Here is a 57,671-nt window from a genome sequence, read left to right on the forward strand (position 1 = left end):
GTGGGACCACCTGAATCCATGCCGAACTCAGCAGTGAAACGCCGTCGCGCCGATGGTAGTGTGGGGCCTCCCCATGCGAGAGTAGGGCACTGCCAGACATCACTTCAGACAGAGAAGCCATCCTTCACCGGATGGCTTTTTTGCGTTGGGATTAAATACCACCAGAAGAGCTAATGTGCTTTTGCTTGTTCGATACCAACACCTGTTTGCGAACGAATAAACTGACTGCGAAACATTTCCCTTTCCTGCATTCCTTGTTCCGATGTATCTGTAATTGAAACTAACCAGGCTCCGATAAACGCGATAAACATGGAAAACAGAGCTGGATATTCATAAGGATAAATGGGTTTCTCATGACCAAGAATACTGACCCAGATCGTGGGGCCTAGGATCATTAATATAACGGCTGTTAGTAACCCTAACCATCCACCAACTAACGCTCCACGAGTAGTCAGCTTGCGCCAGTACATTGACAGTAAAATAATAGGGAAATTACAGCTTGCAGCAATGGAAAAGGCTAATCCAACCATAAAGGCAATATTTTGTTTTTCGAACAAAATACCCAAGCCAATAGCAACTACCCCCAGAATAACGACGGTAATTTTGGAAACCTTTAGTTCATCCCGCTCATTGGCTTGTCCCCGTTTAATCACATTGGCATAGAGGTCATGGGATACGGCGGAAGCGCCTGCCAGTGTTAACCCTGCGACTACAGCCAAAATAGTGGCAAAAGCAACAGCAGAGATAAAACCAAGGAAAAAGTTACCGCCAACGGCACTTGCCAGATGAACCGCGGCCATATTTGTACCACCAATTAATGCGCCGGTTGCATCTTTGAATGAAGGATTAGCGCTGACCAATAAAATTGCACCAAATCCGATAATAAATGTCAGGATATAAAAATAGCCGATAAAGCCTGTTGCATAGAAAACACTTTTACGAGCCTCCTTAGCATCACTAACGGTAAAAAATCGCATGATAATATGGGGTAAGCCCGCAGTACCGAACATGAGTGCCAATCCTAAAGAGAGAGCAGAAACAGGATCAGAAACCAATCCTCCGGGACTCATGATGGCAGGCCCAAGGGGGTGTACTGCAATGGCCTCTTTAAACAGGGTATTAAAATTAAAGTTGACCGCTTTCATGACCATCAGAGCCATAAATGTTGCCCCTGCCAGCAACAAAACAGCCTTAATAATCTGAACCCATGTCGTTGCCAGCATTCCGCCAAATAATACATACAGCACCATCAAAATACCGACCAAAACAACCGCAATGTAATAATTCAACCCAAATAACAACTCGATCAGTTTTCCCGCGCCGACCATTTGAGCGATTAGATATAACGCAACAACAACTAATGAACCTACTGCGGATAAGGTACGGATGGGGCGCTGCTTCAGCCGATAAGAAGCAACATCCGCAAAGGTGTAACGCCCTAAATTTCTTAACCTTTCAGCAATGAGGAATAGAATAATGGGCCAGCCAACGAGAAAACCAATGGAATAGATCAGCCCATCATAGCCAGAGGTATAAACTAACGCTGAAATTCCTAGAAACGACGCTGCTGACATATAGTCACCCGCTATCGCCATACCATTCTGGAATCCAGTGATACGCCCGCCAGCGGTATAATAATCTGAGCGTGAAATAGTTCGCTTTGAAGCCCAATAAGTAATGCCAAGAGTTAACCCGACGAATAACAAGAACATAATAATTGCTTGAATATTCAAAGGTTGTTTTTCGACATTACCTGAAATGGCATCTGCTTGAGCCAGGAGAGGAAAGAGGGAGGAAAAGAGTAATACGATCTTTTTCATTTTCTCACCTCGTTGAGAATAGTTGACGTCAGACGATCAAATTCACTATTCGCCCTGACGACATAAATTCCGGTCAGTATGAAAGAGATGAAGATGATCCCAACCCCGACAGGAATTCCCCGTGTCATACTGGTGTCTGCATTAAGTTGCGTTCCAAGCCATTCAGGCGCGAAAGCAATAAGAAAAATGAAACTAACATAAAGCACTAACATAATGATGGATAACAGCCAGGCAAAACGTCCCCGCTTCTTAACTAACTCCTTAAAGCGGGGATTATTCTCAATCTCTTGATAAATGTCGTCACTCATTGGAGTATCTCCTGGTTGTGATATTACGTCACACCTTAAGCCATATGAGCCGTATCCGAGGAATTAGCTCAGCTCTGTACGTTATTCAAGCCGCCTTACGGCGGCGTGTATGCTTTACGACATATTGATAGATTGTTTTTCTTCCAGCAGTTTTTCAACAACACCTGGATCGGCCAATGTGGAGGTATCTCCTAAGTTACTGGTATCACCGGAAGCAATCTTGCGCAAAATACGTCGCATAATCTTTCCGGAACGCGTTTTGGGCAGCGAGTCTGTCCAATGAAGGATATCGGGTGTTGCAATCGGACCGATTTCTTTACGAACCCAATTTCTAACCTCGGTATACAATTCGGGAGAAGGTACTTCACCATGAATTAGCGTGACATAGGCGTAAATAGCTTGCCCTTTGATATGATGAGGAATACCAACCACAGCAGCTTCAGCGATTTTAGGATAGGCAACCAGGGCTGATTCAATTTCTGCCGTTCCTAAACGATGCCCTGAAATATTCAGAACATCATCAACACGGCCAGTGATCCAGTAATAACCATCTTCATCACGCCGGGCACCATCACCACTGAAATACATTCCCTTGAACGTGGAAAAATAGGTCTGTTCAAAACGCTCATGATCACCATACAAAGTTCGCGCCTGCGCTGGCCAAGAATCGGTGATAACAAGGTTGCCTTCACTCACACCCGCCAAAATTTCCCCGGAATTATCAACCAATGCCGGACTAATACCGAAGAATGGCAGAGTGGCCGAGCCTGCTTTCAAGTCGGTAGCTCCTGGTAGCGGTGTGATCATGAATCCACCGGTTTCGGTTTGCCACCATGTATCTACGATAGGGCATTTACTATTGCCTATTTTTTGGTAGTACCATTCCCATGCTTCTGGGTTAATTGGCTCCCCAACAGAACCCATAATGCGCAATGAGGTGCGTTTAGTGCCTTCTATCGCTGTATCGCCTTCGGCCATTAATGCTCTGATGGCGGTTGGCGCAGTATAAAGAATATTAACTTTATGTTTATCAATGACCTGACAGAGACGGTTAACGCCAGGATAGTTGGGTACACCTTCAAACATCAACGTTGTGGCGCCACAAGAAAGGGGCCCATATAGCAGGTAGCTATGCCCGGTTACCCAACCTATGTCGGCTGTGCACCAGTAAATTTCCCCTGGGCGATAATCAAACGTGTATTTAAACGTTAAAGATGCGTAGACCAAATAACCGCCCGTCGTATGCAGAACACCTTTGGGTTTGCCGGTAGAGCCTGAGGTATAAAGAATGAATAATGGATCTTCAGCACTCATCTCTTCGACGAGGCATTCTGAACTCACACTCGCGATCAGTTCATGCCACCATAAGTCACGCTGGTCATTCCAATTTTTGGTATTTCCGGTACGTTTGAAAACAACCACATTGGTCACGCTAGTAACGTTAGGGTTGTTCAGGGCTTCATCGACATTTTTTTTCAAAGGAATTGTTCGGCCTGCTCGCAAGCCTTCGTCTGCGGTAACGACGAGCTTGGCGTTGGAGTCGATAACCCGGCCAGCGATGGCATCAGGAGAGAAGCCACCAAAAATGACTGAGTGGATTGCACCGACACGGGCACAGGCCAGCATAGCGACAGCGGCTTCTGGCACCATTGGCATATAGATAGCAACAACATCGCCTTTTTTAATCCCCAGTTTTTTCAGTACATTGGCAAACTGGCAGACATCATGATGTAACTCTCGATACGTAACATGTCGGGATTCTGCGGGGTTATCTCCTTCCCATATAATGGCTGTTTGATCACCACGCTCTTGCAAATGGCGATCGAGACAGTTGGCACTTAAGTTCAGGGTGCCATCTTCAAACCAGCGGATGCTAATGTGCCCTGGGTCGAAAGACGTATTTTTGACTTTGGTGTAGGGCTTAATCCAGTCAACTATCTTACCTTTTTCACTCCAGAAGCCATCTGGATCTTGTAACGACCATTGATAGTCTTGTAGATATTGCTGCTTGCTTATCAGAGCCGTATCAGCAATATCAGCAGGAATAGGATGCTTGATTATTTGAGTCATATTTTTATCTCCTTGCAATTGTTAATACTATGTCAAAACAAGGTTAACTAAAGTGTAAGAAGAAATTTTGTTTCTTTTTTGCGCGGAAGATCACGCAATAAAGAGAATGAATTTCACGAAATGATCATTTAATGCTGCGGGTTTAAACAAGACTAAGCAACGGACTTATGATTTTTACTGGATAAATATTCTGTTATTTGTGTTTCGTATAGATATTTTCATCTAAACAAAGACATGAAACGTGAATGTATCAAGGAAACCATAGTGATAACATGGAATTGATAATCATTTTCATTATTGTTCAATTCACTATAATAATCATGCTGTTCACAAGGTGTGAGCTTTATATATTCTAAACAACTGGAGATATGATATGAGCTATTCATTGCCTTCTCTGCCTTACTCTTATGATGCGCTAGAGCCTCATTTCGATAAACAAACGATGGAAATTCATCATACTAAACACCATCAAACGTATGTCACCAACACAAATACTGCTCTGGAAGCCTTCCCAGAATTAAGCAAACTTGATATCGATGATCTCATTCAACAGCTTGATAAAATTCCAGCCGATAAACGTACTTTTGTCCGCAACAATGCGGGGGGACATTCAAACCATAGCCTATTTTGGAAGGGACTAAAATTAGGCACGGTATTGGATGGTGACTTGAAAGCGGCTATTGAACGGGATTTTGGCAGTGTTGACAGCTTTAAAGAAAAATTCGAACAGGCAGCCGCAACTCGCTTTGGCTCTGGCTGGGCATGGCTGGTGCTGAAAGAAGATGGCAAACTTGCTGTTGTTTCAACAGCTAATCAGGATAGCCCACTAATGGGGGACGAAATAGCCGGTGCTTCTGGTTACCCGATTGTGGGGCTGGATGTATGGGAGCATGCCTATTATCTGAAATATCAAAATCGCCGTCCTGACTACATCAAAGCATTTTGGCACGTTGTAAACTGGGACGAAGCGGTAAGACGCTACGAAGAAAAAATTAAATAATCAATCCAATTGTTTTTTCTAAAAATAATGCTGGTCATATCTGCGACCGGCATTTTTATTACCTGTAATCTTAGTTATTATGCCTGAGTAATACTTATCACCTGCACTAGTTGATTGAGAGGAAATAAAAAATGTATTACCCACAAGTATATAGAGGCAAAATATCACCGTCAGAAACACTGGGTTTCAGTGCAATCAATAAACGGGTGGTGAATGGCCGCTTACAGCTAACCTCTCTTGGACTGGAAGGTGATGAACAAGCGGAATCTCGTTTTCATGGCGGGGCGGATCGTGCGCTTTGCCATTATCCAAGGGAGCATTACCTGTTTTGGAAAAGGCAATTTACTGAATTATCAGAATTATTTGTATCCCCGTTGTTTGGTGAGAATATCTCCACAGAGGGAATAACGGAAGATAATGTCTATATTGGCGATATTTTCCAATGGGGGGAAACTCTGCTACAGGTAACTCAACCGCGTTCCCCATGTTATAAACTCAATCTTATTACAAACATCAGTGACTTTGCTGCCATGATGCAAGATAACGGGCGCTGTGGTTGGCTATACCGTGTTATCTCTCCTGGCTTAGTTAATACGAGTGAACCGATAAAACTGTTAAGCCGTAATAGCGATGTTTCTGTTAGGGAAGCCATTTCCATTGCTTTTCATAACCCATTTGATGAAGAGCTGTATCGTCGCTTAATGGGAGTTGCTGGGTTGTCTGCCAGTTGGCATCTGACAATGCAAAAACGCATCTTGCATGGAAAAATTGAGGATTTCAATCGTCGTTTATTGGGTAATTAATGAAGTTTATTTATCATGTGGTCACATTTTAAATGTGCTTTTTATCACAACAATATGAATTAGAAAGATTAAAGTTAACACCTGAATTTAAGGTGTTTTTTGTCTTTGTAAATGTCTAACTATTGGGGAGTAGTTAAAATTAATAAATTAATCTAACCTAAAAAAAGGGGGATTATGAATATCCCAAGAAAAATACATTACTTTTGGACGGGTAATGAAATCTCTGAGAGAAACTTAAGAAATATTATTACCGTAAAATCTGAAAATCCTAGTTTTGAAGTGAATTTATGGGTAAATAACAAGGTGTTAATTTCTAATACACTTAGCGAAACAAAATCAAGGGTAAAAAATAATGCCAAAGGGGGAAATGTATACCCTTTGGCATTGATTAATCTATTACGAATGCGTGATAAAACCTACCGCTGCATAGACTTTATCCAAAGTTGCCTGCGCACGAGCCTGGGCTTTGGCTGCACCCTCTGCCATGATTTGGTTCAGTAAGGCTTCATCATTACGGAAATGATGGAAACGTTCCTGTAAACCTGTCAGCATTTCACTGACGGCATCGGCAACAGCTCCTTTCAAATGGCCGTACATTTTACCTTCAAACTCGGTTTCTAATTCAGGGATCGTTTTACCTGTTACACCCGCGAGAATATCCAGTAAGTTAGAAACGCCAGGTTTGTTTTCCAGATCATAATGTACACGAGGTGGTTCGTCAGAATCGGTAACTGCGCGTTTGATTTTTTTGGCAACGGACTTAGGATCTTCCAACAGGGCAATGACGTTATTGCGGTTATCATCCGACTTTGACATTTTCTTGTTCGGATCTTGCAACGCCATCACACGAGAGCCACCTTTTGGAATAAAGGGTTCTGGAATAGTGAAAATATCGCCGTATAAGGCGTTAAAACGCAGCGCCAAATCACGGGTCAATTCGAGATGCTGTTTCTGGTCAATCCCCACCGGGATCTGGTTAGCTTGATAAAGCAAAATATCAGCAGCCATAAGAACAGGATAATCAAACAGGCCGGCATTGATATTTTCTGCATGACGGGCTGATTTATCCTTGAACTGGGTCATGCGGCTAAGCTCACCGAAATAAGTGTAGCAGTTCAGTACCCAGCTCAACTGAGTATGTTGTGGAACATGTGATTGGACGAAGATGGTGCTTTTCTTTGGATCAATACCACAGGCAAGGTAAAGCGCCAGCGTATCCAGCGTGCGTTTTTTCAGCTCATTAGGATCTTGACGTACGGTAATGGCATGCTGGTTAACGATGCAATAAATGCAATCATATTCATCTTGCATCTTAACCCACTGACGTAACGCCCCCATATAGTTACCGATGGTCAATTCACCGGAAGGTTGTGCGCCGCTGAATACAATAGGTTTTTGGGAGTTTGGTTTCATTGCAGTGGGGTCATTCATTTTATTAATCTTCCTGTATTTTCAGACTGGATAATGGTTTCAAAGTGGATAATCCAATAGTTGGCAGTAAATCCGGAAAATGGTCCAATACATAATCTGGCTGGCTTGATGCTATCGGCTCGCCGTAGTTATATCCATAAGTTAAGCCAACACAAGGGCAACCAGCAGTTTGTGCCGCGTAAATATCATTACGGGAATCACCGACAAAAAGCAATTCTTCTTTATGCAGACCAAACATACCTATTGTTAGATAGAGTGGTGCGGGATGAGGCTTTTTCTCTTTAACGTCATCACCACCCAATACCAATGAAAAATATTCACTGATACTTAATGATTCCAGCAATGGCGCAATGAAGGGAGTGGGTTTATTCGTGACAATCGCCATTGGCAAATTGTGTTTTGCCAGTTCTGCCAACGTCTCTTTTACATGAGGAAACAGTTGGCTGCCTGTGGTTACGCTCGTTTGATAAAATTTATCAAACAACTTGCGTGTTTCGCTATGCAATTCGGGAGACGGCTCTGCACCGGCCCATGTTAATGCACGCTCAACCATGACATCTGCCCCATTACCTATCCAGATGGCAACGCGCGCTTTGCCCGCTGCGGGCAAGCCTTTGGCAATCAGCGCCTGATCCAAAGCATCAGCCAGACCACCAGCACTGTCTACCAGTGTGCCATCTAAATCAAAAGCAATGGCACGGATACCTGTTATAACGCCATTTTTCATTATGCTACCTTCGATAATTCGCGACGCATCTCATCAATAACCGCTTTATAATCTGGCTGGCTGAAAATAGCAGAGCCGGCAACGAACATATCAGCGCCGGCCTGAGCCGCCTTGGCAATATTATTGGCTTTGATGCCTCCATCAACTTCAAGACGGATATCGTATCCGCTATTATCAATGATTTCGCGTACCTGGCGCAGTTTTTTCAGTGTCTCTGGAATGAAAGACTGGCCGCCGAAACCTGGGTTGACGGACATCAACAGGATCACATCCAATTTATCCAATACGTAATCAAGATAGCTCAGGGGGGTTGCTGGGTTGAAAACCAAGCCCGCTTTACAGCCATGTTCCTTGATAAGTTGTAATGTGCGATCGATATGTTCGCTCGCTTCAGGATGGAAAGTGATATAGGTAGCACCCGCCTTGGCGAAATCAGGAATAATACGATCAACCGGTTTTACCATTAGGTGAACATCAATGGGCGCTGTAATGCCATAGTCACGCAGTGCCTGACAAACCATTGGGCCAATCGTCAAATTTGGCACATAGTGGTTATCCATGACATCAAAGTGCACAACATCTGCGCCTGCTGCCAAAACCTTAGCAGTATCTTCACCTAATCGAGCAAAATCTGCGGATAGAATGGATGGGGCAATCAGAAAGTTTTTCTTCATTGTTATCTTCTCCAATTCATTGTTTTATCCCTGTTATTTCAGGGCGGGAAACTTTAATCACTTCTGGCAGTATAACGCCAAAAGTTCATCAACTTTACTGCGGGCAAGGATATTTCTACTGATTGTCCGGCGGGCGGTTACAATGTGAAGAGAAGCCTGATGATACCATTCCCGTGTCATCGGTGTGTCATGGTTAGATATGAGCACCGGAACGCCTTTTTGAGACGAGATATGATAGGCGATACGCGCCAGATTTTCCTGATCGAGAAGGTTAAAGCTATTTGTATGGTAAGCGGTAAAATTAGCCGTCGCTGAGAGTGGGGCATACGGGGGATCACAATAAATCACCGATCCCTTTTTGGCATTGTTTAATGCTATTTCATAATGTTGGCAGATGAAAGTTGCTTTCTGAGACTTTTCAGCAAACCAATAAAGCTCGTTTTCAGGAAAATAAGGTTTTTTGTAGCGCCCAAAAGGGACGTTAAATTCACCTCGTGAATTATAGCGACAAAGCCCGTTATAACAGTGACGGTTCAGGTAAAGAAACAGCATACTGCGGCGAAAGGGATCTTGGCTTTTGTTGAACTCTTCTCTCAAGCGATAGAAGTTTTCGGCAGTGTTGAATTCCGATGAAAATAATGGACGGACATGATTAATAAATTCATCCGCACGAGATTTTACGGCATTGTACAGGTTAATCAGATCGTTATTGATATCTGACAAAATGTAAGAATCATAATCGGTATTGAGAAATACCGAGCCTGCGCCAACAAATGGCTCAATCAAGCAATCGCCCTGTGGCAAATGACGTTTAATATCATCTACCAAGGGGTATTTTCCACCGGCCCATTTTAAGAAAGCGCGTTTTTTTTCATGCCGTCAAATTAGTTATTCAATAATTTCAGAGTCGCAGATTGTACTCTGTTTAGGACAGCATATCAGCGCCTAATCAAAATAGTTTTATTTTTTCAGATCTTGCTGAACTTGTTGTAGTTTCCTGACCCAAGGCTTTTTGACCTGAATTTCAGCAGGGAGTGAGGAAATGGCGCTTTTCGCATCAGAAACAGAACGGTAATTACCGTAGATCAAAATAAACCATGGCTTGCCATCGCGTTTGGTTGCATAAACCTTGTAATCAACAAGGTTATTTTTTTTCGCGAAGGCGGTTAAGGTATCAGAACGGCTGGCACTACTCAATTGCAGAGTGAATCGGTTTGCTGGTGCTTTCAGCAGATCGCTACCCGCATCAGCGCCGCTCTTTTTGTTGGCCTGATGATGATTTGTCACTTTGGCGTGATTATCTTCTCTGACCCTATTCTCTGTTTTGGGTTTTTCTATTTTTGCGGGTGCAGCTTTCGATGGTGCAACCTTCTCTGGTTTGTTTGGTTCAACAGGGGGTGTTACCGTCGGTTTGGTGGGTTGCACCAGATTGTTTTGCACAGAATTATTAATGTTGCTTTGTTGTTGATTCAAAGCATCAGAAATATCGCCAGGTAATTCTATGCGCTGGTTATAGCCACCGGTTCCTGTTGCGGGAGGAAGATCCCCGCTTGGGGTACTACTAATGGGTGGTGGACTGATTTCATGCGTTGTTGGCTCTGACGGATTTTCTTGCCCGCGGGCAGAAGGATTGGTGGAAAGTGAAGATGAGCCAGAAAGGTCAATATTCTTTTCCGCTACATTTGACGATTGCTGTTTTTCATGCTCAGTGGGTGATTTTAATGCAGAGCTGATGGCAATAATCAGCAGTAAAAGCACCAGAATACCCACACCGATCATCATTTGTTGGCGGGATATCGCGAGTCTGGGTTGATTGAATTTGCTTCTGGAGCGCTGAGGGCTGCGATCTGAAGTATCTGGCTTTAATTCATTTTCTGTTTTTGGTTTATTTTCTGATTTTAATTCGTCCATATGCCCTCCCAACAGAGATAGTTCTGCCAATTGTTATTTAAGAGGTTTGGCAGTCTGACCTAACTAAAACCAATGATGTTTTATTTGATAATGTAGCTATTCTATAGCATAACAGCTAGATAATAATTCACCATTCAGCTTTTATTATTAGCGCCAAATTTTGCCATATCCCAAAATTGTCTTCACTTCCCAATTTCAGTTTGGTAGTGAAATTTATCGTAAAAACAGTGAGTTGATATTAGTTTTGGGATCATCATGTATCTAGCGGGGAGATGGCTGAGATAGACGAATGGCATCCAATATCACTTCTTTCCCAATATCAGAATGAAGTTTTGCTTCCCCAATGGCCGTCGGTAATACCAGATGCAGCTTTCCGGCTGACACTTTTTTGTCACGCATCATATGAGGTAAATAGGCATCAGGAGACATTACGTCAGGGCCATTGACCGGTAATTTTGCCCGTTCCAATAAGTGGATGATACGTTGGGTGTCCTGTTTTGAGAATGTGCCGACAAGTTCAGATGCCCTTGCCGCCATCACCATACCCGCAGCAACAGCCTGGCCATGCAGCCAGACACCATAACCCATTTCAGCTTCAATCGCATGTCCAAAGGTATGACCGAGGTTTAACAGTGCGCGCATCCCACTGCGCTCTTGTTCATCAGCCGCAACAACCAACGCCTTGAGTTCACAACAACGACGAATACAATAAGCCATCGCTTGGCTATCCAGAGCCAGTAATTTTTCAATATGTTCTTCAAGCCAACGAAAGAACTCGCCATCCAGAATGATGCCATATTTAATGACTTCGGCCAGACCCGAATATAACTCTTGAGCGGGCAATGTGTTCAGGCAATTGAGATCGACAACAACAGAAGCTGGCTGGTAGAACGCGCCTATCATGTTTTTGCCGAGAGGGTGGTTGACCCCTGTTTTTCCGCCGACGGAAGAGTCAACCTGAGAGAGCAGAGTGGTGGGTACTTGGATGAAGCGGACGCCGCGTTGGTAGCTAGCCGCGGCAAACCCCGTCATATCACCGATTACACCACCACCAAGGGCGATAAGTGTTGTGTCACGACCATGATTATTTTCCAACAAAGCGGAAAAAATGTCATTGAGCACAAAAAGTGATTTGTGCTGTTCACCGTCAGGCAAAATAACTTCATTTACCCGAAGATCCATTCCCTGCAATGTGGATTTCACCTGTTCAAGATACAGGGGAGCAAGCGTTTCATTGGTCACTATCATGACCTGTTGGCCGGCTTGCAAGGGCTTGAATGCCTCACTGTCAGAAAATAGCCCTTCGGCTATGGTAATGAGATAGCTTCTTTCACCTAACGTAACAGTCACTTGTTCCATATCAGCTTTCGCCTTATCGTTTGCCGCTGTGCGGACTCGCTATAATCAGTTTTTTTCCAGTAATTCAATGATTTGGTTAGCGACGACTTTGGCACTTTGCTCATCTGTGCGAATAGTCACGTCTGCAATTTCCTCATAGAGAGGATTGCGCTCATCAGCCAAATTTTCTAAAACTTCTCGTGCTGGTGCATCAACTTGAAGTAAAGGGCGTTTTTTATCGCGCTGAGTACGAGCTAACTGTTTTTCGATGGTTGTTTCTAAATAGACGACGACACCACGGGCAGACAGGCGATTGCGGGTTTCTTTTGATTTAACAGAACCCCCTCCAGTAGCCAATACGATGCCTTGTTTTTCAGTCAATTCGTTAATTATTTTTTCTTCGCGGTCGCGGAAGCCTTCTTCGCCTTCCACATCAAACACCCAGCCCACGTCAGCTCCGGTACGTCGCTCAATTTCTTGATCAGAGTCGTAAAACTCCATATTGAGTTGTTGAGCTAACTGACGACCAATAGTGCTTTTGCCGGCACCCATAGGCCCAACCAGAAAGATATTGCGTTTCTCTGCCATGTTTTTGGTATTACTAAGACTGTTTATTAATGATAACCCGCCCCGCCAATCAGATTAGCAGCGGGACCTAAACTGAAACCTCATGAGTGAGAATGTGAGATCAGATAGGAAAATTATCTCAGCACATCAGCCTGTATTGCAACTATATAAATTTCGCACGAACCTGAATCATTTGGTTCATGCTTTTGCTGGCCGATTGAGAACCTACGGTATTTACCTTCCATCCTTGCAAATTTGCTGCTGTGCTGCAATTTACAATCTATTGGGTATAGGCTCCTGCTTGCGATGTTAGATCTGCTCACTCAATTAGTTAATCCTTGTATGCTAAATTACTCTCAGCGTCAAATCCATAAACAGGCCAATCAAAGAAAAATACCCGGTTATTTGACAGAAAAAATACAATTTTTGCCATTAATGGATTGATTTCTATGTGATATTTTAATTTTGGTTAAATATCAGTCAGTTGAGGCGTGATAAAAATTACGAGTTCCCTGCGGCTATGTTGCTCTCCTTTTTGGTTAAATAGTAATCCTAATAGGGGAATGTCTGACAGATAAGGAACTTTTTGCAAACTTGCCGTTTTTTTCTGTTGAAAAATCCCGCCAAGGATCAAGGTTTCCCCATTTCTAATCGTAACTTGGGTGATGATCTCTTGTTTATCGATGGCCAGATTTTCATTTCCTCCTTGGTTGATGGGAAAACCTGGCGCATTCTGACTGATTTTCAGTGCGAGACGGATTTTCCCTTGCCTCAAAATGTGGGGAGTCACTTCCATACCCAATACTGCCTCTTTAAATTGGACGGTTGTTTTGTCCTTATCCTGAACGATATAGGGAATATCAGAACCTTGCTTGATACTGGCGATTTGTTGATGTGAAGCTGTTAGCCGTGGGCTGGCAATGATATCAAGCTGGTTTTCCTGCTCTAATGCGCTGAGTTCCAGCTCTAGCAAGTTTGCATGAATGCGGGCAGTATTGAGTACCAACCTATGGCGTTGGTTGCCAGCCGGTTGATGTAGATTTAAGCGGTTTAGCCCCATTGATGGGTTCTGTGGATCAGCATTCATTCCCCAATGGATGCCCAATTCATGCAGGGCTTCTTGACTACTGGTAACAATATGGGCAGTAATTTGGACTTGTTGTTGTGGGGTATCGACTTCTTTCAACCAGTTTTTGATACGGGTAATGGCATCAAATTTATCTTCCAAGATCAGGCTATTGGTTAAGGGATCGTGTTCCACCTTTCCCCATTTTGTCAGTAATGCCGGATGATTGTGCTGCAATTGTCCTGCCACTTGTTCTGCATCGGCATATTGCAGGGTAATTGCCTGATATTCGATCTCTTGTTCTTGCTCATTTTGTTCTGTTGAAGAAAAATCCGTTTCGTTCTCTGTCGCATATGTTGGTGGCTGGAACGGGTTCCTGACCGGCATTTCGACATTAGGCGCTTCTCCGGTCGGGTTTTCCGCAGCAACACGTTCTGTAGCAAAACCGGTCAGGGGGAATAAGAGGCAGGTTGTTAGGAGAATCAAAAAATAGCGGTTCATGATTTCTCCCTATCAGCCGGATCAGGATGTGAAATTGGAATAGTGGGCAAATCCCTATCTGGCGGAACGATAGCCGGCAACGCGCCCTCTGAAAAAACCATGTTAACCATGAGGTTGTCGTCGGCAGGCGTAATGGTGATGTGCTTAATCAGTAACGGCGGTTGCAACGTTTGAATGCCATTCAAGAAATGGAGAAATTGGTCATAATTTTGTGACAGCATGATATGCCAGAAAACGTGTTCATTTTCTCTGTGAATTTTCCACTCCATTAATTGACTGCCGGATTGGATTAGCGGTATATGCAGTCGTTTGAGTATGGTCGTATTTTGGGCAGAGGCGATATTCCTTACTGAAAGATGGCTGTTTTGAGCCAGGCTTGTGGTTATGCGTTGGATCTGCTGTTGAGTTTCGGACAGGGATGGCAGTTCAGCAAGTTTCTGTTGGAAAAGTACCGCATTATGTTGCTGCTGCTTAATGTTGCTCTGGAGGGAGTGAATTTCATGCCGATTGTTCTGCCAGATCAAAAAGTAGAACCCCAGTAGCAATGAAATAATCAGCAATTGCTGCAAAACAACCTGTTGCCAGACAGGCCGATAAAACCATTCAAGGTAATTATTTTTCATCGGATTCTCCCACCAGCCAATCGGCATCAATGGTAAAGACCTTGAAATGATCTTCCGTGGTTGTCATTTTTTTCAGTTGCACATTAATAAGCGAAGTATCGTCAGTCAGGTTGTCTACCAAATCAGAAATATCCGTGTAGCTTTGGCTGCGGGCGGTAAAAATTAATTGTCCACTGTCGTCACTAAATGCAGTCAGCCAACTGTTCTCTGGTAACAAATGGGGAAGTTGGCGAAATAGTTGTAAATAGCGTTGATTCTGTTCCATGAATATTCGTTTCTTCCGTAATCGTTGTGATAATTGCTGGTGTTGTTGCACCGCCTGGTGTGTTGCACTGATGGTTTGTTGTAATTGCACCAACTGGTGAGTCATTTCCGTTAATTGTCCACGATATTGTCTAATCTGGTTTGTTTGCAACGTAGAAATACACCCCAATACCGTTGCCCACAATATAAGTTGTAAACAAAGCAGTGCCCCCCATGTCTGGCATTGGCGTTTCAATCTTTTCTGCCGCCAAGGTAAGAAATTGACTTGATGCATCATTAATCACTCGTTCTCAGGGCTAAGCCTGCGGCAATAATGAACGCATTTGTTTTGTCTGGTAACGGTGGGTAATAGTGACGGAATGCCATTAAGAGTTGCCAAACATTAACCGATTTTGTTAATGCTGATATTGTTTGTATTGATGCTGGTTGCTCTTCATCGCTGTAATAAATGGCATAACCTTCTGTTTCTGGCGTCATGGGGAGCTGATTGATGACCTGAGTCAGGTCAAAATCCGGCTGTGAAGCGATTAGGCCATAACTGAAAGATCGGTTGGCAGGGGCGACCCATAGCCAATCAGTCATACGCTTGTGAACCAACCAACTGTCGTCAGGCACTCCTGCAAGTTTGGCGACATAACGCAATGCGCAGGGTGCAATATCAATGGCGTCGAGGGATAGATTGAGCTCTGCGAACAGATTTAGCCAGAGATTGAGATCTTTTTGGCGGGTTGCGCTGATACAAATTTGCTGACCATGAACACGGTAATCTAACGCCAGATCGCTGACAGGAAACTGTTTTTCAGCATTAGCATGCACAAACCAGCCGAGTTCCGGCTCCTGCAAGGCAGTATGATTCGGTAAGGCGATCTGTCGCTGCAAGGTTTGTTGAACAGGGAAAGCGAATCTTAGGCTAAGATTCTTGGGTAATATTTTTCGCCATTGCATTAAAATGCGGAGTAGCTTTTCAGGATCTTGTAGCCGTCCTCCTGAAATAATCTCGTTGGATAAGCGATATTGCCAACAATGTCGAAGTTGCCAACCGTCACGGCGTTTAATGGCGGCAAGAGCGCGAATGTCATGATCTTGGACATCCAGTCCGATATACCATTTCGGTGGATACATGTAGAGATCTCCTTATCTACTGTCAACGAAAACATAAAATTAATGAAAACTTAATGAAACATGAAAGCGGGATTGGTAAAGGTGATATCTATCGTGTTGTACAGCCCTTATACTAATCTCTTTATACTAAGCCTTTTATACTACGTATTGATCGTTTATAAACTGCCCGATTAACATGGCGTGAGAAATTTCAGGTGAAGTTCATAAAGTATTTTTTGATCCTTATTGTTGTTTGCATTTTATTGGGAGTCGCCTCGATTTTTGGTTTGTACAAATATATCGAGCCACAGCTACCTGATGTTGCGACTCTAAAGGATGTCCGACTACAAACACCGATGCAGGTGTTCAGTTCTGATGGCGAATTAATAGCCCAGTATGGCGAAAAACGTCGTTTACCCCTTACCTTGTCAGAAATACCACCTCTAATGGTGAAAGCCTTTATTGCCACGGAAGATAGCCGTTTTTATGAACATCATGGTGTTGATCCCATCGGGGTTATCCGTGCTGTTTCTGTGGTAATCACCTCCGGTCACGCTTCCCAAGGGGCGAGTACCATCACTCAGCAGCTGGCGAGAAACTTTTTCCTTAGCCGAGAAAAGACCTTGATTCGTAAAGCGAAAGAGGCATTCCTGGCGATTAAGATCGAACAGTTGTTAACGAAAGATGAGATCCTGGAGTTATATCTCAACAAGATCTATCTCGGTTATCGTGCTTATGGCGTTGGCGCCGCCGCTCAGGTCTATTTTGGTAAGAACGCCAATGAGTTGACATTGAGTGAGATAGCGATGATTGCGGGTTTGCCGAAGGCGCCTTCAACGTTTAACCCACTTTATTCCTATGATCGAGCAGTCAGCCGTCGTAATGTCGTATTGGGAAGGATGTTAGAAGAGGGATATATCACTCAGCGTCAGTATAACGAAGCTAAAGAAGAAAAGTTGGTAGCCCGTTATCACGTTCCACAAATTGTTTTCTCTGCGCCTTATCTGACGGAAATGGCTCGTCAGGAAATGATTAATCGTTATGGTGAAAATGCCTATACAGATGGTTATAAGGTTTATACCACTATCACGCGTAAATCCCAGTTGGCGGCTGTGAATGCGGTTCGTTCCAATGTGATTGATTATGATGTCCGTCATGGTTATCGCGGCCCGCAGGAAGTGTTATGGAAAGCCAACCAGCCGGCGTGGAGCCAAACGCAGATGATCGCTAAGCTGAAGACGTTGCCCAAGTATGGCCCCCTGGTGCCGGCAATTGTGACAAAATCCAGTGCTAATCAGGCACAGGTTATGCTGGTGGATGGCAGTGAAGTTGAATTGACGATGGCTGGTGTGCGCTGGGCGCGTCCATTCAAAACGGACAGCTTGCAAGGTGCTGCACCACGTAGTGTCAATGAAGTTATCCAGGCAGGCGAGCAAATTTGGATCAGAAAAGTCAATGATAACTGGTGGTTAGCCCAAGTGCCGGCAGTTAATGCGGCACTGGTTTCCATCAATCCGATTAATGGTGCGATAGACGCGTTGGTCGGTGGGTTTGATTTTGAACTGAGTAAATTTAACCGTGTGACACAATCGCTGCGTCAGGTCGGTTCCAATATCAAGCCATTCCTGTATACCGCTGCAATGGATAAGGGGCTGACGTTGGCTTCGTTGCTGAATGATGCGCCCATTAGCCGTTGGGATGCCGGAGCCGGAACAGATTGGCGCCCGAAAAACTCACCGCCGACTTATGATGGGCCAATTCGCTTGCGTCAGGGCTTGGGGCAATCCAAAAACGTGGTGATGGTTCGTGCCATGCGTGCGATGGGGGTTGATTACGCGGCTGATTATTTGAAGCGCTTTGGTTTGCCGGGTGAAAATGTTGTGCGCACAGAATCGTTGGCTTTGGGTTCTCCTTCATTTACCCCATTACAGTTAGTACGCGGTTATGCCGTCATGGCAAACGGGGGGTATTTGGTTGATCCTTACTTCATCAGCAAAATTGAAAACGATGAAGGGACAGTGCTGTTTGAAGCGAAACCTAAGATTGCTTGCCCGCAATGTGAAAATATTCCGGTGATTTATGGTGATACGTCACGTTCCATTGAGTTGTCCGAAGATTCCATTGAGAACGTAGCGCATTCTGACGTTCCGCAAAATCCGGCCTTGTCGCCCCAACCGGAATTAGAGAGCGTATCGGGGAATGTGAATGTAGATGACCAACAGTACGCCCCTCACGTTATCAGTACACCGCTGGCGTTCCTTATCCATGATGCGTTGAATACCAATGTCTTTGGTGAGCCAGGTTGGATGGGGACGGGCTGGCGCGCTGCCCGTGATTTAAAGCGCCGTGATATTGGTGGCAAAACAGGGACGACCAATAGCTCAAAAGATGCGTGGTTCTCCGGTTATGGCCCAGATAGTGTGGCGACAGCCTGGATTGGTTTCGATGAACACAGCCGGAGTTTAGGGCGCACCCCGGCCTTAAAAGGTGAAGGTGGTGCGAAAACGGCTCAGCCCATTTGGGATGATTTTATGAAAGCCGCGCTGGAAGGTGTTCCTGAAAAAATGATGTCCCCCCCGGCCGGCATTGTGTCTGTCACCATCGATCGGGCAACGGGTAAGCTATCTAACGGTAGTGGTAATTCCCGCAAAGAGTACTTTATTGACGGCACTCAGCCGACGGACTACGCCGTACCAGACGTGGGTACGACAGTGACGGAGAATGGTGAAAGTCATGAATTGTTCTAAATAAAAAAATAAAAAGGCCTCGCCAACTTTCTGGTGAGGTCTTTTGTTATCACTCACTTATTAATATGGGGCAATTATTTTTTGATCTTATCTGCTGTGGTGTTGTAAACAGCTTGGCTGAAATATGCCATTGATTGATGAAAAATGCGTTAATGGAAATGATATGATTATGGTACGAATTAATTTTGGAAATATAGTTAATTTGTTTATTTATTATATTTAATAAACTAAATTGTTTTTCATCAATATCATTAAAATTATTACTCCTATAAAATTAAACCTTACTCTATTTAGGTGTTTGTTTTTTTATCTCTCTATTTCGTTTAAAACGGATATAAAATGGGTACTGGGATATCAATCTTATACCCGTTTTTAAAAAAAGGATTAACTAATACTTTCCGTTATTTTTTGCTTGCAGGTAGCGTTGGGCAAAAAATAGGGCGCTAACATTCCGGGCTTCGTTGAAATCAGGATGCTCCAACAGTGACATCATGTCAGAAATTGGCCACCGTTTCTGCACGAGTGGCTCAGGTTCATCCCCTTCCAGGCATTCTGGATAAAGCTCATGAGCAATAATGATATTCATCTTGCTGGAAAAATAGGAGGGAGCCATCGTCAATGTCGTCAACAGCTCCAATTTTCCTGCGCCGAAACCAATTTCTTCCTTCAATTCGCGTTCGGCGGCTTCAAAAATACTCTCTCCAGCATCAATGGCACCTTTTGGAAAACCTAATTCGTATTGTTCAATGCCAACGGCATATTCGTGAATAAGGATTAATTCATCCCCGATAATTGGAATAATTAGAACAGCTTCACGATTTGCCGGTTTCATTCGTTCATAAACGCGTTTTACACCATTGCTGAACTCAAGATCAACAGATTGAATATTGAATAAGCGCGAGTGGGCAACGTCATTTATATTCAATATCTTAGGTTTTTTCAGATCAATCATGCTTGCCCCTGACGGTTGTCATATACCGGATAATTTAAAACAATAATGCGCCAAGTTACTTAAATATTACTGTATTTTTTAAGTGTTGTGATGAAATGGATACGCATTCAAGCTTTGCTTTAATATGGCCGATTATGTTAGTAAATGATAGCGATTATCGCTTGAATGTATTTTTGTTGCTATCTTACCCTTGTAAAAAGACTTTATTTTATGGAAAGGTATGAGAAAAATTATATAACCTTTTGTAAATAAAATTAAAAATAGAAGACAAGAATAGGAATAGCCTGATTTTGTGTGTTTCATGAGATTGTTATTCTGCTGATCTCTGTACTGCTATTATGAGCATGGAGAAAAAATGAGCTCATTGGTCATTATATTGGCTATTTTTATCGCTAGCCTGATTATAATGGCTTCCTTTCTGATTTTCAGATGGAGGCGGCTTGGTAATGCGCGTTATCTACAGTCAATGACTAAGGCCGCCTGCCGCAAACTGAACATCGATGAATATCAAGCCATAGAATCTTATTTGCGAAATGCCCGTTTACGGATGAAGCCAAATAGTAGACACCGGGCTGATTCTCCGGTGCTACCGGTTAAACAGGGGGATGTTTATACCATTACTCATCCTATCACCCGTTTTTCTGCCGCAACGGAGGGTGTGCATCATTGGCGCTATTATCTTGGTGAGACGGAAATACATCTACCTATGTTGCTTGAGCCATTTATCAAGCAGCAAAATACGGTTGAGATTGTTCAAACCGCATCAATGCCGCTGGTCATCGCAATTAATGGTCACTTTCTAAAAGATTATCAGCAAGATTTATCCATCATGCGAGCAGCGGCAAAAACTGAGCATGCTTCTATTCAAAAAAATGGCAATTCAAGTGCTAACTTGCTGCATGTCCGCAAAGAAACGATGGAAGAATATCGGTTGCGAAAAGCAACGGGCATGCAGGAAAGTATCTTGATGTGTGTTGGTCTATCACTCTGGTTTACGGCTCTTTTCGTGCCGATCCCGATGTTGCCGTGGTTAATGTTGGTGGCGTTCTTGTTCATCCTGGCAAGTTTCTGGTCGCATTTTCGATTGCCTTCTGGCCGAAAATTAGCCAACGTCCATTGTTTCAATGGCATACCGAAGCGATGGGGCGTATTCAGCGAATTTGAGCCAGAGCAAAGAAAGAATATCTCTTTGGGTGGCGTTGATCTGGTTTATCCCGTGCATTGGGAACCTTATATTTCCCATGATCTTGATCAGAATACCGATATCGATATTTACCCCAACTGCCATGTTGTGCGGCAGGGGCGTTATCTTTCTTTGCATGAAGAAGAGAAGCTCTATCCGTATCAACGTAGCAGAAAGAATGTGATATTGGTGGTTTTCTCAGTATTTGTCATGCTGTTACTCTACTTTTATCAACCAGTGAACCTATCCATGCGGCTGAGTTTTGCCTGGCTATATGGCAGTAATACCAAGGTTATTACCAGCTTCCGTGAATTACAAAATATGTCGTTGAAGGAAGGGGATGTGTTAAACGTCAAAGGGGTTGGAATGTGCTATGTTCCCCCCAATATCCTGCCCAAAGCCAATATCACCATCTTTGCGCCATTTGATTGTGTTGGTATCTATTGGAATAGTGAAATTCCATTACCTATGCTGGAGTCTGAAGTTGTCGAAAATGCCTCAGCACTGATTAAAACTGTTGGTGAGCAATTACACCCCGTTGAACGTAAAGTGAATCCGGGTCTGAATGAATCCATTGTTAAATCGGGCATGACTTTGCTCGACAATTTCTCACAAATCATCTTGAAAACCCAAAAGTTGTGTCAGAACGATGCTGAGTGTGATCGTTTGAAAAATGCACTCGTCAATTTGGGAAATGCCAGAAATTGGCATGTATTGCTGAAAGATGCGGAAAGCGGCAAATTGGATGGAACCAAAGTGTTGTTGCGTTCTATTAGCGCCAATGCATTGGAAAAACTGGTTGATTCAACAACAGCATCATTTATCTATCGGGAGATCGACAGGATGGTGATTTTAATCAACAGCCCATCTCCTGGCGGTGTTTTACTGCTGAGTGAAGAGGGGAAAACATTAGTTGAATATCCAATGCGGACACAGTACATCTACGAACACTCAGCCTTAGATCGGTGGCGAGAATTACAGGGGCTTTTAGAGCTGTTGATGAAAACGCCATTTGAAACCAAGGGAATTGTGACAAAAGTGTCAGAAGATCCCAATGGAACTCGCCATATCATGTTACACAGTGAGCCGGATTTTACGTCTATCATTCGTTACTTGGGAAGTAGCCTGCTATTGGCGATCTTGTTGGCCATGTTGATAATCAACGTCATGTTGATTATCAAGAAAAAGCAGAAGAACCAGCGGCGTCTCCAGCATCTCACCCAATATTACGATAACTGTTTCAATTCGTCTCCGCCGCCAAGGGATTGGCGATAACCCGATGGGCTGTGTTACCCTCAGCCCGTTTTTTACCAGCATCGATTCAGATCATTGGGAGAAACATCCATGCAGAATTCAGGCACTGATCAAGTTCGTCTTGATAAATGGCTGTGGGCTGCCCGTTTTTATAAAACCCGTTCCATCGCGCGTGAAATGATTGAAGGGGGAAAAGTCCATTATAATGGACAGCGAAGTAAGCCGAGTAAGCTGGTTGAGTTGAATGCAAAGATCAAACTGCGTCAGGGAAATGATGAAAAAACAGTGCTCGTCTTGGCATTGAGTGGTCACAGACGGAGTGCAACCGATGCTCAGCAGCTTTATCAGGAAACGGCAGAAAGTATTATCAATCGGGAAAAAATGGCGTCGGCTCGTAAAATGAATGCGCTCACGATGCCACATCCCGATCGCCGTCCAGATAAAAAAGAACGGCGTACGCTAATCAAATTCAAGAACGCAAAATTAAATGGGTCGGAAGATACTCAATAAAAGCCAAGGGTACAACCGTCTCAGTGAAATGAGAGAAATTTATGACCAAGCATGACCAATTACACCGCTTTTTATTTGAAAGTCATTCTGTTAGGGGAGAACTCGTTTCCGTTAGTGAAACTTACCAACGGATGTTGGAGAATCATCATTTTCCCCAACCGGTACAGCAGCTATTGGGTGAATTGTTGGTCGCAACCAGCCTGTTGACGGCTACTTTGAAATTCAATGGGGACATCACGGTACAGATTCAGGGTGATGGGCCGGTCAAACTGGCGGTGATTAATGGTAACAACCAGCAACAGATGCGTGGTACGGCGCGTATTGATGGTGAAGTGAATGCGGCCAGCAGCCTGCGCGATATGATTGGTAATGGTTATATCGTTATCACCGTGACACCCACTGAAGGTGAGCGTTATCAAGGTGTTGTGGCACTGGAAGGCAATACGTTGGCAGAGTGTCTGGATGCGTACTTCAAGCAGTCAGAGCAGTTGCCAACTCGTCTGTTTATCCGCACTGGCGTGCAAGATGGAAAAATGGCCGCGGGTGGCATGTTATTGCAGATCTTACCTGGGGCACAGGAAGGTAGCGAAGATATGTTGGATCACTTGGTGCAACTCACTGCAACCATTAAGGGAGAAGAGCTATTTACGCTGGATGCACAAGAGATTTTGCATCGCCTTTATCATGAAGAAGATGTGACGCTCTATGAACCTCAGCCAGTCGTATTCCGTTGTACCTGCTCCCAGCAACGTTGTGCTGATACTCTGGTGACATTGTCGGAAGCTGATCTTCAGGAAATTTTGCATCATGATGGTAAAATCGACATGCAGTGTGAGTTCTGTGGCATGCATTATGTTTTCGATGAGAAAGACATTAACGAAATAAAAGCAGCAAAATAATAAATTTTATAGGGCGTTATATACGCCCTTTCCATTATGAGTGATCTCCCATTCCGTGTTCTGTGTCTCATATGAGCTTAAAAAAAATAATATGATTTCAATTTTTTGATAACAATCGCTGTTAATTAGTCATAATTATTTATTATCCCCACAGAGATAAAGTATAACTGACCAGGAGCAACAAATGAGCGTTATAGGCATTACTGAGCAGGAACTTGCGGTTTATGGTATTCGTGATGTGAGTGAAATTGTTTATAACCCAAGTTATGAGTTGTTATTCTCTGAAGAAACCCAACCCTCCCTACAAGGGTATGAGCGTGGCACATTGACTAATCTTGGTGCTGTCGCGGTGGATACGGGTATTTTCACGGGGCGTTCCCCGAAAGATAAATACATTGTTCGCGATGATATTACCCGCGATACCGTCTGGTGGGCTGATCAGGGGAAAGGAAAAAACGACAATAAACCGCTCAGTCAGGAAACCTGGTCACATCTTAAGGGATTGGTTACCCAGCAGCTTTCAGGCAAACGTTTGTTTGTGGTTGATGCTTTTTGTGGCGCTAATGCAGATACACGCCTGAAAGTGCGCTTTATCACCGAAGTGGCGTGGCAGGCTCATTTTGTAAAAAACATGTTTATTCGCCCGTCAGATGAAGAGTTAGTTGGCTTCACACCTGATTTTATTGTGATGAACGGAGCCAAATGTACCAACCCACAATGGAAAGAGCAGGGGCTGAATTCTGAAAACTTTGTTGCGTTTAACCTGACAGAGCGCATGCAGTTGATTGGTGGTACTTGGTACGGTGGTGAAATGAAAAAAGGGATGTTCTCAATGATGAACTACCTGTTGCCATTGAAAGGGATTGCCTCCATGCACTGTTCCGCAAATGTGGGTGAAGAGGGGGATGTTGCTATTTTCTTCGGTCTTTCCGGGACGGGGAAAACCACACTTTCCACTGATCCAAAACGTAAGTTGATCGGTGATGATGAACATGGCTGGGACGATGATGGCGTATTTAACTTTGAAGGGGGTTGTTACGCGAAAACCATCAATTTATCCAAAGAAGCTGAGCCGGATATTTACCACGCCATTCGCCGTGATGCCTTACTGGAGAATGTCACTGTACTGGCGGATGGTACAGTTGATTTCAATGATGGCGCTAAAACAGAAAATACCCGCGTTTCTTATCCGATTTACCATATTGAAAATATCGTTAAGCCAGTTTCAAAAGCAGGACACGCGACTAAGGTCATTTTCCTGACGGCTGATGCTTTCGGTGTATTGCCTCCGGTTTCCCGCTTAACGCCAGAACAAACCCAATATCATTTCCTGTCTGGTTTCACCGCAAAACTGGCGGGAACTGAGCGTGGTGTAACGGAACCTACTCCCACTTTCTCGGCTTGCTTTGGGGCGGCATTCCTGTCACTGCATCCGACGCAATATGCAAAAGTGCTGGTTCAGCGTATGCAATCATCGGGCGCAAAAGCTTATCTGGTGAATACTGGCTGGAATGGCACAGGCAAACGTATCTCCATCAAAGATACCCGTGCGATTATCGATGCGATCCTCAATGGTGACATTGAAAAGGCGGATACGATCCAACTGCCGATTTTTGATTTGGCTATACCAACGACATTGTCGGGTGTAGATACCAACATCTTGGACCCACGCAATACTTATGCCGATAAATCCGAATGGGATGTGAAGGCAAAAGATCTGGCACAGCGCTTTATCGATAATTTTGATAAATACACGGATACGGCTGCGGGGGCTGCATTGGTGAAAGCGGGGCCTAAGTTGTAGTCGTGTAATTTTAAGTTTTGATGAAAGAACTCTATTCGGTTGGATAGAGTTTTTTTAATACGCATTTTGCTATGCTTATTTACTATTTATACCCGTCGCCTTTCAATATGCGTGTGATACCCCCCCGCTTCGCGGGGAGAAATCACACGCATATTGAAGTTAGATTGGTATATACCAATCCAACTTCAAGTTGCCGCTTGCAAACCAATGTGGGTCATGACTCCAATAGTTAGATCACCTTATAACTAATAGAATTCTCGTTCAAAAAAAGTCCCGATGACTTTGCCGTGTATTTCTTTTGATTTGGAATAACACCGTGTTTTTCGATTCAACCTTTTTATTCGGGTACGATGGGTCAGGTTGGTTCACGTATAGGAAATTCAAACCACAGCGATCTGGGCATCATTTGCCGAATTGTTGTTTATTCCTCCGCTGCCTGTGTGCCAGACAGTCGAAACGTCTGGTGATGGCTGTTATTTGTGCTGTTGCTGCCGTTTTTTCACCCTGACCGTCGGTGCCGGGCAGATCTTCCCTGTATTAGGCCGGCACATATCGCATCGGGCTGATATCCCGCGCGTGCATTTTCAGATCCGGCACACTCAGGTCGGCGATTTGTGGTTCCTGTCGCTGGAGCTGGTGCTCACCGGGATTCCTGTTGGGGGAAAGCATGGATCAGCTGCAACGGCTGAGCGGGGTGCTGCTGTTGAAAAGCAAGACTGCCGAGGCGTGATCGGTTAATATGGCGCCTCGCAAGAGAGGCTGTCATGACCAATAACCCGAGATTAAAAAGAGCGCTTATCGCTTGATCGGCCGTGTTGAGTGAACGACAACACGGCCACAGACATCCGTTCCGTGGCTTTTATTCCCGTAACAAGAGAATATGCCATGTCCGAAAAACACTGGTCAAAAACCGAACTATTGCATCAGACGGTGACCAATCCGAATATCATAGTCAAAGGCACCCACAGCTATTACAGCGACTGCTGGGATAACGGTTTCGAACGCTCGGTGGTACGCTACCTGCACGGCGACGCGGTCAGCCGGCAATGGCAGCCTTTGGGCGCGATCGACCGCTTGCTGATCGGTGACTACGTTTGCATCGCGGCCGAAGCGGTGATCCTGATGGGCGGCAACCACACCCATCGAATCGACTGGCTGAGCCTGTACCCGTTTATGGCGACCATCAAACAGGCGTACCGCCCCAAAGGCGATACCCGGCTGGGCGATGGTTGCTGGATCGGCATGCGGGTGATGCTGATGCCGGGGGTATCAATAGGCGAGGGAGCGATCGTCGCTGCCGGCAGCGTGGTGACCGGCGATGTCGCGCCTTATGCTATCGTCGGCGGCAATCCGGCGAAGTTCATTCGTTGGCGATTCGCGCCGGAAACCATCGCGCGTTTGATCGCCTTGCGAATCTATGATTTGTCCGATGCGGAGTTTGCGAAAATCCAGCCCGCGCTGGCCGATGATGATATCGATGAGTTGGAAAGGTTGATGGCGGCTATGCGCCGTTAAAAACAACGGGCGGGATATTCCCGCCCGTTTTGCTATGCTTATTTACTTTTTACATAGGGATATATTTTTCACATATTTATTAGGTGCTATCCATGATGATTTAGCACATGTGATGTAATTTTCATTTTTTAGTGTAAAATCAACGTAAAAAGAAAAAAACAAAGTAAAAATAAACCCGATTATACCTATAAAGGTAAAGATAGCTCCTGTTCTATTATTAAATGACACCTTGTGGTTCACTATTGTGAACTTGATGAACTTTAAAGCAAAATACATAGATAAAGGACTAAACCAAATAAACCAAGAACTTTTGCTAGAAAATGTAATGATGTCACTTCTAGTTATAAATTCTCTATAATCAATTATTGATGTCATTCCGCCAAATATAGAAATGCTCATAAATATGAGTGAAAGTGAAAATACTTTTATCCTAGTTATAGCATTTAAATTATCCACGAGAATATCTACCCCACATATTGAAAAATTGGTCAGGATGATAAGGTGTAGGCGGTTTTACCTTATATTCTTTTAATTTTTTAATTATACTTTCGCTAATTTTATATTCGTTATCTAACCGATATAAACCATAAGCAACAACTAATCCAACACCGAAAACTAAAAAAGATATAACAGTAACACTAAGAGCTGTAGCAAAAACGACTGTAGTTACTGCTGAAACAGTTACTTTAGCTATTGCTGTTGCTACAACTAACTTTGCTATATCCATTGACAAATTAACAAAAAAATTTGTTAGGCTATATTCATCCTTAAGCATTAATTCAACCGCTCTATATGCCGCAGAAAATACAATACCGAACCTGGCTCCCGCAGCAATATTGCTTTCCATAGCGACAGAACCGACGCCAACCTCCATTATTTTTTTATTATTGATAAGGTATCTTGTTGCATTCAAATATCGTCTAACTCCTGGCGTGTCAGTGAGTTTTATATATCTTTCGCCATTTTTTCCTAAATACTCTATCGCTTTTACGCCTTTTCCTTTTAATTCATTTATTATATACGTTGTTATTCCGATATTTATAGGCTTTAAATGTTTTGCCACTTTAAAAATCCCAGGGACATCTTTTATATTTCCGGCAAAATTTGACAAGACATCAGTGACTGAAAATACATTATCATTTAGAAATGATTTAATGTCACTCCCTAATTCTTTCAAAAAGGTAATAGCTTCATTTTCATCTAATAAGGCATGGTAATCTACGTTTTCATTGAGTTGCTTTTCAAGATCGGCATAATTAATGTAATCCATCTGTTTTTTAAAATTTGCTTCATAATCAAAATCATCTTCCACCCATGTCCTTAAACGTGGATCATATTTCATTTTAATAACCCTTATACCCGTCGTCTTTCAAGTTGCCGCTTTGTTGGCTGCGCTCATTCACCCTTATGCTCCTGGGGATTCATTCCCTTGCCGTCGCGTTGCATCTTGAAATCCATAGGGTATATATCTCTATTTGTTAATGAATATTGCTCCTATTTTATCGGGTTTGCCTATTTTTTCTTTAATGTTTCTGAATTATTGGGAGCCAGGTCAAGTTTTCCTGTCGGAGTATCACCCATGATAATCGCTATAGACAGCATCGCATCGTTTATAATTAAATAAAAATGGCAAGCTAAATCACAATTTTTATAGATGATTAACAAAAAAAATTAATAGCAAAGATATTAAAATGATGTTTTTTTGTATTTGTATGTCTGTTTTTATTCTTATTTATATGTTAAGTTTTAAACTTAATTTATCAGATTTAATTATAAAAACCAGGGTGATATTTGTATGTCATACATGATTTATTTATCTTTAAATGGTAAAAAACAAGGATTAATCTCTGCGGGGTGTTCAACCCTTGACTCAATAGGAAACAGGTATCAAAGTGGACATGAAGATCAAATACAGGTACTGAGTTTAAACCATACAATAACGCGACAGCAGAATGTCAGCCACCAACCAATACAATTCATTAAACCAGTGGATAAATCATCACCATTATTAGCGATGGCAATAGATTCAAACGAATCTTTAAATGGTACTTTTGTTTTTTACAGAACAAGCCAAGCTGGGCAATTAGAATTATTCTATGAAGTAAAAATTACGGAAGCCACCATCACTGACATTTCCTGTGAATATCCACATTCTATAAATAATTTCGATGCCATGCCACACGAAAGGGTTTTTCTAAATTACAAATCCATCTCATGGAATCATATCACAGCCGGAACATCAGCCTATAGTATATGGGAAGACAGAACCTATTAATAAAACAAGCATAGCATTTTGCTATGCTTGTTTACATAAGGATATATTTTTCACATATTTATTAGGTGCTATCCATGATGATTTAGCACATGTAATGTAATTTTCATGTTTTAGTGTAAAATCAACGTAAAAAGAAAGAAAGAAATTAAAAATAAACCCTATTACAGCGATAAAACCAAATATGCCGCCTATTTTATTATTGAAATTCACCTGTTTTTTCGTTATAAGGTACTGGAATAACAATAAAGAAAAATACATACATAATGGACTACCCCAGATAAACAAGGCACTTTTTGTTGAAAACGTAATAATATTATCTCTAGCTAAAAATCCTCTATAATCATTTATTGATACTAAACCAAGTGCAGCAACGCACATAAATGCTACAGCGACTACAAATACTTTAAATCTATTTACATTATCCACAAGAATATCTACCCCACATACTAAAAAATTGGTCAGGATGATAAAGTGTAGGCGGTTTTACCTTATTTTATTTTAATTTTTTAAGGATGGTTTTACTGATTTTATACCCGTCATCTAATAAATATAAACCATAAGCAACCTCAACTACAATAACGAAAACACCAAGACACCAAGAGCTATGGCGGTAGCAAAAAGGGCTAAAGTTACCATTGAAATAGTTACTTTGGTTATTCCTGTTGCTATAACTCACTTTTCAATATTTATTGGTAAGTTAACATAAAAATCTATTAGGGTATATTCAATCATTTTGCTATGCTTATTGGCTATTTACATAGGGCTATATCTTTTACATATTTATTAGGTGCTATCCATGATGATTTAGCACATGTAATGTAATTTTCATGTTTTAGTGTAAAATCAACGTAAAAAGAAAAAAACAAAGTAAAAACAAACCCGATTATACTTATAAAAGTCACTGCCCCCCCAATTTTATGACTTAATGTTATCTTTTTTTTATTACTTAAAGCCACCTTGTTGTTATTTAAAATAGACTTAAATAACAATAGAGATATATACATGCATAATGGACTGCACCAAATAAACCAAGCGCTTCTGGTTGAGAATGTAATAATGTCACTTTTGGTTATAAGTCCTAGATAATCAATGATTGATGCTAATGCACCAATTACAGAAACACTCATAAATATTAGTGCAGAAATAAATATTTTCACTCTAGATAGCGTGTTTTTATTACCCACGAGAATATTTCCCCCAAGTATTGAAAAATTGGTCAGGATGATAAGGTGTAGATGGTTTTACCTTATATTCTTTTAATTTTTTAATTATGGTTTCACTAATTTTAAGTTCATCATCTAACAACATTAAACCCCAAACAACAAGCGCTCCAATTACGAAAACACCGATAGCTATAGCAGTGGTACTAAGAGCTGTGGTAATAACAAATGAAGTTGCTCCTGCAACTGTTAACTTGGCTATTGTTGTTGCTACAACTAACTTTGCTATATCCATTGACAAATTAACAAAAAAATCTGTTAGGCTATATTCATCCTTAAGCATTAATTCAACCGCTCTATATGCCGCAGAAAATACAATACCAAACCTGGCTCCCGCAGCAATATTGCTTTCCATAGCGACAGAACCGACGCCAACCTCCATTATTTTTTTATTATTGATAAGGTATCTTGTTGCATTCAAATATCGTCTAACTCCTGGCGTGTCAGTGAGTTTTATATATCTTTCGCCATTTTTTCCTGAGTACTCTATCGCTTTTACGCCTTTTCCTTTTAATTCATTTATTATATACGTTGTTATTCCGATATTTATAGGCTTTAAATGTTTTGCCACTTTAAAAATCCCAGGGGCATCTTTTATATTTCCGGAAAAATTTGACAAGACATCAGTGACTGAAAATACATTATCATTTAGAAATGATTTAATGTCACTCCCTAATTCTTTCAAAAAGGTAATAGCTTCATTTTCATCTAATAAGGCATGGTAATCTACGTTTTCATTGAGTTGCTTTTCAAGATCGGCATAATTAATGTAATCCATCTGTTTTTTAAAATTTGCTTCGTAATCAAAATCATCCTCCACCCATGTCCTTAAACGTGGATCATATTTCATTTTAATAACCCCTTATACCCGTCGTCTTTCAAGTTGCCGCTTTGTTGGCTGCGCTCATTCACCCCTATGCTCCTGGGGATTCATTCCCTTGCCGTCGCGCTGCATCTTGAAATCCATAGGGTATATATCTCTATTTGTTAATGAATATTGCTCCTATTTTATCGGGTTTGCCTATTTTTTCTTTAATGTTTCTGGATTATTGGGAGCCAGGTCAAGTTTTCCTGTCGGCGGAAAAGTGGCGCTTGAGCGGGTCATAACACTATTGAAAGGTATCTTTCGTTTTTGCAAAATCAAGGGAAAAAAAAAGCCAACATAAAGTTGGCTTATAAAAGTAAACACTGGAAGCAATGTGAGCAATGTCGTACTTTCACATGGACCCTGAAGGTGGTGCACTGAAAGTGCTAAGAATGATAATCGTTCTCAATATCATTTGTAAAGTGTTTTTTTAAGCAAATTGGAAGTGCCGTTTAAAATTATGCTCGTGTTAGCTCACCCCCCAATTCCATCTGATAGAGGTGTTGAGTGCCTGTGTCGTGAAACTGATAGGGGGTTAATTGGTAGCCTCGTAGCCACAACAAAAACCACCCATCATGGGTATCTGGGCACAGTCCGGCAAATCGAAATCCGCCTTTTTTAAGCCATGAGTACAACCCTAGCGCTTCTTCACATGCCGGCAATTTCAAATAGATCAACTGTCCGGGAGGTAAGTCGATAATTTCTGATAAAAAGTTAGGGTGAACCTCATAGAGTGTGATCTCCAAACGTCGCCCGGATTTTTTCATGGTAAATGGCTTAGGAGGAATAGAACGCCGATATCCTGATGGTGCATTTGGGGATATCCCACCAACATATTGGCTGAGTTGAGCGACCCAGTCTTGCCAACTCTGGGGCCAGTCCAACTTAGGTAAGGGTAATGATTTAAGCGGCAAAATACCCTGAACGATGCTTTCGGGGTCTGGCAATCCAAATGGCGAATCAACATAATCCAGCATCAGTGCCGTAGAATAGAAACCTAAATTTCGGGCGATGTACTGGCTTTTAGGGTGTGAGCATACCTGCTTCATCGTCAATAAATTATAACCTTGCTCCTTCGCATAGCCGCATAAATAACTGCCCAGAGACTTAGCCACACCATAGCCTTGAAAATCGGGATATACCGCAATAAGCGCCAGCTCAGCCTGATTTTTCTGCTCACTCTCTTTAACCAGTGCAGCATGTCCAATAAGCCGCCCTTGATGGAATGCTAAAGCAGAATACCATCGTTTTGTCGTCTGGTTGTCATTGATCAGTTTTGGCAGATAGATGTCAGGATAGACATAGGAATCGCCATAAATCTCACGGAATAATTGGCTGATTTTTTTATCATAGCCTGGTTGATAGCTGCGGATCTGAATAGCAGATTGGGAGATAGTCATCGATTTCAACCTTAGTTATAACTACGTAAATCCACAACTCGCTGCAATTTTCCTGATCGCGGGTGCATATACATGCTATCGATATTGGTTTGCACGATCTCAAGCATATTTTGGTGTGTGCAAGCCTCTTGCAAATTTGGGAAGGCTGCCATGACCCGACAGCATATTTCGTCAATATCGACAGTTTGCAGGCTTGCCACCAATAATCGGATTTGATCTTGGCCTGCTTTCTGGCTTAGCACCAATTGCCAGGCCAAAAGCTCGGTTTGTTGTGATAGCTGTGCCGCTAAGTCGTCAGGAAATAATGACAATGTGCCAAATCGTATACGGTAGCCCTGATTCGCTCGTCCTTGCAGGGCAAACTTACGGTCTGGCTGTTCTGGCTCGCACCAGCAAGCCATATCGCCAGTAGGATAGCGGATCACAGGCATAAGGCGCCGTTGCAGGTTTGTAACCACTAACAGACCGCGCTTCCCTACCACCGTAATGGGTTGGTGAGTGATTTCATCTACGATCTCAATAATCGTGTCGTCAGTAAATACGCGATGCTCTCCCTGTTTACAGTCTGGATCAGCAAAGCCGATCAAACCCGCATCGACACTGGCACAACCGATTGAGCCTAAACGGGCGTGAGGAAAAACGTGTTGTATGATAGCGGCCTGTGAATCAAACAAACTTTCTCCCCCGTAAAGAATGGTCTCCACCATCGGCAATATTTGCCCACTCTCTTTCAGAGAGTGAGCCAGACGGATTAATTGCACCGGTACACCCACCAGCACATTGATGTTGTGATGGCGGATATTGTTAATGAGCAATTCATCTTCAACCTTACAGGTGAAAGGAAACTCCAATATCGGGATTGGCGCATTCGATAATGCGCCGTGAATAAATATAAAGCTGGTATAAAGATCGCCGGCAAAAAACAGGTTAGCCACCCGATCCCCAATCTTTAACTGGCGGGCAATGCCTTGGCCAAAGGAATGAATAAATGCTTTCCACTCCTGTTGACTGAAAACCGATAGCCGCCCATCACTGGTTGAACCACCGGTTTTAAACACGTGACCGCCTTTCAACGGAGCAGTCAGCACCGGCCATGTTGGTAAGTTGGTTGAATTTGCCCAGTAATGACTGGGCGTGACGAGTGGCAAGTCTTCCAGAGTCCAGTCATCGGGAATGGACTGATAGAGTTCTCGGTAATAAGCAGAATGCTCGCGCGCATGATGGAGCAAATCAATCAATGTCGTTCTGGTCATCATCTTAATTTTACTCAAATTAATATTTACGCAAGTCGATGAAGAGTGGTGTTTTTCCACTATGTTCATTGCGGTGAAACTCAGCGCTTGAAGTGGCAATCACCTCTAAATTCAGCAGATCCCCTTCAACAACTTCGAGAATTTTGGGATTTTTCAATAAGTTTTGGCGCACAGTGAGGGGATCGGCATGATCAACCAATAGCTGAATGTTATCGACGCCATCACTGTTATGATCGATGATCCATTGCACGGGTAATGCCAGTTGTTCAGACAAATCAGCCAGATTGAAAAAAATACTGCCTACCCGCAGCAGGGAGCCATGACGGTTTTTAAGTCGGAAACGCGGTGAAGTCAGGCCACAAGAACAAGGTTGATGGATCCAGCAACCGAGATCCCCCAAATCGTAACGTTGGATAGGTTGTGCCTCGCGATGGAGGGAGGTGAATACCAGGCGCCCAGTTTCGCCCTCTGCCACGGGGTGATCATTCTCTATATTGAAAATTTCCAGCCATTGGGTATCCGCCATTAAATGGAAAATGCCATCCTCGCTGGCTGCGCACGCATGGCCTACCGGTCCCGCATCAACGGAACCGTAAATGGTTGAACGTATCAGGGGAGAACCAAAGCTAGCCAGAAAATTCCGTTGGTTGATATTGAGGTGCTCACCGCCCAGAAAGAGCTTACGAATGCCGCCATATTGACGTAGTTTGGTTTCCTCATTCAAAAATAACCGGTGTATCGTGCTTGGCATACCCACTAGCGTATTAATACGCTGATGGACAATAAAATCAGCAATTTCACTAAAGTCATTGTCAGTCGGCCCCCCCATTGGATATTGCGCCACGCCTAATTTATCCAGGATGGTAAAGAAGCTCATCATGCCGCCGTACAACTTTCCACCATATAACAAGTTCATGACGCGATCGGTTGCAGGCTCAAGCCCTGAGGCGAATACGCCATCGGCGGCGGCCTGCATCTGCCGATGGTAATCATGGTAGCTATAAGCAGCCAGCTTAGGCGTGCCACTACTGCCACCGCTGCGGAAAAACAGACGAGCTTTATGATTAGGCGCCTGAGCTTGAAAATCGGTCTTGTTCATAACGGGTAAATTTTCTAACCCACGTGGGCTTGATGATGGAAGTACATCAAGATGGGCACAACCTGTCATGACATCAGACGCGAGGCTGACGGAGACTCGCTTGGCAAGGCGTGACAATGCGTAGACCCCATCGTGTGGCTCACCACTATAGCCATCATGCATTTGACCCGCCGGGGTGATACGGCTGATACCTGCAGCAAACAGGGTATGGCTCATTTCGGTGATATGTTCCTGGCGGGTAATTAAAGCGCAGGTTTGCAGATAGTGACGCCAGGGCAGCAAAATGGTGCACAGATGTTGACGTGGCGCAGGGCGGATTTGCAATGTGCGGAACAGAGGAGACGCCGCTAACTCCTCTTCGTGTCGCCATATCACCCGCCAGCCGTCGGCTTGCCATATTTCACCGCGTACCTGCGTAAATGCAAAATCGAGTTGCTGGAAAGCCGTCTGGGTCGTAATCTCAGCGGCTTCCTGAATATCCGGTTTCAGGGCGGAATGTGATCCGGCGCGACGTTGCAGGGCGACAGCCATGCGTTGTCCGATATGTTGTAAAACGTTGGGATCATCGCTATCGACCAGCAAACATTGTGGGCTGGAACAGGCTTGTTGATCATAACGACAGATATCATCAGCTAAGGCATCCAATTGGGCATCATCGGCGGCGTCAGGACTCAGCCAGGCCATACTGATACGGTGCCCCCAATCTATCCAGCGGCAACCGGCGGGGAGCTGGGCACGAATCGATGCCAAAGAAGCGTCGCTGCCCCAGGCCGAAACCGCATCGGCCTGACTGAACAACTCGGCCAGGTGTGCCACGGATAACGGCAATACGGCTACCCGATCAGCTAATTCACCCGAAATATCGTGGGTCAAAAATTCTGCCAGCAGTTGTGCACTAAACCCGTTATCGTTGCTGCTTGGGCGCAACCCATTAATATTCCCCACCAGCAAACTCTCTATCACCGCCATAAAAGGCAGGAGTTCAGCATTGGAAGGCGTAATATGGATGACCAAGCCCAATGGCTTCCAGGTTTCATATCGGTTCTGGTTATAATCGAATCGCCGCAGCGAAAAAGCATTTTGCCCCAGTTCCCGCTCCAGTTTGGTTTCCAGCGCTTCACGCTGGCAAAAAGCGATAAGCGATTTTCGGGTTTGTGCATCAAATAATGGGTGCTCATTCAGACTGGAAAGGTATTCAGCAAAGCGTTGCGCGCAATCAAGTACCTGCTCAGCCGTATGCGGACGTGCCAGCAGCTCAGGTAAGCGTTCACGTAATGTCGCGATTTTTTGTCTTGTCCCTTGTTCTGAAGAAATTGGGTTATTGGTTGTTTTTACGGAAACAGTATTTACGGAAGACATATCAAGATCTCTCAATCAGTTCGGAAGCGGCAATCGCACAACTACGGCTTTTGCCCGTACCTGCCCGGCCAAGCAGTTCAAACCAATCCGTTTCAAGTTCACAACCACAGCTTTTACCGGCATGCAGCACAGCCAGATCGCTTGTCACGATGCTGTGGGCGGGGCAGGAAGTGATATAAGGTGATGTAAAATGCAGAAAACCGGGTTCCCCATAAGGTTGGCAGGCCAGACTGGCGGTATGGCGCACATACGCGCGGGCATAGACTGGGACATGGAAATGATGGTGAGAACATTCGACATAAGGGACGGGATGTTCAACTGAACCATAACCATCACGGCAACGAATATCGGGGATACCCAATTGCCCCGTTATCCGTTGATACAGTTCGTGTCTGGGAATGGACTTATCGGCATGGGTTTTCCAGCCTCCGCCAAGGAAAACCAGCGACTCAGGATGCAATGTCAGCGCCGGCAATCCCATTTGCTCCATTCTTTGCAGGGTAAACCATAAAAAGGCAGGAAAACCGAAAATCCGCACTGGCAACCCTTCCTCGGCAAATTGCTGGAGTGCCGTAATCGTACCGAAGGGATCGAATTCATTACCTTGCCCGTTATGACGCAAGGCATAGTAGGCTCGATTGACTGGGGCATATTTGCACAGGAACTGATCGGTGTAGGTCGTCCCCAGAGTAATGGCACCGGCAGGCTCGTAGCTAAGCAGCAGGTAGTTACAGGGTTGATCAGGGGTATTCCAGCCATAATAGTCAAAAATACAGTCCACCATATACTGGGCAGCCGCAATACTTGCAGGATCATAGTGCATTCGGCTTTTTTGTCCGGTGGTGCCGGAGGACGTCAGTTCCAGCGTATCTTGTGTACTGTCGCTGAGTATCAGATGACGTTTGAAATAATTGGCAAAGAGCAAAGGCAGCGTTGACCAATCATCCAGTGTCATTAGCGCCTGTTTATCCAAGCCATGATCTGTCAGCCACTGCTTATAACCAGGGGTATGTTCACAGTGATATAGCGTCAATTCACGCATGGCATGATTAAATAATGCATCATATTCGGTACAAACACGGTAAGGGTCTGTGAGAGCACACAGGGCTTGGACATGGGGTAAGTTTTGCATATATCAGCACTCATTTTTCAGTAATAGCTATAAAGATTAATTAAAAATTATTAATTAATTTTTTATTTGTCTATTGGGTGTAATCATTTTTGATAGACTTTATTTATTAGTTAATATAATAAATAGAAGCGCCTGTTTAATTTGATCTTTAGGTATTCCTGTGGAGTGATGTGTTGTATCGTGATGGGTTATCGGTATTTTTTTCTATTTATTAGCTATCTTATGGAAACAATATATGTTTTTGCCATTTTGTAGTGAACGTTAACCCTGCATTTTTTGGGTGCATTATTTCAAACCAAATGGTAATGATCAAACGGTTTTGCTAATGTTTTTGCTTTGGCGTAATCATTATTTGATAAGCGTATTTTATTATTTGTTATTATGTGGCGATTGATTTAAGTTTCTTTTTGGTATGCTGATGATTTGGGGGAAATATCCATTTTTACGTCTTGTTACAGATTTATAAAGTGTCGGCACTACCTGTTAATACATCAACTTATGGGCTTCAACCACAACCCCATGATTCACTTTTTATCGAGGGTCATAAACCGTTTGATGGCGCTTCTTGCGCCTTTCAATATTGTTATCTCTATGACTGATGGCTGGAAAAGTGATGAGAAAGCGTTGGCAGGGAAATTTCACGTGGTCAGTAAGCGTTATCCCTCGCGTATAGAGAGACACAACCTGAATCTTCGTCAGCATTTGGCAAGAGTAACGCGAAAAACCCTGTCTTTTTCAAAATCCATTGAAGTGCATGATCGCGTCATCGGGTATTACCTGAACATTCATCACTATCAATAAATCGATATCATGACCTGGCTGAAACTCCAATCTAGTTGCCATGTAAGAACAATCGTTAAAATCGTTCTTACGGGCAACGGGAAAACTTTATTGCCTCTGCGCAGCCACCAACGCCTGCGAACAAGCCCACGCCGAACTCCATGCCCACTGGAAGTTATACCCTCCAAGCCAGCCGGTTACATCGACCACTTCGCCAATAAAATACAACCCCTTAACCTTATGGGCTTCCATCGTTTTTGATGACAGTTCGTGAGTGTCCACTCCGCCAAGGGTCACTTCCGCCGTGCGATAGCCTTCCGTACCATTGGGTTGCACCTGCCAGCATTGCAGGCTGGTGATCAACGCTTTTTTCTGTGCTGGATTAAGTTGTTTTAATGCCAGATCCGGCAACTGCCCAAGCGCTTGAAAACATTCCACCAGACGTTTGGGAAGTAGTTTAGCCAGGGTGTTTTTCACACTCTGATTGGGATGAGATTCCCGCTCTTTATCCAGAAAATCCGCTAAATCGATATCAGGAAGTAAGTTAATACTCACATATTCCCCCGGCTGCCAATAGCTGGAAATCTGCAAAATAGCCGGACCGGAAAGACCGCGATGGGTGAACAGAATATTTTCCCTGAATACAGTGTCATCTTTTGTGGTGACAACAGAAGGAACGGAGACACCGGAAAGGGTTTGAAGTTGTTCCAGTAGTGGCTTATGCAGGGTGAAGGGAACTAATGCCGCACGTGTCGGCAGAATATTAAGGCCAAATTGCTCCGCGATGCGGTAACCTAAAGGAGAGGCTCCCAAACCCGGCATGGACAAACCGCCGGACGCTACAACAAGTGAGTGCGCACTTACTTTTCTTTCCGCCGCCGTAATAACAAAACCCGGCTCTTTCTTCTCGATATGAGTCACTTCACTGCGCAATCGAATTGTGACTTGCCCCATTTCGCACTCTTTCAACAGCAGATCGATGATGTGTTGTGCTGAGTCATCGCAGAAAAGTTGCCCCAATGTTTTTTCGTGATAAGGGACACCATAGCGTTGTACAAGAGCAATAAAATCCCACTGAGTATAGCGAGCAAGTGCTGACTTACAAAAATGGGGATTGGAAGAAAGGTATGCCGCTGGCTCGGTAAACATGTTGGTGAAATTGCAGCGTCCTCCCCCGGACATCAAAATCTTGCGACCGGCCTTTTTGCCATTATCCAGTAGCAAAACATTTAACCCGGCTTGCCCTGCTTGCGCAGCACAAAATAAGCCGGCAGCGCCAGCGCCGATAATAATTACATCAAATTTTTCCATTCATCTGTCTCTTTTGACCGAGTTTTTTGTAGGAATTCACTGCATTGTGGTGGCTCTGTTCACGAACTACAGAGAAAAATGTACATTTGGTTTAACTTTCTACGCTAAAAAATTATTTTTCATCAAAAAAATATCAAGATATTAAAATTAAATAACTCTTTGATATAGTTAGTAAATGCAAGAATTTTTATGCCATTTGACCGTGATTAAATCAAAAAAAGGTCATATTTCTCTTTTCCCGCTAACGTTTGTCACTGATAATGCGCGCGTCATGTCCTACTAACTGGCTTAACGTTTATGCTACATCTGTTTACTGGCCTGGAATTTTATACCGGCCTTATGTTAGTGCTTGCTCTGTTGTTTGTGCTTTTCTATGAAGCCATCAATGGGTTTCATGATACCGCAAACGCAGTAGCAACTGTTATTTATACGCGGGCGATGCGCTCGCAGCTTGCCGTTGTTATGGCAGGGGTTTTTAATTTTTTGGGTGTTCTCCTTGGTGGATTAAGTGTCGCTTATGCGATTGTGCATCTACTACCTACGGATCTTCTGTTAAATGTCAGCTCAACCCACGGTTTGGCTATGGTGTTTTCCATGCTGCTGGCGGCGATCATCTGGAATTTAGGTACGTGGTATTTCGGCATTCCAGCATCTAGCTCCCATACGTTGATTGGATCGATTATCGGTATTGGCTTGACCAATGCGATAGTGTCCCGTTCTTCGGTGGTTGATGCGTTGAATATTCCGAAGATGATACAGATTTTCATGTCCTTGATCCTGTCTCCTCTTGTTGGGCTGATCATTGCCGGAGCGATGGTGTTTTTGTTGCGCCGCTACTGGAGTGGGACAAAAAAACGTCGTCGTATCCACATGACCCCTGTTGAGCGTGAAAAACAGGATGGTAAGCGTAAACCGCCATTCTGGACTCGTACTGCCCTGATCCTCTCCGCTGTTGGTGTGAGTTTTTCCCACGGCGCGAACGATGGCCAGAAAGGTATCGGTTTGATAATGCTGGTTCTGATTGGCGTTGCCCCTGCGGGTTTTGTCGTCAATATGAATTCAACCAGTTATGACATCGCCCGCACTCGTGATGCCGTTGTCCACTTGCAGCAGTATTATGGACAGCATGCTCCAGCGTTAGCGCATGCGATTGAACTGAGTCCTGCCGTTTCTGCTGTTGATGATCAACTGGATATGACGTTCCACTGCGATAGCTCGCGTGCGCTGATCGTGTTGAATAAAGCCGATAGTATGTTGGCGAATATTCATAGTTTCAACGAGTTAACGCCAGATCAACGTAACAACATGCGCCGTATGTTGATGTGTGTCGCGGATACGACTAACACTGTGGCTAAGCTGCCAGAAACCAGCCTTGAAGATGCGCGTTTCCTCAATAAACTGCGTAAGGATCTGCTCAGTACGGTGGAATATGCGCCATTGTGGATCATTGTTGCTGTGGCTTTTGCCCTGTCTCTAGGCACCATGGTTGGCTGGAAACGTGTTGCGGTGACTATCGGTGAGAAGATTGGCAAAAAAGGCATGACTTACGCCCAAGGTGTTTCTGCACAGGTGACGGCGGCGGTTTCCATTGGTGTTGCCAGCTACACGGGTATGCCGGTATCTACGACACAAGTGCTCTCTTCTGCGGTCGCGGGGACGATGCTGGTTGATGGTGGTGGTGTACAAAGCAAGACCATCAAAAATATCATGTTGGCATGGGTGTTGACGTTGCCGATTTCCATTGCATTGTCAGGCTTGCTGTATTGGATCGCCCTGAAACTGATCTGATAACGTCTCAGAAAAAGGTTGGCTGCTTGATTGCCAGTCAACCTTTTTTATGTGTTTTTCATCTCTCAAATCATCATTGCTATCAGGCATAGCAAGACCACTCCACATAGAATCTCTGTCAATATAAATTGTTTTCTCATTCTCTCGCACATCAAAACGACATCAGGATCGTGGTGGTTAATATAACTTTGTGAATTGATATAACGCACTAGCCGAATCTGTTTATTGAACTGACCATTAGCCTTAAAAAAACCATTTCCATCAACGGATTGATAAAGCATTGGGTCTGACTCGCGTAAAATGGATAGCAGTACACGAAGTGATGAAAAGTAGCGAATTATGTTAATAATGCAGATAAGGCAAATAGCCCAAAATAGTGCAATGGTATTGAACATACTTCCCCCTCTTGATCGCGGCAGCAAACGTTGCCAGCAAAAGAAGAAACCCATCGGAAAAATTTTTATTCGAATAGTAACTATATTAAATCTTAGTTAAAAATACAGTGTCCGGCGGGGTTTAGCATAGAGGAGATCATCCACTGTCGTGGCGAGTCTGCCAGAGATAGCTGGAGTGGGTGCTGTTTTTTCAGTGAGTTAAGAAATTAAAACAATAAGTTGTGATCAAAACAACACTCAAATAACATATTGAACGGTTATAGTATCAACATCGAGTCATGGCATTTAATGCTGCCAATCCATTTAATCGACGTTTGGAAGGAGTTCTTATGGCTTACAAACATGTTCTTGTTGCGGTTGATTTATCGCCAGAAAGTCAGGTCTTGGTGGAGAAAGCGGTATCACTGGCGAAACCGTATGATGCCAAAGTTTCCCTGATCCATGTTGATGTTAACTACTCTGATCTTTATACCGGCCTGATTGACGTAAACCTTGGCGATATGCAGGAGCGTATTGCAGATGAAACGCGCAACTCCCTGAAAGAGCTGTCTGCCAATGCAGGTTATCCCGTTCAGGAGACGTTAAGTGGCAGTGGTGATTTAGGCCAGGTCCTTATGGATGCTATTAAGCAATATGATATGGACTTGGTTGTCTGTGGTCACCATCAGGATTTTTGGAGCAAGTTGATGTCTTCAGCTCGCCAGCTTATTAACACTGTTCATGTTGATATGTTGATTATACCTTTGCGTGATGAAGAATAATCTTCGGTTGATATTTTATTCTATAAAATCGCCTGCTTATGCAGGCGATTTTTTTATCCCTAAAAAAGATAATGAAACTGCTTTAGAAATTGTCAAAGGTATTTTTGGGAAAACCAATAAAAAATAGTTGTTGAAATTTAAGCATAGAACAGTGCTATATTCAGAAAGCAAACCGTAATTACCTCACATTTTCGACAATTAAATAATATGCAAAATGGCTGGGGGTCATCACTTCTGAATGACAAAAAGGAAGCCCAAATGAATGTTTCATCAACTTTAGTCTCATTTCTCGATTCGGTTAAAACCCGCAATCCACATCAAGTAGAATACCTACAGGCAGTACGAGAAGTGTTGACCTCTCTCTGGCCTTTTCTGCAACAAAACTCGCAATATTGTGAGCAAGGGTTATTGGAACGCCTGGTGGAGCCGGAAAGGGTGATCCAATTCCGTGTCTGTTGGGTGGATGATCAAGGAAAAGTACAGGTTAACCGCGCATGGCGGGTTCAATTCAATTCTGCCATTGGGCCATTTAAAGGCGGGATGCGTTTTCATCCTTCTGTTAATCTTTCCATTCTGAAATTTTTAGGCTTTGAGCAGACATTGAAGAATGCACTGACAACGCTGCCGATGGGCGGTGGAAAAGGAGGTTCCGATTTCGATCCCAAAGGAAAAAGCCACGGTGAAATTATGCGATTCTGTCAGGCATTGATGACCGAGCTTTACCGCCATCTGGGACCCGATACCGATGTGCCTGCCGGAGATATTGGCGTAGGCAGCCGTGAAGTGGGTTTTATGGCCGGTATGATGAAAAAACTGTCCAACAATACGGCGTGCGTCTTTACGGGCAAGGGCCTCTCTTTTGGTGGCAGCTTGATCCGCCCTGAAGCGACTGGGTATGGGCTGGTTTATTTCACCCATGAAATGCTTACACGCCATGGCATGGCGCTTGAAGGTATGCGGGTATCCGTATCCGGTGCCGGGAATGTTGCCCAATATTCCATCGAAAAATGTATGGAACTGGGGGCAAAAGTGGTTACCGCATCGGATTCAGGCGGCACAGTCGTGGATGAAGACGGTTTTACACCAGAGAAACTGGCTCATCTTCAAGAGATCAAAAACCAGCGTTACGGCCGTGTAGAAGAGTATGCCAAAGAGCGTGGTTTGACTTTCCTGAAAGGCCAGAATCCGTGGTCTGTTCCGGTGGATATTGCCTTGCCGGGTGCAACCCAAAACGAACTGGATTTAGATGCAGCGAAGACATTGATTAAAAATGGCGTAAAAGCGGTTGCGGAAGGTGCCAACATGCCGACGACCATTGCGGCGACGACGGCTTTCCTTGAAGCAGGCGTTTTGTTTGCACCGGGTAAGGCAGCTAATGCGGGTGGCGTGGCAACTTCGGGTCTGGAGATGGCGCAGAACGCCGCGCGCCTGAGTTGGAAAGCGGAGAAAGTGGATATTCGTTTACACCATATTATGCTCGATATCCATCAGGCTTGCGTCGAATATGGTGGCGAAGGGAAACAAACTCACTACGTGCAGGGCGCGAATATTGCGGGCTTTGTCAAAGTGGCCGATGCCATGTTGTCACAGGGCATTGTGTAGTTAGCGATAAGATGCGCCGCAATCAAAAACCCCATGCCGAACATGGGGTTTATTTTTTGGCTAAAACGGGCTGAATAAAAATATGCTCAGCAGGGATAAATATCAAAACGGTGGTTTTTGGTCGTAATGGCGGCGGACGCTTTGACGCCCGCCAGTGGTTCTGCATAATCTGGCCGTTTCACCACAACCCGACGTTTCGCCAGTGCCATGGCAGGTTCCAGCAAACCATCGGCATCTTCATCCGCCCCGACCAGCGATTGGAAAACCCGCATCTCTTTTTTGACCAGCGCACTTTTTTGTTTATGCGGATACATGGGATCGAGGTAAACCACATCCGGCGACGGTGTCATATCTGCCAATGCGGTCATGCTTGAAGCATGGATCAGCGTCAAGCGCTCTTTCAGCCAGCCACCAATCTCTTCATCCTGATAGCCACGCTGTAGACCGTCATCGAGCAGTGCGGCGACCACTGGGTGGCGCTCCAACATCCTGACATGACAGCCAATAGCGGCTAGCACAAAAGCATCGCGTCCCAATCCTGCGGTGGCATCCACGATATGGGGAAAATAATCTTTCTTGATACCGACCGCTTTCGCCACGGCTTCGCCACGTCCACCCCCAAAACGGCGGCGGTGCGCCATTGTCCCGCTGATAAAATCGACATAAATCCCGCCCAGCTTAGGTTCATCGCGCTTGTGCAATTCCAGTCGTTCGGGAGTCAGTACCAGCGCCATGACCGATCCTTCATCGTGGATCAAATCCCAGCGTTCAGCCAATCGCGATAAGGCGCCGGGATCAGCGCCTTCTTCACACAGCAAACAAATTTTCACAGGTCATTATCCGCCGATGCCGTAGCTCTTCAACATGGCATCCAGTTCTGGTTTTCGGCCCCGGAAGCCGACAAACAGTGTCATTGGATCTTCTGAGCCACCGCGGGTCAAGATATTGTCAAGGAATGACTGACCGGTTGTGCGATTGAAAATTCCCTCTTCCGAGAAACGAGAATAGGCATCTGCTGCCAAAACATCCGCCCACAGATAACTGTAATAACCTGCCCCATAGCCGCCATTAAAGATATGGCTAAAGGAGTTCGGGAAGCGTCCCCAATCGGGTGATGGCACAACGGCCACCTGTTTTTTCACGGATTGCAGCGTTTCCAGGATTTGCGCCCCTTTGGCGGGATCATATTCCACATGCAGGCGGAAATCGAACAGGCCAAACTCAAGCTGGCGCAGAATTTTCATTGCGGCCTGATAGTTTTTGGCGGCCAGCATATTATCCAGCATCTCTTTGGGCAGAGGTTCCTGAGTTTGATAGTGACCGGAGAGAAACGCCAATGCTTCCGGCTCCCAGCACCAGTTTTCCATAAACTGGCTTGGGCATTCTACGGCATCCCACGGTACGCCACTGATACCGGCAACATCCAGGGCTTCAATCTCAGTTAGCATATGGTGCAGGCCATGCCCAAACTCATGGAACAGCGTTGTGACTTCATCGTGCGTAAACAGGGCAGGATGGTCACCGACGGGTTTATTAAAGTTACACGTCAGATAAGCGACCGGATTTTGCAATTCGCCCGATGCGTGACGCATTCTGCCGACATAACTGTTCATCCAGGCACCACCGCGTTTATGTTCGCGGGCATACAGATCTAAATAGAAACTGCCGCGCAATACTTGCTTATCGTCATACAGATCAAAGAAGCGAACATCAGGGTGCCAAGTCTCGACATCATGGCGCTCTGTCGCGGTGATGCCATAAATGCGGCGAACCACTTCAAACAGCCCTTCCAGCGCCCGTTGTTCAGGGAAATAAGGACGCAGTTGTTCGTCATCAATGGAGAAGTGATGCTGTTTTTGTTTCTCGCTGTAATAAGCCAGATCCCACGCTGCCAGTTCATCAATACCGTAGTGAGATTGGGTAAAATCGGTGAGCGCTTCCAGCTCATCCTTACCTTGCGGGTGGGCGCGTTTAGCCAGATCATTCAGGAAATCGAGCACTTGCTGGGGTGTTTGAGCCATTTTGGTCGCAAGAGAGCATTCAGCATAGTTCTTGAAACCCAGTAATTGGGCGAGTTCATGACGCAATGCGAGTATTTCCGCCATAACCTCGCTGTTATCCCATTTTCCGGCATCTGGCCCTTGCTCGGAGGCACGGGTCGTATAGGCGTAATACATTTCTTTGCGCAGTTCACGCTTATCAGCATAGGTCATGACGGGCAGATAACTTGGCATATTGAGCGTCAGCAACCATCCATCCAGCTCCTTGGCTTCAGCGGCGGCCTTGGCGGCGGCTTTGGCGCTTTCAGGCAGACCGGCCAGATCGCGCTCATCGGTAATCAGCTTGGTCCATCCCATTGTGGCATCCAGCACATTATTGCCAAATTTTGCGCCCAGCTCGGATAAACGTGCCGTTATTTCACCGTAACGTTTCTGCTTCTCTTCTGGCAAGCTAATGCCGGACAATTCAAAATCACGCAAAGTATCTTCAACCACTTTTTGCTGTGGCTGGGAAAGGGTTGCGAAGGTTTGGCTCTCTTTTAGCGATTTATAGGCCTGGTATAGCCCTTTGTGCTGCCCCAGCCAGGTATCGAATTCAGAGAGCAGCGGCAGGCTTTGCTCGTAGGCTTCGCGAAGCTCTGGACTATTCTTGACCGCATTCAGGTGTTCGACGGGCGACCACATACGGGAAAGCCTGTCTTTCTCTTCTGAAATGGGTTGGCACAGATTATCCCAAGTAAAAGTGGCATTTTCGGATAAAATCTTCTCAATTACTTGACGGTAATTGGCTAACGTCTCTTTCACAGCAGGCACGACATGTTTAGGTTCGATGACAGAGAATTTAGGCAATGCAGAAGATGTCAGTAACGGATTAGTCATAATGAGCGCCTTAAATGTGTAGTTGGGTACAGGCTGAAACCAGCCGCGCATCCCAATGGGTTATTGACGATAGATGGGGATAAGATACCGTGAGTTCAATGCGAATGCCGCACTTTTGTGTGAATAATTATGCTCTTTTTATATCAGAGATCTGTGAAGTCATGGGGAGGTTTAGATATGACCGGAGACGCGCTATAATCCCTGCTCTTCATCAATTTCATTAATGGAAGATCATCGTCCCCGGTGGGGCGGCTGGGCTTCAAATCCAGATGGGGCCGCCAGCGGTCCCCGGCAGGTTCGACTCCTGTGATCTTCCGCCATCGAGTCGTTGCCAAGACTGGCTTTCTTGGTTGATATGGAACTTTCCTGAACCTCTCTCTGATTAATGTATGAATCAAGTAAACCAAATAAGACAAACTTCGCACGTCAGCAAGATTTTAATCTATGGTATTACGTGAAATTAAAGTGAATTAATTATCTGATTTTATTTAAGAAGAGAGGTTGATCGCAATTTCCCTGCTGTATTTTCACTCGCACTGGAAAATATAAATAATTCTATTATATCCTGCCCGGCGGCCTGCCCAAAATAGGCAACAGTAATGTTATGACTACATTATTTTTGCTCTTCGGCATTCACTAAAAATTGCTATACCGATCCAACTTCAAGTTGCAGTTTGCAAGCCAATGAAAGTGTTTATATCTCCCCTGCGCGGGGAGATATAAGGCGCATCTTGAAAGGCAATGGGTATATACCCAAAGATGATGGAGAGTACACATGAGCAGGGTGATGGATAAAATCAATCCACTGTTTGACCGCTCAGGTTTGGTATTTACACTGATTACCGAAAATTTACCGGAACACACCTTTGCGGTTGTCGATTTTTCTCTGAGTGAAGCACTGTCAACCCCTTTTCGGCTGGAAGCCACATTAACCGGTAAAACGTCTGCCATTAATTTTGCTGATGTCCTCGACAGGAATGCCGCTTTTGCCGTGCATCGCAATGGACAGACGGAGCGGCAAGTCACCGGAATGGTCACCCAGTTTTCGCAACTTTCTACCGGGCGTCATACCAGCCACTACCGTATCACCCTCCAGCCCCCGTTGTGGCGTGCCTCATTACGGGTCAATAGCCGGATTTTCCAAAACCAATCCGTGGAGGGTATCGTTGAAAGCCTGTTGCGGGAAAATGGGATACGCAATTTCGACTTTCTATTGGGTTACAAACACCCGCCACGGGAATTTTGCGTTCAGTATGATGAAAGCGACCTTGCTTTTATCCAGCGCTTACTGGCCGATGAAGGTATTTTTTACTACTTCACGTTCGATCAGGCGCAGCACGAGCAACGCATCGTATTTCACGATTCCTGCCTGTCCCTCAATAAAGTGATTACCGTCCCTTATCGCCCGGAAACTGATGGGACAGCTCAAAGGCGATCTGGCTGAAAAAATTCAGGGCATCGTCAGTATTGATGCGCAAGGGGATCTGACGCTACAAAGTGGCAGCAAAATCACCCTGAATGTCGGTGGAAATTTTGTTGTGCTTCATGCCGGTGGGATTGACATCAAAGGTGCAGCGATCAACCTGAATTCCGGTGGCAGCCCCGGTGATTTACTGGCGCCGGCTACCCCCGCCATTTTGCTGGCCGCGGCAAGCGAAGGATCAATGTTTGTCGCCCACTGCCCAATGAAAGAAAAGGAGAAACAGGCATGAGCCAGGAAACCCTCTACGCCATTATTGATGGCGCGGCAGAACCCGATCTGTTTTTGACATTGGAGCGCTACGATCCACCGTCCGCCTGCCTTTATGGTGAGCCTCTCCAGCCGGAACTGGTTAAGATCGCGCCGTACCTGATACAGGTCACTGAAAAGGTCAAAATCTGGCTGGAATGCCGCAGAACGCCGTGGGGAATTTTCGTCCACAGTGAAGCGGATATGAAAACTGTGCGCCAGCATTTACGAAAATACCTGCAAGTATTGCTTCCGCAGCAGGAAAAACCGGTCTTTTTCCGTTTTTATGATCCGCGCAATATCTGGGATTTTCTCGGCGTATTGAGTGACTGGGAGCTGCATTGTTTTTTAGGGCCGATCACGCGGATTACGACACTCTATCTTGAAGAAGAACGCACGGATAACTTTGCCGAAATCAGGGAGCCTTTTCCTGTCGGTGCAACCAGCAAGCGCAAAATGCTCGCTATCAGCGAAATTCAGTTGGAGAAAATACAGGCTATTTTCACCGCGCGTTATATCGAAAAACTAGCGGGATTCATCCCCGGATGGCTGGATAAAGCGCCTTTTGATTTTATTCCGCATATCGATACGCTGGAATGCGCCCGGCAATTTTTTGACTGGTTCAACCAAAACGGTATTACGGATGATCGCAATGTCCGGGGCTTACTCCAGCTTTTTATCACCCGACACTACCTCACGATTGATGACCTGCCGGCGGCCATATATTCCCAATTAACCGAATACAACCAGCCGGGGCATATGCGGGCGGAAAGTGTGTTAATTCAAGAGCTAGGCCAAGTGCCGCTTTAATCAAAACAGGGGAAACACGATGGGGAATGCAGTCAAAATTGGTGATACCGGCACAGGGCATGGCGATTGTTCCGCGACTCCCGTTATTGCCGGAGCCAGTACGGTCAAAGTGGATGGGGCTTATCTTGCCCGACAAGGTGATGCTTTGGCATCTCACTGTTCACATCCACGTGCCATTTCAGGTGGCTCTGGTTCCGTATTTATCGAAGGGAAACCTGCCGCCAGAACCGGAGACGCCGTGGATTGTGGCGGCGTTGTTATTGGTGGTGGCAGCGTCAACATTGGTTAAGGAGAAAGATAATGACCTCAACAAAAGCCGGTTCGGCAATATGTGATTGCGACAATCCAGATGATTGTACACATAAGATTGATATCAAATTAGGTGATAAGACCATTAGTTATCAGCAATTTTTGTTTCCATACCAGCTTCATTATGTCGTTGATAAACCCAAGGAGGGTGAAATACCCCAAGTCCCTATAACATTAACGTCAATCAGTAAAGGCTGTATATCGCATAACTCACGGTGTCCTATTGGAAATTTATCTAATGAAAAAAGTCAGCCCATTGCCCAATTTTCACCGAATAAACCGTATACGGGGAAATTGAGTTACTCAAAGAAAACTGACTCTTTTTCTGTCTTGGATAACAGCCCTATCGTTCTTTTACGTCGTTTTTTAGAAAAGGATTTTTATTCTCAACTAGAGAGCGAAAATTATTATATTCGAGTAGATGAGTGTGCCGGAAAACCCTTAGTCGATAAAACAATTGATCTGCCTGGAATTATTAGGCGAACGACGTTGGGAAATAAAACTATTCTCGGTACAAATATCCACCTATATCTTAATGAAAGGCAGGCGTTTAACGTTGCTATTGGCGCCGCAGAAGAAATTGAAAAATATACTGATGAGCAAAGAAGACAACAGCAAAAAGAGACCAACAGAAAAAAGGGAATGAGGTATAAAGGCTCACAAGGGTGGCGCAGAAATACCAAACCTTATGAAGTGCGTAATTCATTAACCATTGAAGGAGAAATCACGGCTGAAAAAGGCGCGGAAACACGTAGCTGGTCAAAAGAACTTGAATTTGAGTTCAAGAAAGGCAAAAAGAAGTTAGGGCCAATCGATACCGCCATCGAGAGTATTGGTAAGCTCAATAATATTCTTGCATTCGGGCATGATCAAGATAAATTCCGGGTCATTAATTTAGATCTCATCTATCCTTTAATTAATATTAGTGGAGGTTATGAACTTTCACATAGTGATAATTATAAACTTTTCTGTAAATTTAATGCGGATATTACGGCAACACCATTAATAGGTTTAGAATTACGCGCTGATGTTATTCAAATATTTGCGGCTTATTTTAAAGTCGATACATTAGTTACTAAAATACGTGAAAAAGGGGAGGAATTCGAACAAGAGGTCAAGCAAGGTAAAAACGGGGCATTTTATGGTGCGCAATTAGATTTGATCCTCAGTGGTGACTTGAACGTTATGTTTGGCTGGGAATCTGATGATAAAGGAGACTGGTCTTTTAAAAAAGATGCCGTCTTAGAAACCGGATTCGGCATCAGAGCCGAAACGAATATTCGCGGTGGTGTCCGTTATTATGCCATTAATGGTTATTTTGATGCTTCTGCTCAAATTGCAGCTAAAGTAAATGTTGCACTAGCGTCTACAGAGAAAAGTATGGAGTTAATACTTTATCATGATGGTATTCAGGCATCGGCGAGTGTGAAGTATGGGATTAGAATGGGTGATAAAAAATCAAAAGATAATGAAGATGTATTAAATGAAGAACAAAATAAAAATACAGAAGGAGTTAAAGAACGTGACTGGGTATTTCAAAAACCGCTTAGCAAAGAAGAATCACCGTACAGAATTTCTTTGGGCTAGTATTTTATCATGTATATTTACTGCTTCAGCGTCAGGAAAAACAAATATGGAATATAAGTATTTATTATCAATGAATACACACCGGAGTGTCTGTGTTGTCCGCCTTAATGAGATAATGGCAATGGATAACGTAGATTCCCGTAGCGGAACAGAATCCAGTGGATTCAATGTTACTGCCTTTTTAGAAAATGGCAATAATACATTCTCTGTTTCAATGGGGAAAAAAGCCATTGATAAGGATTTTAAAAAATTCAATCCTGATTCATGGTGTGAAGCAATCATCAGAAAAGCATCTGCGCATGATCAAGGTCAAATTGTTAGCTATATTAAATTATCTGTAGATAATAATGGGGATATTGTTACTCACTCCTCACCAAACCATATTTCTGATAACTCTGCAGATTTTGATTTTTCAGGTATGTCTAAAACTCGTGGAGAAAAAGGACTATATCAAGCAAAAAAAACTTATTCTATTAATGGATTACCTGATTGGATGTGGACAAAAGCAAATCCTGTATCAGAAAACGATTTACCTTCTATTAGAGTTTTCTATAAGGAAATTATTGATACCTTTTCACATAATGATTTAGATAAATTATGGAAAATGAGTAAGCCTGCATGGGAAGAGTGGGCTATTGCAGATAATAGTAATCCAAGAATATTTTTTAATTCAATGGACTTTGAAGAAATGTTAAATAGTGGTGATTACACTGTAAGAGTCAATCCGGAATGGGAAAACTTTAGATTAGTTAGCTATAAAGGTGGTCGTTTATTCCGCCTTGAAAAGGGAGCTTTTGGCCGTTCTCCTATATTACTTGATAATAAAATTACAGGTGATACTGCCACTTATAGCCCTTACCTGTCCATTATCAATGGCAAAGTGGTTATCTCACGATAATTAACTTAATTTGGCTAATCAATGATGAATAATCCTGATTAGCCAAATATACATTATTCACCGAGCCAACGTAGCGCCGCTTGCGCAAGACTAAGTCTTTTTTCTTCAATAGAGTTACTGTAGGTTCGTTGCTTTTCTTCAATAGCGTTATTGTAGGTTTGTTGTTTAATCATACGAGTCACTTTATGACGATGATATCTATCTATCAATGTTTCTCCTCCTTGCCATTTATTCACTTTTTTACGGGTTTCATCAGGATGGTTTTCTAAGTAAGTATTAATGGGTTTTATTGAATGCGCATGTTTAAAGAAATCAATAGGTAATAGTTTAATGGCTTTGTTGAGATAGACAACACGAGCCTGTTCTAATTGCTCATTAGGGAGTTCTATTTTTGGATCAAAAGGTTCATTTTCTTCTCTGGTAAATTTAATTCTATTATGAAAAATATCTTGATGGAGACTTTCAAAGTGATCACGATATTTATACATCTTTTTCAAAAAGTGAAGTGAAAAAAGTAGACAATCTCCATCACTATTTTGTATTTTATTATAAATATAAAGTGTTTTTATGTTAGAAACATTATTAAGTAAAACATGTAATATGGAAAAAATCCACTGGTTATGTCCTAGGCTTGAGTCAACAAAAATGACAGAAATATTATTGTGCGCATCTTTAAAAACATTGGCCGCGGCAAAATGTGTTCTACCATCACCAGCATTAACAATAAATCTTTTGTGTTTGTTATTTATTAAGGTTGAATTATCTGTTATTAATTTAAAAAATTGATTCACATTCAAAATAGTATCATGAGCATTCATGTCCAAATATCTTGTATTAAAATGATTTAATATTATTTTACAATTTAATATATCCATCTGTATGTTATTAAATTGAATGTTATTTTCTTTATTTGATTGAATTTTAGTTATATATTGGTTTAGCGATTCTTTATCAAGCATTTCTTAATACTCCAATAGCTATCTGAAACATTTTTATAAGTTAGTTGGTTTGACTATTGAAAAGTTTTCCCAAAAAACATTTTTTGTTCTATGTAGGAGTTAAAATTTTTAGATTTCAGCTTTCTTAATAAGCCAGACATCTCTGAACATAACAAATCATACTGTTGCAGAATGATGCTTGTGACATCAACGGCACCTTGATTATATGGGCTATATGAAAAATTTGGCTACTCTCCCGTTAATCGTGAAAATGGGTTTTGGCAGATAGTTCATTTGAATATTTATAAAAATAATTAATATGATTGTTTTGTCAAAACTCAAGGAAAGAAAATCGCTCCTTGAGTTCTTAATTATTGACTATCAAATCGGCTTTTCTATTGAATTATACAGCTTATCAAGTTGATGAATGCGTTGGCGATAACTTTGCAATAAACAGGTTGTATTTCCCTTGCATTTTTGGCGCTGTTTCAGCCATGTGGTTTGGTTATCATACATTTCGCCAGATACGCCCATGGCAAACAATCCCCGCAGAAAATGATATTTCACGCTTAATTCTACATCCAGATCATTCAGTTTTGGGTTTGAACAAATTGCTTTTTCATCCGGTGCCTTGGCTTTTGCACAGTCAAAACTGGCTGAAAAACTGAGTGGGGAGAAGATGAGTAACATTAGCCAGAAGTATTTCATTTACTTCTCCTTATGGGGAAGAACAACTGGACCAGGCCCGGTTTGCAATTTTGGCGGTACAATTTTTTCGAATTGGAATGACTGGGCTTTGCCGGTTGCATCTAATTTGCAGGAGAATTTAATGTCGTGCCAGCCATCATCGGTTCTATACATACCGATGCCAACCAATTCAGAAGGGGATTTGAGTCTGATACTCTCTTCTGAAACTTCACCAAGGAAAACCTTATCAGCGTCTTTATAATATTTCTTAATGATAGGTAAGGCAAAAGGGCGACAAATAAATTCTGCCACTTTTTTAGTCTCTGACCAACTTTCGACTATTGATAGGGCAGATTTATCTGTAACTTGTTTATTTATTTGCTGTTGCAGATATTTTTTCTGGTCTGGTGATAAGGGTTGAGATGGCACTTGCGCTTGTGCAAAGGCAGAGAATAGTAAACTGATGACCCCCAAATAAGTTAAATATCTTGAGTAAAACATAATGGCATACTCCTTGTTTGAGATTAAAAAAGTATGGCATAGATTTGATGGGAGTGCCATTGATATACTGCTGCTGCATGCCCTCTGGCTATTTATCGACAAGATTAAGATTAACAGAGATATCTTTTAATCTTGATAAAGTACCATCCAATTGATAGCCAAGGCCAAAGTTGTCGCTGCTGCATCTTTCACATTATCGATAAGAATAATATTAGGATATTCCGTTTTTGTGGTATTAGGCAAAAGGTATTCGGTTAACACTCTATTTGCGATATCGGCTAATTCTTTAATACTGAAGCTCGCGCCTGTGGGACATGCCGATGCGTCTGAAATGCTCTGGGTCAATGTCCACTCTAATTCGAAATATTGCTCTGGTGCATGATCACGCATTTTTTTAAGTTGGTCGTGGGCCATTGCGGAATAGTCATTTGTATTAGAATACTGATGATACATATTTAATTGGCTAAGAGAAAAAAATCCTGCATCTTCATACTCACCTAAATCAATATCGGGTTCTTTCTTATCATCGACAAAGAATAAAATGGCTGAGCGAGTTCCATTAGCGGTCAGTGTATTGAGCGTTAAATCGGCAACATTCCCTGTAGGTGCGCTGTAGTATAAATGTTTAATGTTAGATAATTTATCAAATAAATCAAACCACTGTTCTCGATCAAAATGACGATATGAACTAAATGTACCTACATCTAAATTAAGGGAATGGGAAATCTTTATCATAATTAATTCATTATTCGTTTCTGTAAATTGATTAATTCCCTCAATAATAGATGCAATTGATTCACCATTTGCGCCTTCATAAAAGAACCCCGCCTTAAAAAAGTGGCCAGTAAAAAATTGACCATCGCTAAGGGTTGGCCTAATATCGAAATATCTTATGCCTAATTTCAACTGGCCTAAAATATTATTTGATTGAGTCAACGTGTTACATTCTGAGGCCAACTTTGTACTCCATGTAACAGCACTCATTCCAGCATCGTGAGAACCAGTGATACAAACTTTTCTTAGTGGGTGGTTCCCTAAAAGATTAATGTTTTCTTGTATCCAGGATTCAGGATTTATATTAGGTCCTATATAATTATCAATATCACCAATAAAAAATAATTGAATGAATCCATTTTGTTCCCAGCCAAGACTGACGATAGACCCTTTTTTATGGTTGCTTGTTTCTAAATTTTCCAGATAGACTTCTAAATCGAATCGTCCAAGCTCGTTTTTATACCTTCCTCGTATTCTGAACGCATTATTTTCTGAATCCATTATTTGATATTTTATGTCAAAATTACAATTGCTTATATCGTAGCCATGACATGTAATAGCAGTATGTGCGCATTCTTTAGGGTTAAGTGAATCGGGTAAGGCTCGAATATCCACATATTGGGAAGTGCCGGATATTTTTTTCCAAACAGAATTTGTACTATTAACGAGTATGAGATCTGCGTATTCTCCATATTGAGACATGATTATTTCCCCTTATTGAAAGTAATATTTGTTATTATTTCTGTGCGTTACTTTTAATTATAGCAGGGATTGTCAAATGTCAAGTTGGATTTAAATAATGTTTTTACATTAAATAATAATTAAATATCCTTATGCTTTTAAAGTTTTCTTTGAAAGAAAAAAACATCCCTCACTTTATTTTTAGTGAGGGATGTTTCTAAAGTTATTTTATAAACAATCAATTATAATAAATGAAGATATATAAATAATATTATCCTTTGGATATTAAATATATTGATTCATAAGGTTTGATCTTAATTTCATGCTCTACCTTTGCAGGAGATGGATAATTGCTGATCAAAACCTGCCACGCTTTGCTTAAAAGTGAAGGCTCTGGGGACCAAAGTTGTGTTTCATCACTGAGGTTTGCAATGACCAGCAAGGTTTGATCTTGCCAACGACGCAGATAACACCACAGTGATGGGTGCTCTGGCAGCAAATCCAGGTAATCACCATATGTCAGGATCGGCTGTTGCTTTCTCAATTTAATCAAATTGTGGTAGCAATAAAAGACGGAATCTTCATCCTGTAAGACGGTTTCAGCGTTGATCTCTGGGTAATTACTGCATGGTGCAATCCACGGCGTCCCGGTGGTAAAACCGGCGTTTGCTGAATTATTCCACTGCATGGGGGTTCGGCTGTTATCACGGGATTTCTGCGCCAAAATTGCCAGTATATCCTCGACTTGCATACCTTGCTCAATGCGCTCTTGATACATATTCAGGCTTTCAATATCCCGATAGTCCTCAATGCGCGTAAAGTGAGGGTTTGTCATGCCCAGCTCTTCACCCTGATAAATATAAGGCGTACCCTGCATACCGTGTAGCACCATCGCCAGCATTTTGGCAGATGTTTTGTAGTGCTGATGTTCATCCCCAAATCGAGAAACAATGCGTGGCTGATCATGATTACACCAGAAAAGCGCATTCCAGGCTTTTTGGTGCATACCCTGCTGCCATGTTGAGAAAATCTTTTTCAGTTCAACATAATCGGGTTTTGCCAGCGTCCATTTTTCTCCATTTGGGTAATCCACTTTTAGATGGTGAAAATTAAATGTCATGGACAGTGCTGTCCCCTCCAGGGCAGCATAGCGTTGGCAGTGCTCAAGGCGGGTAGAAGACATTTCACCCACGGTCATCAAGCCCTTAGGCTGGAAAACATCACGGCTCATTTCTTGTAGAAACTCATGTATCCGTGGGCCATCGGTGTAGAATCGACGGCCATCGCCGTGATCATCATCAGGATAAGTTTGCTGTTTTGAGACAAGGTTAATGACATCCAGACGCAAGCCATCAACCCCACGATCAGCCCAGAACTCACAGACTTTCTTCAATTCCGCGCGAACCGGCTCATGCTCCCAATTTAAATCGGCTTGTTCAACGGCAAACAGGTGGAGGTAATATTGTTGACTTTCTGCATGCCATTGCCACGCGTTACCCCCAAATTTGGATTTCCAGTTATTGGGCAGGGAACCTTCAGCACCATCCCGCCAGATATAAAACTGGCGGTA

The 57,671-nt window shown here is 43.3% G+C and carries 50 protein-coding genes, 1 tRNA gene, 3 pseudogenes and 1 other annotated feature (1 of these 55 cut by a window edge); of the genes and pseudogenes, 20 read left to right on the forward strand and 34 right to left on the reverse strand.

Annotation, left to right across the window (positions count from 1 at the left end):
* Positions 1-88, forward strand: a sequence feature (5S ribosomal RNA rRNA prediction is too short).
* Between the two features lie 82 nt (positions 89-170).
* The 3 genes from actP to acs all read right to left on the reverse strand — a co-directional run bounded on the left by actP (position 171) and on the right by acs (position 4,198).
* Positions 171-1,820, reverse strand: coding sequence for a cation/acetate symporter ActP (gene actP, locus Xkoz_RS06075; protein ID WP_099141325.1), 1,650 nt, complete (start codon positions 1,818-1,820; stop codon positions 171-173).
* The gene (locus Xkoz_RS06080) at positions 1,817-2,128 is read right to left on the reverse strand and encodes a DUF485 domain-containing protein (protein WP_099141326.1); all 312 of its coding nucleotides are present in this window, start codon (positions 2,126-2,128) and stop codon (positions 1,817-1,819) included. The genes actP and Xkoz_RS06080 overlap by 4 nt, the downstream gene beginning before the upstream one ends.
* Positions 2,129-2,242: 114 nt before the next feature.
* Positions 2,243-4,198, reverse strand: coding sequence for an acetate--CoA ligase (acs, locus tag Xkoz_RS06085; RefSeq protein WP_099141327.1), 1,956 nt, complete (start codon positions 4,196-4,198; stop codon positions 2,243-2,245).
* A 373-nt stretch (positions 4,199-4,571) separates the two neighbouring features.
* Between acs and sodA the strand changes: the two genes are divergently transcribed.
* Together sodA and yiiM are read left to right on the forward strand one after the other, a co-directional pair.
* Positions 4,572-5,198, forward strand: coding sequence for a superoxide dismutase [Mn] (sodA, locus tag Xkoz_RS06090; RefSeq protein ID WP_099141328.1), 627 nt, complete (start codon positions 4,572-4,574; stop codon positions 5,196-5,198).
* A 131-nt stretch (positions 5,199-5,329) separates the two neighbouring features.
* Positions 5,330-6,001 carry a 6-hydroxyaminopurine reductase gene (yiiM, locus tag Xkoz_RS06095; protein ID WP_099141329.1) on the forward strand — a complete coding sequence of 224 codons (672 nt, stop codon included), beginning with the start codon at positions 5,330-5,332 and terminating at the stop codon, positions 5,999-6,001.
* Between the two features lie 396 nt (positions 6,002-6,397).
* Here the strand turns inward: yiiM and trpS are convergent, their stop codons facing one another.
* From trpS to pilM, 11 genes and pseudogenes are all read right to left on the reverse strand, one after another.
* Complete coding sequence (trpS, locus tag Xkoz_RS06100) at positions 6,398-7,432, reverse strand: tryptophan--tRNA ligase (RefSeq protein WP_099141330.1); 1,035 nt, start codon at positions 7,430-7,432, stop codon at positions 6,398-6,400.
* A 4-nt stretch (positions 7,433-7,436) separates the two neighbouring features.
* On the reverse strand, positions 7,437-8,159 hold the full coding sequence (locus Xkoz_RS06105) for a phosphoglycolate phosphatase (protein ID WP_099141331.1): 723 nt from the start codon (positions 8,157-8,159) through the stop codon (positions 7,437-7,439).
* On the reverse strand, positions 8,159-8,833 hold the full coding sequence (gene rpe / locus Xkoz_RS06110; RefSeq protein ID WP_099141332.1) for a ribulose-phosphate 3-epimerase: 675 nt from the start codon (positions 8,831-8,833) through the stop codon (positions 8,159-8,161). Before rpe ends, Xkoz_RS06105 begins: the two co-directional genes overlap by 1 nt.
* Before the next feature lie 57 nt (positions 8,834-8,890).
* Positions 8,891-9,706: pseudogene (dam, locus tag Xkoz_RS06115) on the reverse strand (adenine-specific DNA-methyltransferase); the annotation flags it as partial.
* An 87-nt stretch (positions 9,707-9,793) separates the two neighbouring features.
* Complete coding sequence (locus tag Xkoz_RS06120) at positions 9,794-10,744, reverse strand: SPOR domain-containing protein (protein ID WP_099141334.1); 951 nt, start codon at positions 10,742-10,744, stop codon at positions 9,794-9,796.
* Positions 10,745-11,005: 261 nt separating this feature from the next.
* On the reverse strand, positions 11,006-12,103 hold the full coding sequence (gene aroB / locus Xkoz_RS06125) for a 3-dehydroquinate synthase (RefSeq protein WP_099141335.1): 1,098 nt from the start codon (positions 12,101-12,103) through the stop codon (positions 11,006-11,008).
* Between the two features lie 45 nt (positions 12,104-12,148).
* Positions 12,149-12,670, reverse strand: coding sequence for a shikimate kinase AroK (aroK, locus tag Xkoz_RS06130; RefSeq protein WP_038237472.1), 522 nt, complete (start codon positions 12,668-12,670; stop codon positions 12,149-12,151).
* Between the two features lie 448 nt (positions 12,671-13,118).
* Complete coding sequence (locus tag Xkoz_RS06135; RefSeq protein WP_208615212.1) at positions 13,119-14,216, reverse strand: secretin N-terminal domain-containing protein; 1,098 nt, start codon at positions 14,214-14,216, stop codon at positions 13,119-13,121.
* The gene (locus Xkoz_RS06140) at positions 14,213-14,839 is read right to left on the reverse strand and encodes a hypothetical protein (RefSeq protein ID WP_208615213.1); all 627 of its coding nucleotides are present in this window, start codon (positions 14,837-14,839) and stop codon (positions 14,213-14,215) included. The genes Xkoz_RS06135 and Xkoz_RS06140 overlap by 4 nt, the downstream gene beginning before the upstream one ends.
* A complete protein-coding gene (locus Xkoz_RS06145; RefSeq protein ID WP_099141336.1) occupies positions 14,829-15,380 on the reverse strand; it encodes a PilN domain-containing protein in 552 nt (183 codons plus the stop codon). The genes Xkoz_RS06140 and Xkoz_RS06145 overlap by 11 nt, the downstream gene beginning before the upstream one ends.
* A complete protein-coding gene (gene pilM, locus Xkoz_RS06150; protein WP_099141337.1) occupies positions 15,380-16,225 on the reverse strand; it encodes a pilus assembly protein PilM in 846 nt (281 codons plus the stop codon). Before pilM ends, Xkoz_RS06145 begins: the two co-directional genes overlap by 1 nt.
* A gap of 194 nt (positions 16,226-16,419) precedes the next feature.
* Here pilM and mrcA point away from each other — a divergent pair, with 194 nt between their 5' ends.
* Positions 16,420-18,951: a peptidoglycan glycosyltransferase/peptidoglycan DD-transpeptidase MrcA gene (gene mrcA, locus Xkoz_RS06155; protein WP_099141338.1), complete on the forward strand. Its 2,532-nt coding sequence runs from the start codon at positions 16,420-16,422 to the stop codon at positions 18,949-18,951.
* Between the two features lie 388 nt (positions 18,952-19,339).
* On the opposite strand, the gene nudE is transcribed toward mrcA, so the two are convergent.
* Positions 19,340-19,903 carry an ADP compounds hydrolase NudE gene (gene nudE, locus Xkoz_RS06160; protein WP_099141339.1) on the reverse strand — a complete coding sequence of 188 codons (564 nt, stop codon included), beginning with the start codon at positions 19,901-19,903 and terminating at the stop codon, positions 19,340-19,342.
* Positions 19,904-20,258: 355 nt separating this feature from the next.
* Here nudE and Xkoz_RS06165 point away from each other — a divergent pair, with 355 nt between their 5' ends.
* From Xkoz_RS06165 to pckA, 4 genes are all read left to right on the forward strand, one after another.
* A complete protein-coding gene (locus Xkoz_RS06165; RefSeq protein ID WP_099141340.1) occupies positions 20,259-22,361 on the forward strand; it encodes an IgaA/UmoB family intracellular growth attenuator in 2,103 nt (700 codons plus the stop codon).
* Positions 22,362-22,430: 69 nt separating this feature from the next.
* Positions 22,431-22,850, forward strand: a complete 420-nt coding sequence (gene hslR, locus Xkoz_RS06170) for a ribosome-associated heat shock protein Hsp15 (RefSeq protein ID WP_099141341.1) — start codon at positions 22,431-22,433, stop codon at positions 22,848-22,850.
* Positions 22,851-22,891: 41 nt separating this feature from the next.
* Entirely contained in the window at positions 22,892-23,749 is an 858-nt protein-coding gene (gene hslO / locus Xkoz_RS06175; RefSeq protein WP_099141342.1) for an Hsp33 family molecular chaperone HslO, read from the forward strand.
* Between the two features lie 184 nt (positions 23,750-23,933).
* Positions 23,934-25,553, forward strand: coding sequence for a phosphoenolpyruvate carboxykinase (ATP) (gene pckA, locus Xkoz_RS06180; protein ID WP_099141343.1), 1,620 nt, complete (start codon positions 23,934-23,936; stop codon positions 25,551-25,553).
* A 245-nt stretch (positions 25,554-25,798) separates the two neighbouring features.
* Here the strand turns inward: pckA and Xkoz_RS06185 are convergent.
* A pseudogene (locus Xkoz_RS06185) lies at positions 25,799-25,915 on the reverse strand (IS1 family transposase); the annotation flags it as partial.
* 523 nt (positions 25,916-26,438) lie between these two features.
* Here Xkoz_RS06185 and Xkoz_RS06195 point away from each other — a divergent pair.
* Positions 26,439-27,068, forward strand: a complete 630-nt coding sequence (locus tag Xkoz_RS06195; RefSeq protein WP_099141345.1) for a CatB-related O-acetyltransferase — start codon at positions 26,439-26,441, stop codon at positions 27,066-27,068.
* Between the two features lie 42 nt (positions 27,069-27,110).
* On the opposite strand, the gene Xkoz_RS06200 is transcribed toward Xkoz_RS06195, so the two are convergent.
* Positions 27,111-27,467, reverse strand: coding sequence for a DUF1240 domain-containing protein (locus tag Xkoz_RS06200; RefSeq protein ID WP_099141413.1), 357 nt, complete (start codon positions 27,465-27,467; stop codon positions 27,111-27,113).
* Between the two features lie 49 nt (positions 27,468-27,516).
* Entirely contained in the window at positions 27,517-28,410 is an 894-nt protein-coding gene (locus Xkoz_RS06205; protein WP_099141346.1) for a hypothetical protein, read from the reverse strand.
* Between the two features lie 453 nt (positions 28,411-28,863).
* Here Xkoz_RS06205 and Xkoz_RS06210 point away from each other — a divergent pair, with 453 nt between their 5' ends.
* Complete coding sequence (locus Xkoz_RS06210; RefSeq protein ID WP_099141347.1) at positions 28,864-29,343, forward strand: Hcp family type VI secretion system effector; 480 nt, start codon at positions 28,864-28,866, stop codon at positions 29,341-29,343.
* A 21-nt stretch (positions 29,344-29,364) separates the two neighbouring features.
* Here Xkoz_RS06210 and Xkoz_RS06215 read toward each other — a convergent pair whose 3' ends face one another.
* The 7 genes from Xkoz_RS06215 to Xkoz_RS06245 form a co-directional block, all read right to left on the reverse strand.
* Positions 29,365-29,769, reverse strand: a complete 405-nt coding sequence (locus Xkoz_RS06215) for a DUF1240 domain-containing protein (RefSeq protein WP_244183408.1) — start codon at positions 29,767-29,769, stop codon at positions 29,365-29,367.
* A 323-nt stretch (positions 29,770-30,092) separates the two neighbouring features.
* A complete protein-coding gene (locus Xkoz_RS06220; RefSeq protein WP_099141348.1) occupies positions 30,093-30,527 on the reverse strand; it encodes a DUF1240 domain-containing protein in 435 nt (144 codons plus the stop codon).
* Positions 30,520-31,413, reverse strand: coding sequence for a hypothetical protein (locus Xkoz_RS06225; protein ID WP_099141349.1), 894 nt, complete (start codon positions 31,411-31,413; stop codon positions 30,520-30,522). The genes Xkoz_RS06220 and Xkoz_RS06225 overlap by 8 nt, the downstream gene beginning before the upstream one ends.
* Before the next feature lie 473 nt (positions 31,414-31,886).
* Complete coding sequence (locus Xkoz_RS06230) at positions 31,887-32,828, reverse strand: GNAT family N-acetyltransferase (RefSeq protein WP_099141350.1); 942 nt, start codon at positions 32,826-32,828, stop codon at positions 31,887-31,889.
* An 11-nt stretch (positions 32,829-32,839) separates the two neighbouring features.
* Positions 32,840-34,084 (reverse strand): phenylacetate--CoA ligase family protein, encoded by a 1,245-nt coding sequence (locus Xkoz_RS06235; protein WP_099141351.1) that lies wholly within the window; start codon positions 34,082-34,084, stop codon positions 32,840-32,842.
* Between the two features lie 16 nt (positions 34,085-34,100).
* Positions 34,101-36,539 carry an acyl-CoA reductase gene (locus Xkoz_RS06240; protein WP_099141352.1) on the reverse strand — a complete coding sequence of 813 codons (2,439 nt, stop codon included), beginning with the start codon at positions 36,537-36,539 and terminating at the stop codon, positions 34,101-34,103.
* Between the two features lies 1 nt (position 36,540).
* On the reverse strand, positions 36,541-37,671 hold the full coding sequence (locus Xkoz_RS06245) for a LuxE/PaaK family acyltransferase (protein WP_099141353.1): 1,131 nt from the start codon (positions 37,669-37,671) through the stop codon (positions 36,541-36,543).
* A 543-nt stretch (positions 37,672-38,214) separates the two neighbouring features.
* Here Xkoz_RS06245 and Xkoz_RS06250 point away from each other — a divergent pair.
* A pseudogene (locus Xkoz_RS06250) lies at positions 38,215-38,472 on the forward strand (IS1 family transposase); the annotation flags it as partial.
* Between the two features lie 87 nt (positions 38,473-38,559).
* Here Xkoz_RS06250 and Xkoz_RS06255 read toward each other — a convergent pair.
* Complete coding sequence (locus Xkoz_RS06255) at positions 38,560-39,762, reverse strand: BaiN/RdsA family NAD(P)/FAD-dependent oxidoreductase (protein ID WP_099141354.1); 1,203 nt, start codon at positions 39,760-39,762, stop codon at positions 38,560-38,562.
* A 297-nt stretch (positions 39,763-40,059) separates the two neighbouring features.
* Between Xkoz_RS06255 and pitA the strand changes: the two genes are divergently transcribed.
* Positions 40,060-41,550 carry an inorganic phosphate transporter PitA gene (pitA, locus tag Xkoz_RS06260; protein WP_099141355.1) on the forward strand — a complete coding sequence of 497 codons (1,491 nt, stop codon included), beginning with the start codon at positions 40,060-40,062 and terminating at the stop codon, positions 41,548-41,550.
* 65 nt (positions 41,551-41,615) lie between these two features.
* On the opposite strand, the gene uspB is transcribed toward pitA, so the two are convergent.
* Positions 41,616-41,945 carry a universal stress protein UspB gene (uspB, locus tag Xkoz_RS06265; RefSeq protein ID WP_099141356.1) on the reverse strand — a complete coding sequence of 110 codons (330 nt, stop codon included), beginning with the start codon at positions 41,943-41,945 and terminating at the stop codon, positions 41,616-41,618.
* Between the two features lie 329 nt (positions 41,946-42,274).
* On the opposite strand from uspB, the gene uspA reads away from it, so the two are divergent.
* Both uspA and gdhA read left to right on the forward strand, forming a co-directional pair.
* Positions 42,275-42,706: a universal stress protein UspA gene (gene uspA / locus Xkoz_RS06270; RefSeq protein ID WP_099141357.1), complete on the forward strand. Its 432-nt coding sequence runs from the start codon at positions 42,275-42,277 to the stop codon at positions 42,704-42,706.
* Positions 42,707-42,964: 258 nt separating this feature from the next.
* Entirely contained in the window at positions 42,965-44,308 is a 1,344-nt protein-coding gene (gene gdhA / locus Xkoz_RS06275; RefSeq protein WP_099141358.1) for an NADP-specific glutamate dehydrogenase, read from the forward strand.
* Positions 44,309-44,394: 86 nt separating this feature from the next.
* On the opposite strand, the gene rsmJ is transcribed toward gdhA, so the two are convergent.
* Positions 44,395-45,138 (reverse strand): 16S rRNA (guanine(1516)-N(2))-methyltransferase RsmJ, encoded by a 744-nt coding sequence (gene rsmJ, locus Xkoz_RS06280; RefSeq protein WP_099141359.1) that lies wholly within the window; start codon positions 45,136-45,138, stop codon positions 44,395-44,397.
* A gap of 6 nt (positions 45,139-45,144) precedes the next feature.
* Positions 45,145-47,187 (reverse strand): oligopeptidase A, encoded by a 2,043-nt coding sequence (gene prlC, locus Xkoz_RS06285; RefSeq protein WP_099141360.1) that lies wholly within the window; start codon positions 47,185-47,187, stop codon positions 45,145-45,147.
* A 225-nt stretch (positions 47,188-47,412) separates the two neighbouring features.
* Here prlC and Xkoz_RS20490 point away from each other — a divergent pair.
* The 7 genes from Xkoz_RS20490 (at position 47,413) to Xkoz_RS06315 (ending at position 52,520) form a co-directional block, all read left to right on the forward strand.
* Positions 47,413-47,507 (forward strand) — tRNA-Sec (locus Xkoz_RS20490).
* A 455-nt stretch (positions 47,508-47,962) separates the two neighbouring features.
* The gene (gene tssI / locus Xkoz_RS06295; protein ID WP_339373913.1) at positions 47,963-48,631 is read left to right on the forward strand and encodes a type VI secretion system tip protein TssI/VgrG; all 669 of its coding nucleotides are present in this window, start codon (positions 47,963-47,965) and stop codon (positions 48,629-48,631) included.
* Positions 48,603-48,899, forward strand: coding sequence for a hypothetical protein (locus Xkoz_RS24625; RefSeq protein WP_339373914.1), 297 nt, complete (start codon positions 48,603-48,605; stop codon positions 48,897-48,899). Before tssI ends, Xkoz_RS24625 begins: the two co-directional genes overlap by 29 nt.
* Entirely contained in the window at positions 48,896-49,726 is an 831-nt protein-coding gene (locus tag Xkoz_RS06300; protein ID WP_099141362.1) for a DUF4123 domain-containing protein, read from the forward strand. Before Xkoz_RS24625 ends, Xkoz_RS06300 begins: the two co-directional genes overlap by 4 nt.
* A 19-nt stretch (positions 49,727-49,745) precedes the next feature.
* On the forward strand, positions 49,746-50,015 hold the full coding sequence (locus tag Xkoz_RS06305; protein WP_099141363.1) for a PAAR domain-containing protein: 270 nt from the start codon (positions 49,746-49,748) through the stop codon (positions 50,013-50,015).
* A gap of 11 nt (positions 50,016-50,026) precedes the next feature.
* Complete coding sequence (locus tag Xkoz_RS22580; protein WP_244183409.1) at positions 50,027-51,622, forward strand: hypothetical protein; 1,596 nt, start codon at positions 50,027-50,029, stop codon at positions 51,620-51,622.
* 46 nt (positions 51,623-51,668) lie between these two features.
* The gene (locus tag Xkoz_RS06315; protein WP_099141364.1) at positions 51,669-52,520 is read left to right on the forward strand and encodes a hypothetical protein; all 852 of its coding nucleotides are present in this window, start codon (positions 51,669-51,671) and stop codon (positions 52,518-52,520) included.
* A 53-nt stretch (positions 52,521-52,573) separates the two neighbouring features.
* On the opposite strand, the gene Xkoz_RS06320 is transcribed toward Xkoz_RS06315, so the two are convergent.
* The 5 genes from Xkoz_RS06320 to treC form a co-directional block, all read right to left on the reverse strand.
* Positions 52,574-53,479 (reverse strand): YopJ family acetyltransferase, encoded by a 906-nt coding sequence (locus Xkoz_RS06320; protein WP_099141365.1) that lies wholly within the window; start codon positions 53,477-53,479, stop codon positions 52,574-52,576.
* A 360-nt stretch (positions 53,480-53,839) separates the two neighbouring features.
* Entirely contained in the window at positions 53,840-54,166 is a 327-nt protein-coding gene (locus Xkoz_RS06330; protein ID WP_099141366.1) for a lysozyme inhibitor LprI family protein, read from the reverse strand.
* Positions 54,167-54,706: a hypothetical protein gene (locus Xkoz_RS06335; RefSeq protein WP_244183410.1), complete on the reverse strand. Its 540-nt coding sequence runs from the start codon at positions 54,704-54,706 to the stop codon at positions 54,167-54,169.
* A 66-nt stretch (positions 54,707-54,772) separates the two neighbouring features.
* Positions 54,773-56,122, reverse strand: coding sequence for a PI-PLC domain-containing protein (locus Xkoz_RS06340; protein ID WP_099141368.1), 1,350 nt, complete (start codon positions 56,120-56,122; stop codon positions 54,773-54,775).
* Positions 56,123-56,372: 250 nt separating this feature from the next.
* A protein-coding gene (gene treC, locus Xkoz_RS06345) for an alpha,alpha-phosphotrehalase (protein WP_099141369.1) crosses the window boundary here: on the reverse strand, positions 56,373-57,671 show its 3' portion. 366 nt of this gene lie beyond the right edge of the window; the window shows 1,299 of its 1,665 coding nt (coding positions 367-1,665); its start codon lies off the right edge, out of view — the gene reads right to left on this strand; the stop codon is at positions 56,373-56,375.

Origin of the sequence: Xenorhabdus kozodoii (genome assembly GCF_002632875.1) — a bacterium.
Classification (GTDB): domain Bacteria; phylum Pseudomonadota; class Gammaproteobacteria; order Enterobacterales; family Enterobacteriaceae; genus Xenorhabdus; species Xenorhabdus kozodoii.

Bases quoted from the DNA above. Each gene is read 5' to 3' on its own strand.
- Xkoz_RS06120 (WP_099141334.1), bottom strand. From the start codon at position 10,744: ATGGACGAATTAAAATCAGAAAATAAACCAAAAACAGAAAATGAATTA.
- pitA (WP_099141355.1), top strand. From the start codon at position 40,060: ATGCTACATCTGTTTACTGGCCTGGAATTTTATACCGGCCTTATGTTA.
- Xkoz_RS06165 (WP_099141340.1), top strand. From the start codon at position 20,259: ATGAGCTCATTGGTCATTATATTGGCTATTTTTATCGCTAGCCTGATT.
- pilM (WP_099141337.1), bottom strand. From the start codon at position 16,225: ATGTATCCACCGAAATGGTATATCGGACTGGATGTCCAAGATCATGAC.
- prlC (WP_099141360.1), bottom strand. From the start codon at position 47,187: ATGACTAATCCGTTACTGACATCTTCTGCATTGCCTAAATTCTCTGTC.
- pckA (WP_099141343.1), top strand. From the start codon at position 23,934: ATGAGCGTTATAGGCATTACTGAGCAGGAACTTGCGGTTTATGGTATT.
- Xkoz_RS06245 (WP_099141353.1), bottom strand. From the start codon at position 37,671: ATGCAAAACTTACCCCATGTCCAAGCCCTGTGTGCTCTCACAGACCCT.
- Xkoz_RS06315 (WP_099141364.1), top strand. From the start codon at position 51,669: ATGGAATATAAGTATTTATTATCAATGAATACACACCGGAGTGTCTGT.
- gdhA (WP_099141358.1), top strand. From the start codon at position 42,965: ATGAATGTTTCATCAACTTTAGTCTCATTTCTCGATTCGGTTAAAACC.
- Xkoz_RS24625 (WP_339373914.1), top strand. From the start codon at position 48,603: ATGGGACAGCTCAAAGGCGATCTGGCTGAAAAAATTCAGGGCATCGTC.
- Xkoz_RS06330 (WP_099141366.1), bottom strand. From the start codon at position 54,166: ATGAAATACTTCTGGCTAATGTTACTCATCTTCTCCCCACTCAGTTTT.
- actP (WP_099141325.1), bottom strand. From the start codon at position 1,820: ATGAAAAAGATCGTATTACTCTTTTCCTCCCTCTTTCCTCTCCTGGCT.
- Xkoz_RS06235 (WP_099141351.1), bottom strand. From the start codon at position 34,084: ATGATGACCAGAACGACATTGATTGATTTGCTCCATCATGCGCGCGAG.
- aroB (WP_099141335.1), bottom strand. From the start codon at position 12,103: ATGGAACAAGTGACTGTTACGTTAGGTGAAAGAAGCTATCTCATTACC.
- Xkoz_RS06255 (WP_099141354.1), bottom strand. From the start codon at position 39,762: ATGGAAAAATTTGATGTAATTATTATCGGCGCTGGCGCTGCCGGCTTA.
- Xkoz_RS06140 (WP_208615213.1), bottom strand. From the start codon at position 14,839: ATGAAAAATAATTACCTTGAATGGTTTTATCGGCCTGTCTGGCAACAG.
- acs (WP_099141327.1), bottom strand. From the start codon at position 4,198: ATGACTCAAATAATCAAGCATCCTATTCCTGCTGATATTGCTGATACG.
- uspB (WP_099141356.1), bottom strand. From the start codon at position 41,945: ATGTTCAATACCATTGCACTATTTTGGGCTATTTGCCTTATCTGCATT.
- Xkoz_RS22580 (WP_244183409.1), top strand. From the start codon at position 50,027: ATGACCTCAACAAAAGCCGGTTCGGCAATATGTGATTGCGACAATCCA.
- Xkoz_RS06210 (WP_099141347.1), top strand. From the start codon at position 28,864: ATGTCATACATGATTTATTTATCTTTAAATGGTAAAAAACAAGGATTA.
- Xkoz_RS06205 (WP_099141346.1), bottom strand. From the start codon at position 28,410: ATGAAATATGATCCACGTTTAAGGACATGGGTGGAAGATGATTTTGAT.
- nudE (WP_099141339.1), bottom strand. From the start codon at position 19,903: ATGATTGATCTGAAAAAACCTAAGATATTGAATATAAATGACGTTGCC.
- Xkoz_RS06225 (WP_099141349.1), bottom strand. From the start codon at position 31,413: ATGAAATATGATCCACGTTTAAGGACATGGGTGGAGGATGATTTTGAT.
- Xkoz_RS06240 (WP_099141352.1), bottom strand. From the start codon at position 36,539: ATGTCTTCCGTAAATACTGTTTCCGTAAAAACAACCAATAACCCAATT.
- Xkoz_RS06135 (WP_208615212.1), bottom strand. From the start codon at position 14,216: ATGAACCGCTATTTTTTGATTCTCCTAACAACCTGCCTCTTATTCCCC.
- aroK (WP_038237472.1), bottom strand. From the start codon at position 12,670: ATGGCAGAGAAACGCAATATCTTTCTGGTTGGGCCTATGGGTGCCGGC.
- Xkoz_RS06320 (WP_099141365.1), bottom strand. From the start codon at position 53,479: ATGCTTGATAAAGAATCGCTAAACCAATATATAACTAAAATTCAATCA.
- hslO (WP_099141342.1), top strand. From the start codon at position 22,892: ATGACCAAGCATGACCAATTACACCGCTTTTTATTTGAAAGTCATTCT.
- Xkoz_RS06080 (WP_099141326.1), bottom strand. From the start codon at position 2,128: ATGAGTGACGACATTTATCAAGAGATTGAGAATAATCCCCGCTTTAAG.
- tssI (WP_339373913.1), top strand. From the start codon at position 47,963: ATGAGCAGGGTGATGGATAAAATCAATCCACTGTTTGACCGCTCAGGT.
- uspA (WP_099141357.1), top strand. From the start codon at position 42,275: ATGGCTTACAAACATGTTCTTGTTGCGGTTGATTTATCGCCAGAAAGT.
- Xkoz_RS06300 (WP_099141362.1), top strand. From the start codon at position 48,896: ATGAGCCAGGAAACCCTCTACGCCATTATTGATGGCGCGGCAGAACCC.
- yiiM (WP_099141329.1), top strand. From the start codon at position 5,330: ATGTATTACCCACAAGTATATAGAGGCAAAATATCACCGTCAGAAACA.
- Xkoz_RS06305 (WP_099141363.1), top strand. From the start codon at position 49,746: ATGGGGAATGCAGTCAAAATTGGTGATACCGGCACAGGGCATGGCGAT.
- Xkoz_RS06230 (WP_099141350.1), bottom strand. From the start codon at position 32,828: ATGACTATCTCCCAATCTGCTATTCAGATCCGCAGCTATCAACCAGGC.
- Xkoz_RS06145 (WP_099141336.1), bottom strand. From the start codon at position 15,380: ATGATGCATCAAGTCAATTTCTTACCTTGGCGGCAGAAAAGATTGAAA.
- Xkoz_RS06195 (WP_099141345.1), top strand. From the start codon at position 26,439: ATGTCCGAAAAACACTGGTCAAAAACCGAACTATTGCATCAGACGGTG.
- Xkoz_RS06200 (WP_099141413.1), bottom strand. From the start codon at position 27,467: ATGAGCATTTCTATATTTGGCGGAATGACATCAATAATTGATTATAGA.
- Xkoz_RS06340 (WP_099141368.1), bottom strand. From the start codon at position 56,122: ATGTCTCAATATGGAGAATACGCAGATCTCATACTCGTTAATAGTACA.
- trpS (WP_099141330.1), bottom strand. From the start codon at position 7,432: ATGAATGACCCCACTGCAATGAAACCAAACTCCCAAAAACCTATTGTA.
- hslR (WP_099141341.1), top strand. From the start codon at position 22,431: ATGCAGAATTCAGGCACTGATCAAGTTCGTCTTGATAAATGGCTGTGG.
- Xkoz_RS06335 (WP_244183410.1), bottom strand. From the start codon at position 54,706: ATGGCACTCCCATCAAATCTATGCCATACTTTTTTAATCTCAAACAAG.
- rpe (WP_099141332.1), bottom strand. From the start codon at position 8,833: ATGAAGAAAAACTTTCTGATTGCCCCATCCATTCTATCCGCAGATTTT.
- Xkoz_RS06105 (WP_099141331.1), bottom strand. From the start codon at position 8,159: ATGAAAAATGGCGTTATAACAGGTATCCGTGCCATTGCTTTTGATTTA.
- sodA (WP_099141328.1), top strand. From the start codon at position 4,572: ATGAGCTATTCATTGCCTTCTCTGCCTTACTCTTATGATGCGCTAGAG.